This window comes from Gillisella vitis, assembly GCF_001541345.2.
In the GTDB taxonomy this organism is placed as follows: Bacteria; Pseudomonadota; Alphaproteobacteria; order Rhizobiales; family Rhizobiaceae; genus Allorhizobium; species Allorhizobium vitis.
Genome location: NZ_LMVL02000002.1, coordinates 568,206 through 625,359 on the forward strand (window position 1 = coordinate 568,206; position 57,154 = coordinate 625,359).

Here is a 57,154-nt window from a genome sequence, read left to right on the forward strand (position 1 = left end):
CGCTGTTGACGATGTCGTGCTTCAGGCCACGGGTGCCGGTTCGGAAGGCTTCAAGGGCTATTTGGAAGAAAGCGACGTCTACAAGGTATTGGCCGACGCTTTTGCCCTTGGTGCGCCAAAGGCCAACTAAGCCTGCTATGATACTCGGCTCCGGGTGCGGATATCGCATCCGGAGCCTATTCTATTGAGACTTCCACTCTTTGTTTTTATGTATTTCCTGGGTTTCTACGTATTTCCTGGAAATGCTCTATTTTTGAGGGTGCATGGCGTGGTGCGATGCCGCGTTCAGGGCCGAGGCGTTACGATGACAGATCTCAACCAGGTTGCTTTTCGGCGGCGAGACAGTTTGGCCCTTTTCGGGTTTGCCGCCCTTGGGCTGTTCTCAAAACCGGCAAAAGCTGCGCCGCAGCTGATCGATTTCGACCAGCTCTATGGCAAGGTTGGCGTGCTCGGGCTGGAATTTTCCGACATGGTTAAACAGGCTGCCGGAAAACCGGTGGCGATGCGCGGTTTCATGGCGCCGCCGCTGAAGGCGGAAGCGGCGTTTTTCGTGCTGACGGAAATTCCGATGGCGCTCTGCCCGTTCTGCTCCTCGGACGCGGACTGGCCGGACAATATCGTCGTGGTTTATCTGGATCAAAAACAGACATTCGTGCAGCCGGGAACCCGCATCGAAGTGGTTGGAACCCTGGAAATGGGGTCCTGGACCGATCCCGAAACCGGTTTCGTCAGTCTGTTGCGGCTGAGAAATGCCACCTATGGCACGGTGTGATCGCCCATGATGTCGCTTGTTCTCGAAGATGTGGCGGTCCGCTATGCGGGCCTGCCAAAGCCGGTTTTAAGCATTGGTCGGCTTGAGGTTGCTGCCGGGGCTCAACTGGCGATCACCGGCGGTTCCGGTTCGGGCAAAAGCACGCTCGTCAATGTGATGACCGGGCTGGAGCGCCTGCGCCAAGGCCGCGCCCTCTGGAACAGCACTGATCTGTCGGGCCTGTCGGAAGGCGCGCGTGACCGGTTCCGTGCGGCGTATATCGGCCTGGTCATGCAGGAATTTCATTTGTTTTCCGGTCTGTCGGCCATCGACAATATCCTGCTGCCAGCCCGGCTGGCGCGGGTGGTGACGCCTGCTTGCGTCACGCGCGCCCACGACTTGATGCAACGTTTCGGCCTTGGGCGACCTGATCAGGCTATTGAAACCATGTCGCGTGGCGAAATGCAGCGGGTCGCGGTGGCCCGCGCGCTGCTGCGAAAACCCGGCGTGATCATCGCTGACGAACCGACCGCAAGCCTCGATGCCGAGGCGGGGGCTGCGGTCGCCGATCTTCTTCTGGATCTGGCGAAAAGTGAGGGCAGCACCTTGATCGTCGTTTCCCACGATGCCCGTCTGGTGGAGCGTCTGCCACGCAGGATCGAGTTGAAAAACGGTGAAATCGTCCATGATACAGGTGACTTTGTTGGAGGCATTGTCGGACCTCGGGGAGATGACGCATGATCCGCTTCATCCTTGCTGATCTGCGCCGCCTCTGGGCCGGTGCGCTGGTTGTCTGCCTGTTGGTGGCGCTGTCGACTGCGCTTGGCGTGACGGTGACCTTGCAGGAACGGGCCTTGCGGCTGGGCAGCGCCCGGGCTGCGGATAAATTCGATCTGGTGATCGGTGCAGCCGGGTCGGAAACCCAGTTGGTCCTGTCCTCGGTGTTTTTGCAGCCTTCGCCTTTGCCGCTGGTGCCGGGTGCGGTTCTGGCGACATTGCAGGCCGATCCCCGCGTGGAATGGGCCGCACCTGTGGCATTCGGCGATAGTTTTTCCGGTTATCCGATTGTCGGTACGACGACACGGCTGATTGCTGCGACCACACCGGGCTTTGCCGAGGGGCAGATGTTTCAGCGCGAAGGCGAGGCGGTGGTGGGGGCCGATGTGACGCTGAAGACCGGCGATACGGTCAAGCCGATGCATGGCACGGCTGCCGAAGGCGGCCATACCCATGGCGAACTGGCCTATCATGTCGTCGGCAGGCTGAAAGCCACCGGCACGGCCTGGGATCGCGCTATTCTCGTTCCAGTCCAGGCCGTCTGGCATATTCACGGCCTCGGGGAAGAGCATGAGGAGCATGATGCGGACGAGGCAGCGGCGGACAAAGCGGCGGACAAGGGGGAAGCCGGTCACGGTGAGGATCATGACGAGCATGATCATCATGGCCATATCGACCCCGACGCGGCTCTCTCCGAGCAGTTCTCAGCCGCAGACCCCGGCGTGCCAGCCATTCTGGTCAAGCCGAAAACCATTGCCGCCGCTTATAAGCTGCGGCAGGATTATCGCAACGACCGGACGCTTGGTGTTTTCCCCGGCGAGGTTCTGACCAGACTTTACGCGACGCTGGGGGACGCGAAACTGGTGTTGTCCTTCGTGGCCATCGGCGCGCAGGCGCTGGTGGCGGGTGCGCTCTTGCTGGTGACGGTCGTCCATATCGGCCAACGCCGCAAGCAGATTGGCGCCCTCAGAGCCTTCGGCGCTCCCAGGTCGTCGGTCTTCCTGATCGTCTGGTGTGAGCTTTTCAGCCTGTTCCTGGGCGGCATCGGGTTTGGCGTGGCTATGGGATATGCGGCGGCAAAGGTCATTTCGCAAACCGTCAAGACCAGCAATGGCTTTAACCTGCCGGTGGAATTCGCAAGCCAGGACGGCTGGCAGATTTGTCTCATGCTGGTCTTTGCCGGACTGCTTTCGGCGCTGCCGGCCTGGCTTGCCTATCGCCAATCGCCGGTGGCGGCGCTGCGCTCCTGACGGATCATGGCATGGCCTGCTTTATGGTCTGTCATATAACGGTCACTGCCCAGAGATAAGTGGGCCGTTAAAGTCCTTGTTCCATTTTGGGTTCAAGACTGGTGCTTCGGGAGCATGGTAATGGGCATATCGGTTCGAACAATGGTTTTCTCCGCGATTGGCATGGCGATCGCGGGCTTTGTCCCGCCAGCCTTTGCCGATAGCGGCTTGGTACTCGATAAATATGTGGTGCTGATGCGCCATGGCGTGCGCCCGCAAACCAGCGCCAAGGAAATCGCCCCGCTGTCATCCAAGCCCTGGCTGCAATGGGATACCGCCGATGGTCAATTGACGCCGCATGGCGCTGAGGCAACGGCACAATTGGCACGGTGGGAGGGCGCTATGCTCCGGGGCCGGGGGCTTCTGCCGCAGGATGGCTGCCCCGCGACCGGCACGGTGTTTGGTTGGGCGAATGGTTCGGTTAAACGCACCATCGATACCGGCAATGTGATGCTTTCCACCCTGTTTCCCGGCTGCGGTCTGACGGTTGGTTTCAACAACACCGAGGCCACGGATGGCGTCGATGTGCTGTATGCCCCTTCCGATACCCGGCTTGGCGCTGTCGATCCCGACAAGGCCAAGGCTGCTATTTTGGAGGCGGCGGGTGGCGATCTTGAAAAGCCTCGGGCGCGCGCTGCCAGCCTGATGAAGGAACTCGACGGCATTCTCGACTGCTGCGCGGCTTCGCTTTGCGAAAAGGCCGATGCGTCGTCTGCCTGCACGTTGTCGCAGCGCCCCTGGTCGATCAAGGTCAAGCAGGCCAAGGGGGAAAAGCCTGCCAGCGTCGAAGTTGTTGGGCCGTTGAAGGATGCAGGCACCGTCGTGCAGGTCTTCCTGCTGCAATATGCCAATGGTTTTCCTGCCGATCAGGTGGGATTTGGCAAGACGCCAACAGAAGCGGACATTATCCGCCTGTCGCAGCTGCGTCAGATCAAATATGATCTCGGCAATCGTGTTCCTTATCTTGCTGCCCGCGATGGCTCCAATCTTCTCAACCAGCTATTGCTGGCGGTGGCCGCCGATCCGGCAACGGGTCTGGCCAATAATCCTGCGCCCAGCGATGGCCCGCCAAATGCAAAATATCTGCTGTTTACCGGTTCCGACACGCAACAGGCGGAAATCGGCGCCATGCTCGGCCTGCATTGGCATATCCCGCCTTATCTCGATGATGAGACCCCTCCCACCGGCACAATGGCTTTCGAGCGCCTTCACGATGCCACGGGCAAGGTGTTCGTGCGCATGCAGTTCATCGCGCCGTCGCTGGACCAGATCCGCAAGGCATCGGTTCTGGATGACAAAAACCCGCCACTGCAGGCGACCATTCCCCTGCCAGGCTGTGAACAGCAACAGGTTGACGGCGCCTGCCCGCTGGACCGCTTTCTTGCCATTGCCCGCCCCAAGCTGGACATGACGGCGGTGGCACCGCAAATCTATTTGGCCAGTGGGCATTGAGAGCCAGTCGGGTTCAAACTGAAACGGACATCCGCCATGACGTTTAAGCGGGGACCGATGCAGAATGGCGCCTGGGCCTTTTCCCGGAGCGCAGAGACACGTTGTCGATTATTTTAATACATTGCTGATCGCCAAAGCCGGTTTGCGGTTTTGCGGGACCGTGTCCAGGGCGGGAGCATGGCTGGTGGTGAAATACTGGTCGCGACCGCTGTGTTTTGCCTGGTAAAGGGCTGCGTCAGCGCTCGCCACCAGATCGTCGCTGGAGTGGATATGGTCGGACGGAACGGCTGCCACGCCGATGCTGACGGTGACGATACCCTTTTCGCTATCACCATGGGGAATATGCAGGTCGCGGACTGCCTGACAATAGTATTCTGCAACAGTGGAGCCTCCGGCAAGATCGGTGTCGGAGAGAATGAGTGCCATTTCCTCACCGCCGTAGCGGGCAGCGATATCGGTACTGCGTTTTGCGACCGAACGTAAAGTCGTGGCGATCTGGCGCAGGCATTGGTCCCCCGCCTGATGTCCGTAGCGGTCGTTGAACAGTTTGAAATGGTCGATATCGATCATCAAAAGGCTGACGCCCGCCCCAGTGCGCTGGGACCGTGCAAATTCCTGCCGGAGATGCACATCAAACGCGCGCCGGTTGTAAAGCCCGGTAAGGCCGTCGGTAAAGGCTGCTTTTTCCAGGGCGCGATTGGTATGGCGCAGTAAGCCCTCCGCCTGTTTTGCCCTGGTAATATCCGTGAAGACGATCAGCGAACCGCCGCCGCCGACACTTCGTGTTTGAGCTTCGAGGGTTCGTCCGTCCCAGAGGGCGATTTCGCGCTTGCCCGGTGTCAGCGGCAAAACAGGCAGACTATCCAACGTTTGTTCTGCCAGAATGGGCTCGCTGTCGCGAGGCGTCGTCTCCTCGCCACGGGCGCGCGACGCGATGATGATGTCGTGTAGATCGGCGCCAGGCACCCTGATATCGGCGGTTTTGGAGAACATGGAGCGATAGCGTTCATTGCAATAGACCAGCTTTCCCTGCCGGTCGAACATCACAAGCCCATCGGCCATATTGGCCAGGGCATCGGCCAATTGCTGACGGCTCTCGGCCAGTTGCTGCTCCAGTTCCTTCTGCTTGCTGATGTCACGGCTATGGGTGGCAAGAGCGATGATGTCTCCGGTCTTCTGGTCGCGGATCGGGTATTTCAAGGTCGAATACCAGCCCTTGGCCCCCAAAGGCGTTTCATAGCTCTGCTCGATATGGACAGGCTTGCCTTCGGCAAAGACAGCCTCTTCGTCAGCGCGGTAGCAGGCCGCAAGCTCAGGCGAATGAAAATCCGTATCGGTCTTGCCAATCATCTGCGCGGGGTCATCCAGACCTAAAGCTTTGGCCGTGGCGGGATTGGTTAAGATGAAGCGGCCTTCGCGATCCTTGGTCGTCAGGATTTCCGGCATGCTCTCGATAACGGTCCGGTAAAGTTTTGCTTCCTGTAGCCGAGCGCGTTGCAATGTCTCGCTTCTGATCACAGCCGCTGCAAGCAGAGCAGCCAGACATTGCATTGGCAAAAGCAGTGGCAGGACGGCAATCACCGCTGGCCATGTTTCAGGTGGAATGACCAAGAGTGTCACCTGTGGCAGAATGATAAGACCAAGGCCCATGGCCGCGATGCGCCTTAGGCTCAAGATTGCCTGTTCATCGCGCCAGCCTGCCCAAACACCCGCGCCTGCAGCCAGTAAAATAGACAGGGCCCCGGCTCCAGCGCCGATCCCACCTTCCAGAACGCGCCAGGTTATGGCAATGCCCGCTGCAAAAATGGCACAAACCGGGCCGCCCATCAGTCCGCAAACTGCAATGGCACTGCTGCGAAGGTCCATGAAAAGACCCGGTACGATCGTTATTGGAAATTGCATGGCGACGATGGCCGTGACGCCGCCGGCAATGCCAAGCCCGATTGGCTTATAAGCAGGGTTCTGCTGTTCCAACCAACCGGCCAGCCTGCTCGAAACGATGGAAAACAGCGTGACAAGGGCACTATTGACCAGAATAAGCGTCATGGTCGTGTTCATCTGTTCCGGCGTCTCCTCCACGGCCTTTATACGAAGTGTCATTGAAAATGGCAGTTCGTATTCCTTTTGAAAATATCTCAAGCCTTTGACGCATTTGAGATATTTTCAATGTATTTAAGTCGAAGGATGCGTCAGCATCTTCGAGACTTGGTTTTCAATGCATTGCAGGAAAAGCAAGAAATTTTGCCGAGCCTGTGTGATAGGGTACAACCTAGAAGATGATCGTTAATTTGTAATTTCTAACGTATTTATATTAACGCATCGATCTGGGCCTCGGTCGCCGGCGACCGGGGATAACTTTGGCGATGTCGCGCCTCGGCGCTTGAGGACCCCGGCCCGCAGGTCTACGGATAAACATCCCCAGGTGGTGGCAAAGACAGGACAGATTCATGGCGGCAGCAGAAAAACAGGCAGGTAATTCCCGCAAGCCCATCGCCTCAAATCCTGAACAGCACTCGATGCTGGATGATGTGCAGGGCCTGCTGGCGGGCAGCATGTTGGCGGCGCTGGGCGTGGTTTTGCTGTCCAATGCCAAATTGCTCTCCGGCGGCACCGCAGGGGTCGCCTTTCTGCTGCATTACGTTTCGGCTGTCGGGTTTGGCCTGATCTTCTTTGCCATTAACCTGCCCTTCTACTATTTCGCTTTCCGGCGGATGGGCCTGGCCTTCACGGCTAAAACCTTCATCGCGGTGCTGCTGACCTCGGTGCTGAGCGCTATCCTGCCGAAATTCATCGGCTTTTCCCTACTGGACCCGCTGGTGGCGGCCGTGTTTGGCGGGCTTCTGGTGGGAACCGGCATGCTGGTGCTGTTTCGCCATCAGGCAAGCCTTGGCGGCTTCGGCATATTGGCGCTGTATCTTCAGGATCGCTACGGCTGGCGGGCCGGGCTTGTGCAGCTTTGCTTTGACGGCATGGTGCTGATCGGCTCGTTCTTCGTGGCGACGCCCGGCATCATTGCCTGCTCGATCATCGGCGCAGTGGTCGTCAATCTGACGTTGGCGATCAATCACCGCAAGGACCGCTATATCGCCATGTAAACTGGAGCGTCTTGTAGTTTGGAATGAAAATTGCTGCTCAGACGGCAATGGGCTGAATTCGACCCTCGCCCTGATTGATGCTCAAGAAAGAGACAAATGATGACGTTTTTCCGCACTGCTCTGGTCACAGCCCTGCTGTTGACGACCTCTCTTGCCCACGCCGAGGATGGCACGCTGGCGACGATCAAGCAGGCGGGCGTGATCCGCATCGGCACGACAGGGGACTATAAGCCCTTCAGCTACAAGGGTGGCGATGGTGAATTGGTTGGAGCCGATATTTCCATGGGCAAGGCGCTGGCCACCGATCTCGGCGTCAAGCCGGAATTCGTGATGACCACCTGGAAAACCATGCTGGAGGATTTCAAGGCCGGAAAGTTCGACATGGTGCTGGGCGGCATTACCGTTAATCCGGCCCGCGCCGAAGTCGGTGATTTCTCGCTTTCGAATGTCAAGGACGGCAAACGGCCGATCGTCCGCTGCGAGGACAAGGACCGGTTGGTGACGCTGGAGGCGATCGATCAGCCATCGGTGCGCGTCATCGTCAATCCCGGCGGCACCAACGATAAATTTGCTCATGAGCATTTCACCAAGGCGCCTATCGAGGTATTTCCCGACAATAAGGTGATTTTCGATCAGATTGCCGCCAACAAGGCGGATGTGATGGTGACCGACGGCGTGGAAGTGGACCTGCAATCCAAGCTGCATCCCGGCGTGCTTTGCCCGGCTGCCGTCAAGGAACCCTTCACCCATTTTGAAAACGCCTATCTGCTGCGCAAGGACTCGGGCCTCAAGGCTGCGGTGGACAGCTTCATGGCAAAGGCGCTGGAGAACGGTGACTGGAAGGCCAAGCTGGATGCCGCCATGCAGTGAGGCCGGTTTTATGCTGGTAAAATAGTCAGGGACTGCTTTTATTTAGTCCAGTTTCACCTATTTTATCTCTGTGTCTGAGCCGGAATCCACGCTTTCCTTACTACCTCTCCCCTTCGAGCGCTGGTTTGCGCAGAAGGGATGGCAGCCGCGTGCGCATCAGTTGGAGCTGCTGGCGCGGGCCGGGCAGTGGGAAAGCACGCTTCTGATTGCCCCGACTGGGGCTGGCAAGACCCTTGCCGGGTTCCTGCCCTCGCTGGTCGATTTGACCCGGCGCGGGCGAAAGCGGACGGGCGAGGCCTTTACCGGCATTCACACGCTCTATATCTCGCCGTTGAAAGCGCTGGCGGTCGATATTGAGCGCAATCTGGTCAAACCGGTCGAGGAAATGGGCCTGCCTGTCAGCATCGAGACCCGCACCGGCGATACGCCGCAGGCCAAGCGGGCGCGCCAGAAGCTCAATCCGCCGGATATTCTACTGACCACGCCGGAACAACTGGCACTGCTGATCGCCAATGGCGAAGCGCCCCGCTTTTTCCGGGATCTGCGCTATGTGATCTTCGACGAGTTGCATTCGCTCGTCACCTCCAAGCGCGGCCATCTTCTGGCGCTGGGGCTGGCCCGGCTGCGGATCCTGGCACCCGGACTTCAAACCATCGGACTTTCTGCCACCGTCGCCGATCCGCCGGAGCTGCAACGCTGGCTGGTGGCGCAGAGACCGGGGGAAGCGACCTTGGCCGGACTGGTGACAGTGGCTGGCGGGGCGAGACCCAATATTACCATTTTGAACACGCAGGAGCGCATTCCCTGGTCCGGCCATTCGGCCCGCTACGCCATTCCCGATATCTACGCGGTGCTGAAACAGTTTGCGATGACGATCATTTTCGTCAACACCCGCTCCCAGGCGGAAATGCTGTTTCAGGAATTGTGGACTGTTAATTATGACAGCCTGCCGATTGCCCTGCATCACGGCTCGCTGGATGTCGGCCAGCGCCGCAAGGTGGAAGAGGCGATGGCCGCCAACCGGCTGCGTGCCGTGGTCGCCACCTCGACGCTGGATCTCGGCATTGACTGGGGCGAGGTCGATCTCGTCATCCATGTCGGCGCGCCGAAGGGCGCCAGCCGATTGGCCCAGCGGATTGGCCGGGCCAACCACCGCATGGATGAGCCGAGCCGCGCCATTCTGGTTCCCGCCAACCGCTTCGAGGTGATGGAATGCCAGGCGGCGCTGGATGCCAACTATCTCGGTGCGCAGGACACCCAATCGGTGGGTGAGGGGCCGCTGGATGTGCTGGCCCAGCATGTGTTGGGCATGGCCTGTGCCGCACCTTTTGATGCGGACGATCTTTATCATGAAGTAACGTCAGCCATGCCTTACACTTCGTTGTCGCGAGACACGTTCGGGCGGATTGTCGATTTTGTCGCCGCCGGTGGCTATGCGCTAAAGACCTATGACCGTTATGCCCGCATTCGCAAGACGGCAGAAGGGCGTTGGCGGATTTCCAATCCGGCGGTGGCGCAGCAATATCGGCTCAATCTCGGCACCATTGTCGAGGAGCCGATGCTGAATGTCCGGCTCGTCAAGCGCAATCACCTCGGCTCCATCGGGCGAGGTGGCATGACCCTTGGCAAGGTCGAGGAATATTTCGTCGAGCAATTGGCGTCAGGCGATACATTCCTGTTTTCTGGCAAGGTCTTGCGGTTTGAAGGCCTGCGCGAAAGTGAATGCCTGGTGTCCAATGCGTTTTCGCAGGACCCGAAAATTCCCGCCTATGCGGGCGGGAAATTTCCGCTGTCGACCTATCTTGCCGATCAGGTGCGAGCCATGCTGGACGATCCCGCCCGCCGCGCCAGCCTGCCGGATCAGGTGCGCGACTGGCTGGAAATCCAGAAAGTCAAATCCGTGCTGCCGAAGCGGGGCGACCTGCTGGTCGAGACTTTTCCACGCGGCAAGCGCTTCTACATGGTGCTCTATCCGTTTGAGGGGCGGCTGGCCCATCAGACGCTGGGCATGCTGCTGACGCGGCGGCTGGAACGGTGGCGGGCCAAGCCGCTTGGCTTCGTGGCGACGGATTACGCCCTGGCGATCTGGGGGCTGGAGGATCTCAGCTGGATGGTGTCCACGGGCAAGCTTTCGCTGGCTGACCTGTTCGAGGAAGATATGCTGGGCGACGATCTGGAGGCGTGGCTGGACTCCTCCTATATGTTGAAGCGAACTTTCCGCACCTGCGCGGTGATTGCTGGGTTGATTGAAAAGCGTCACCCCGGCAAGGAAAAATCCGGTAGGCAGGTGACGGTTTCCGCAGACCTGATCTATGATGTGCTGCGCGCCCATGAGCCTGACCATATCCTGTTGCAGGCAACCCGCGCCGATGCGGCAAACGGTCTTTTGGACATTGCCCGGCTTGGCGATATGCTAAAGCGAATCAAAGGCCATATTCTCCACAAGGCACTGGACCATGTCTCGCCGCTGGCCGTGCCTGTTATGCTGGAAATCGGTCGGGAAACGGTGGTCGGCGAAGCGCAGGAAGATGTGCTGGCGGAAGCGGCGGAAGACCTCATTGCTGAAGCAATGGGATAAGAAGGAATGGTCCGGATATGACGGGATTGACGACGGCTTCTATAATGCGCCCGGAGAAGACCGACCTCAGCGCCGAGATCGAGATCTGCGGTGCTGAGGCCATCTGCGACCTGTCCGGCACGCTGTATCTGCCAGCATTGCGACTGCTCGTCGTCTCCGACCTGCATTTGGAAAAGGGTGCAGCCTTTGCGCGGCGCGGTCAGCTCCTGCCTCCCTATGATACCGTTGCGACATTGAAAAAACTGCAATCGGTGATTGCTCGTTTCGATCCGGCCATCGTCGTTAGCCTGGGTGACACATTTCATGACCGGCTGGGGTCTGCCCTGATGCCGGAACCCTTCCGGCAGACAATTGACCAGATGTCACACGGTCGCGAATGGATCTGGATTACCGGCAATCATGATCCTGATGGGGTCGAAAACCTGGCTGGCATGGTGGCCGATGAAATTTCCTATGGCGGATTGGTGTTTCGCCATGAACCGCAAATCGGTGAAAGCGTCAGGGGCGAGATTGCCGGCCATCTCCACCCGTCAGCCACCGTGCGCCGGCGGGAGAAATCCGTGCGCCGCGCCTGTTTTGCCGCCGATGGCGACCGGCTGATCATGCCTGCTTTCGGGGTGACGACGGGTGGGTTGGATTTGAAGCACAAGGCTTTCAAAGGGCTTTTCGCAAGGGAGACGCTGGTCGCGCATCTTCTTGGCCGGGAGCGGATCTATTCGGTGCGCTTCAGTGGCCTGTTCGCCTGAAAACGCATAAATGTAAGTTATTACTTACTTTGATGAGCCATCTCCCGCACGCGCACCACCGTGACCGTACACGGCGCTTTCGAGGCAACTTCCGCCGATACGCTGCCGAGCAGAGCGCGCTTTGGTGAATTGGCTCGGGCGCCCATGACGATATGGTCGACACTGTTGTCGCGGGCATAATCCAGGATGGCGTTGGCGGGTGAGGTGCTTTCCAGCACGTGGCAGGTAATTTGCGGCTGGTCCTTCAACGGCGCTGCCCATTGCCGCAGCTTGCCAAGGCGGGCGACATGCTTGTTATTGCCCTCGTCGTCCAGATCGTTGTCGAGGTTGAGCCGGGCGATTTTCAAAATATTCAGGCAAGCAAGCCGTGCGCCGGGTGAGCGCGCCATGATGCGCGATACCGTCAGCCGCATGGCTTCCGTCAACTCCGTCGAGGTTTCGCCAAGGTCGAGGGCGACGACAATGATCGGCGCATTGGCCAGGGCCGCCGTGGCGGTTTGCGGTTTCAGCAATTCGATCGGGTCGGGGTTGAAGCGGCGTTTCAAAACCTCCGCCAGTCCGTCCTGCTTCAGCTTGTCAGCCCGGGCTGTCAGAGGAACCGCTGGCAGATCCTTCAGGTCCAGCGCCAGTTGGGCCGCGGTCGGCGTCCGTCTTGCCGGGTTCACCTCCAGGCAGCGCAAGATGACTTCCTGAAATGCTGGAGAGATCGCCGGGTTCAGCGCCCGTGGCGGCACCGGATCGCGCCACAGCCGGCGTTTCAATCCCTTCAGCCGTTGCGGATCGCCAAAGGGTCGTTTTCCAGTGGCAAAGAAATACATCAGCACGCCCAGCGCAAACAGATCGGAGCGAAAATCCGAGCGAATGCCCAGGATCTGTTCAGGCGCCATATAAGGTGCGGTGCCATAGGGCAGGCGAAATTCCTCGTTCACCAGATCTGGCAGGTCCAGATGGCGCGCCAGGCCGAAATCCACCAGCACCGCTTCGCCGCTGTCACGAAACAGGATATTCGAGGGCTTGATGTCGAGGTGAACCACGTGCTGGCGATGCAGGTCCGCTAGTGCCGTGGCGATCCGTTCACCCATTCTTGCCACTTCATCTACACTGAGCGGCAGGCTGTCCAGCAGCGGATAGAGCGATTTGCCCGGCAGTCTTTCGACCACCATGTAAGGCAGCCGGGTGAAATCACCATTGGCAACAAACCGTGGCACATGCGGGCCGGATATGCGCGGTAGGATCATCTGCTCCATTTCAAAGCCGACGATCATTGCCGGGTCGATACCACCGCCCATTTCCGGCACTTTCATCAGCAGCGGGAAAAAATAATCCGGGTGGGTCACGGCATAAAGCCGCGCCATGCCACCCTTATGCGCCTGCTCAACCACGGTAAAACCATCGATCACGCTGCCGGGTTCAAGGCGGTTACGAGCCATGTCATCGTCCCCTGTAAAGCCGTGTGGCGAGCGTCTCAGTCAGGCCCGCAGCGCGGATGGCCGTTGCTGCGCCATCGATGTCATAGTTGACCCTGAGGAAGGTCAGCGTGCTCTTTGTCGTGTCGAGCAGGCCGAAGGCCGCCGCCGGATCGCCATCACGCGGCTGTCCGACCGAGCCGATCACGCCGAGCCAGCGCCGCTGCGCCAGAAGCGGAATGTCCGTTTGCGAATGGGGAACGAAGGTAGTGATCTTGTTTTGAGGAGGGGTGCCATGGGATGCTTGATTGTAAGACGCCAGCGCATAAAGCGTCGGGCGATGGACATGGCCGCAAAAACTGAGCCTTGCTGTGCAGGCGGCAAAATGCTGCGCTGCTGCGTCCGTATCAGTCACATAGTGAAAGGCCGAGGGAGAGGTGGCTTCGGCATGGACATAAAGCCGGTCTTCATCCCGCAGCATCATCGGTAGATTGGCGAGAAAGGTCCGCTGTTCTTCGCTCAGGACCTGCCGCGTCCAGTGAATGGCGGCGCGGGCCGTGTCATTGAGGGAAATGGCGGGATCGCTCACTGCCTGATCGTGATTGCCCCGCACCACCAAGGCACCTTGCTGCTGCAAAGCGCGGACCTTGTCGACGCAGTGGCCAGGATCGCCGCCATAGCCGACGATATCGCCTAGAATGACGATGCGCTCGGCACCGGCCTGCGCCGTTGCCTGCAAGACTGCATCAAGGGCCTGGGCATTGCCGTGGATGTCGGACAAAAGAGCAATGCGCATCGACCCTCCCCTGGCATCGCATCATCAGTACGGCCAACCATAAGCAGTTTGTTGAGGCCGCACCATTGAACTGAAGGTGGAGAGCATGAAAAACCCCTCCGGCAAGATGTGCGGAGGGGTGATTTGGTGAGGCTGTGCGCAGGTCTATTCCGGTCTGTTCAAGAATTGCTGCTAACCTGGCGAAAATGGTAATTTCGAGAACCGGAACGGAGCGTACTTTACGTACGTGAGTACCGGAAGCGCAGAAATTGCCATTTGCAGACGGTCAGCGGCGATTCTTGGATAGGCTGTTAGGCAGCGCGAACGATATCGATCAGTTCGACTTCGAAAATCAGATCCTGCCCGGCGAGCGGGTGATTGGCATCGATCGTCACCACATCGCCTGCCACATCGGTCACAGTGACAATCAGAGGTGTGCCATTGCCGCTCTGGGCTTGAAGCCGTGTGCCGGGTGCCACATTGACATTGGCGGGGATCAGGTCGCGCGCCACCTGCTGAATTTTCTGCGGATCATGCGGGCCATAAGCTTCCTCGGCAGGCACCGTCACCCGCTGGCTGCGCCCGACCTCCATGCCGTCGACCTGCCGTTCCAGCCCTGAAATGATCTGGCCGGAGCCGATTTCAAACTGAAGCGGATCGCGGTCGCGCGACGTGTCAAATTGCGTGCCATCCGGCAGCAGGCCGGTATAGTGGATGCGTACGGTATCGCCATTTTTCGCTTGCGTCATGGTAATGTCCTTTCGTCTCAAGGGAGGCACAGGTGCAATGGCACGCTATTGCCTCCTTGAAGCTTCCTTTTCGCCAGGCCATGTCCGGGACGTCCCGGATGGCTTTAGCGGAAGCGATTCAGCCGACACACGGAAAATTCGTGAGTTGCATGACGACTATCGGAGTGTTCACACCCAAAGGTGCAAGCCTTAACAAAGGTAGGCCTGAAACGCGGCAGATCAACGGCAGCGAGGTAAAAACCGGCATAAAACCTGGATTTTCTATTCCGCAGCGCTCCGGCGGGGGCTGGAGACCTGGGTAATATAGGCCCGCAAAGCCGCTGGACGGACGGGCTTATGCTGCACGGCAATGCCCTGCCGTTCAGCCTCCGCCCGCACGTCGGCGGTGCGGTCGGCGGTAATCAGCAGGCCGGGTACCGGCTGACCGTAGAGCGCGCGCAGGCGCAGGATTGCGCCGATACCACTACCATCGCCCAGATGATAGTCTGCGATGATCACATCCGGTGCCACAGGATTGTCGCTGAAGGTCGTGTCGAGATCGGTGACCGAGCCTGCGGTTATCACTGTACAGCCCCAACCGCTGATCAGCAGCCGCATGCCATCCAGAATATCCGGTTCATTGTCGATGCACAGGATGCGTAGACCGGTAAGACTGCTCCGCAGCGCGGTCGCGGTCGCCAAATCCTCAGCGGGCAACGGAGCCTTGGCGCTCTTTTCGATCGGCACCGTGACGCGAAAACTGGTGCCTCGGCCAGGCCGGGATTCCAACGCCACCGTCGCTTTGAGAACCCGGGCGATACGATCGACAATCGACAGACCGAGCCCAAGCCCGCTGGCGGTTTTGATGCCTTCATCCAGCCGGGCGAATTCCTTGAACACGGTGCGGAATTTCGATGTCGGAATGCCGATGCCCGAATCCGTCACCTGGATGATCACCTGGCCGCCACGGCGGCGCACACCGACCAGAACCTTTCCCGAGGGCGTGTATTTGATGGCATTGGAGACTAGATTTTGCACCAGTCGGCGCAGGAGATTGGCATCGGAGCGCACGCTGAGCGTGGTCGGCAACACCACCAGTTTCAGGTTTTTCTCCAGGGCCATCGGCTCGAAATCGGTCCTGATCCGCTCCAGCAGGCCTTGCAGGGGGACGGTGGCAAAGCGCGGCTTCATTGCGCCTGTATCCAGCCGGGAGAGATCCAGCACCGCGCCAAGGATCTGTTCGACCGATTCAAGGGCAGAATCGATATTGCGCACCAGCCCGGCATTTTCCGATTGGCCCAGCCGTTCCACCAGGGCCGAGGAATAGAGCCTTGCGGCATTGAGCGGCTGGAGAATGTCGTGACCGGCGGCGGCAAAGAACCGGGTCTTGCCGATATTGGCCTCGTCGGCGCTGGCTCGGGCTTCGGCAAGTGCGGTATTGACCCGCATCAGTTCCGCCGTGCGCTCGCCCACCCGCTGTTCCAGCGTTTCATTGGCTTGTTTCAAGGCCCGGTCCGCCGCCACTTGCGGGGTGATGTCGGTGAAGGTTGCCACCAATCCCTTGTCGGGCAGGGCGTTGCAGCGCACTTCGATGATCTGGGACCCCTCGCTCAACACCAGTTGGAAGGGTTCATCGAGATGGTGGAAATTGGCAAGAACGCCCGCCTCCTCCTTGGCCGCAATGGCGCCGCGCTCCGTCAGCCGATGGACAATCGTGCTGAGTGGTACACCGACCTGTCCCATTTCGTCGGGCAGATCGAGCAGGCTTCGAAACCGCCGGTTCCAGATGGTCAATCGGCTGCTGCTGTCGAAGACCGCTATGCCCTGGTCCATTTGAGAGAGCGCGGTTTGCAACATATCCTGGTTATAATGCAGGGCCTCGCTTGCCTGATCGAGCAGCCAGGCGGTATCGGCGGAGGTATCCTCGGCCTTTTGCAGCACTAGCGACAGGACCAGGCGGGCCGAGGCCGAGCCGATGGCGCTGCCCAGCAATTGCTCTGTGAAATGGATGAAGGCCATGTCCGCGGGGCTATCGTCTTCCAGCCGGCGACCAGCATCGCGCTCATAGCTTTTCAGCGAGCGTTCCATCCGCTCCTGACCGAGATAACGGGCAATCGCCGTCTTCAGGTCGCCGATGCTGACCCGGGTTTTCCAGCCCTTGGTGGCAAATTGCGAACGTTGGTGCCGACGCACGAATATGCCCGACTGGATGCGCTCGACCGGGCGGGGGTTGCGACTGAGACTGCCAAGCACGAAGGCCAATAGGTTGATCAGCAAGGACAGTACGGTCGCCGTCAGCAGCGGATCGGCCCCGGCGCGGCTGAAGGCATCGACACCCGGAAACAGGAAGGACAGGATATCCGGGGCCAGATCCTTATGGGCATCAAGCCCGAAGCTCGGCAAAAGCAGCGTGTAGATCCAGGTGAGAAAGCCCAGCGAAAGGCCAAGGATTGCGCCCCTAGCATTGGCCCTGCGCCAGATGAGCCCGCCCAGCAGACAAGGGGCGATCTGGGCAATGGCGGCAAAGGCCAGCAGGCCGATAGAGGCAAGGCCTCGGTCATCGCTGGCCAGCCGGAAATAGGCATAGCCGAGCAGCAGCACGCCAAAAATCGCCAGGCGGCGAATGAGAAGCACGGTCTTGGCCAGGCTTTGTGAGGCCTCAGGTCCGTGCCGGAACCCGCGGCGCAGCAGAACCGGCAAGACGATGTCGTTGGAAATCATGATGGCCAGCGCCACCGTTTCGACGATCACCATGGCGGTGGCGGCGGAAAAACCGCCGATGAAGGTGACGAGCGTGACGAAGGGCAAATCATGGGTAAGCGGCAGGGAAAGCACATAGAGATCGGCATTGCCGGTGCCATTGAAGGCCAGAAGCCCGCCAATGGCGGCTGGCAACACGAAGAGATTGATGGCGATCAGATAAAGCGGCAGCATCCACCCGGCCCGGCGCAGTTCCCGATCCGTGCGGTTTTCGACCACGCTGACATGGAATTGGCGCGGCAGCATCAGGATGGCGAAGGCAGAGAGTGCAATCAGCAGCAGCCAGCGGCTGAGCGGCGTCTGATAGGCCAGCGCTTCCATCACCCTCGGGCTTTCGGTGGCCGCGCGCCAGAGATCCGCCGGTCCATCGAACAGGAAGAACACGACAGTGATGCCCAGCGTGCAGAAGGCCAGCAGTTTGACCACCGATTCCATCGAGATCGCCAGGATCAGCCCATCCTGATGCTCGGTGGCGTCCGTATGGCGTGTGCCGAAAATGGCGGAAAAGCAGGCGAGCGTCAGGGCAACGATCAGCGCCAAATCGACGAAATAGAGATTGCCGGTGCCGATGCCGTAGCTGGCCGGATCGACCATGACGCCGACTGAATTGGAGACGGCCTTCAGTTGAAGTGCGATATAAGGAATGGAGCCGGCCAGCGAAATCACCGTTACCAGCATGCCGACAATTGGGTTCTTACCATAGCGGGCGGCGACGAAATCAGCGCCGGAGGTCAGCTTTTCGACCTTGGCGATCTCGATCATCCGGCGGATCAGCGGTAAGCCCAACGTCAGCATCAGGATCGGGCCGATATAGATGCCCATGAATTCGAGGCCGCGGTCCGCCGCCAAGCCGACGCCGCCGAAATAGGTCCAGGAGGTGCAATAGACCGCCAACGACAGCCCGTACACAAGCGGACGCCCGCCCACCGGTACGCCATTGCGGCGGCTTCGCCTGTCGCCATAGCTTGCCACCGCAAACAGCAGCAGCAGATAGGCAATCGATGCCGTGATGATCAGCCATGCCGGAAGCATCGCTTGCCCCTCCCATTCACGTGCCTCTTATAGAGCACTGTCACTTTAAGCCATGCCGTCGCCTTTTAAAATCGGGGGGCTTGTTGGCAATAAGTCGAAACCGAAACGGAATTTGCGCGTTAAAAAGACTGTTGGATTTTGGCATTTCCGCTGAAACCGGCAATTTGGGCTTCTAAGGCAAGTCTTTATGAGGCATCTATGAAATCATCCAGGTGAATGGAGGTAGGCAAATCATGAAGGGGACAGGCGTGTTCAAAGAATTCAAGTCGTTCATTGCCAGAGGCAATGTCATGGATCTGGCCGTTGGTGTCATCATTGGTGGCGCCTTCGGGTTGATCGTTACCTCGCTGGTCAATGATATCGTCATGCCGGTGGTTGGCGTAGTGTTCGGCGGGTTCGATTTTTCCAATTATTTCCTGCCGCTCAGTGACAAGGTCACGGCGCAGACGCTGGCGGAAGCGCGCAAGCAGGGCGCCGTGTTCGCCTACGGCAATTTCCTCACTGTCGCCATCAATTTCGTCATTCTGGCCTGGATCATTTTCCTGATGGTCAAGGGGGTCAATGTTCTGCGCAAACAGCTGGAACATGATGAAAAACAGGGCAAGCCCACACCGCCGCCCCCGGCAGACGTCCTGCTGCTGACAGAGATTCGTGATTTGCTGAAGGCACAGCAGAGCAACGGGGCTGAGGCGTCTTCAGCACGTATTGAACCAGGCAAGCCTTGATGTTTCGCTGCCTGCTGCGCTGATAGAAAATGAGGCTGACCGAAAAGCAGTGAAACTGATAAATTGCGTTGCATTTGCAATGAGGTAGAGATGGCCTCGGTCCTTGGTACAGGGGTTTCCACGGGCCGAGGCCATCACCAGAATCGATTGGTCAGCCACTCTTTCTCATAGGATTTTCTCCGGAGCTTCGGTTATGAACGTTGTTACTAAAGGAGTTTGTCCATGTCTTTGCCTGCCGGTCCATCCCTGATTTCCAGCCTTAGCCATCGCGCCACGTCCGCGCCCGAAAGCGGTATTGTCGAGATCATCAATTATGCCCGTGGGCGCGATAATCTCCTGCCGCTCTGGGCCGGGGAAGGCGATCTGCCGAGCCCGGATTTCATCAATCGGGCCGCAAGCGACGCACTTCTGGGCGGTGAGACATTCTATACCTGGCAACGCGGCATTCCCGAGCTGCGTCAGGCGCTCTCTGATTACTATCGGCGGCATTTCGCCGTCAGCCTGCCGAGCGAGCATTTCTATGTGACTGGCTCCGGCATGCAGGCCATCCAGCTCGCCGTACAGGCAATGACCGGGCCGGGCGACGAGATGATCTACCTTTCCCCCTGCTGGCCCAACATCGTCGCCGCCATCGAAATCAGTGGCGCGAAGGCTGTCGGTGTGGAGATCGGCTATGAGCATGGTGCCTGGCAGCTGGATCTCGGGCAGATCGAAAAGGCGATTACGCCTAAAACCAGGGCGCTGTTCATCAATACGCCGTCCAACCCGACCGGCTGGACGGCCAGCCTCGATGATCTGCGCGCTATTCTGGCGCTTGCCCGCAAGCATGGTCTTTGGATTCTGGCGGATGAAATCTACGCGCTTTACTATTTCGCTGGCCCATCCCGTGCTCCGTCCTTCCTGGATGTGATGGAAGAGGGTGACCGGGTGATGTTTGGCAATTCCTTTTCCAAGAACTGGTCGATGACCGGCTGGCGGGTCGGCTGGCTGGTGGCGCCACCGGAAATCGGTCAGGTGCTGGAAAACCTCATTCAATATTCCACTTCTGGCGTGGCGCAGTTCATGCAGCGCGGGGCGGTGGCAGCCTTGGACCACGGCGATCAATTCGTCGCCGAAAACATCCAGCGGGCGCGCACCTCGCGCGATATCCTGCTGGATGCGCTGATCGCCACCAACCGGGTTCGTTCCGTCAAGCCGGATGGCGCGCTTTATGCCTTCATGGAAATCGATGGCGTCACCGACAGCCGGGCGGCGGCCATGGATATCGTTGATAAAACCGGCGTGGCGCTGGCCCCTGGATCGGCGTTCGGGGCAGGGGGTAGTTCGTTCCTGCGCGCCTGCTTCCTGCGCGATCCACGCCAGATCGAGGATGCAGCTGCACGGTTGAGCGATTACATTGCCCGGCTATGACGGTTTTTTTTATTCAACATCGAAGGGTTGCATTAAGGCCATTTTAGCCCTTTCTATAGAAGTCTGGGCCGCTTTGCGGCCAGGCCTGGCGATTTTAACGGGTTGAAAAACCCGAGGAGATTAGCTGTAGCCAGAGACGAGGCTGTAGTGGGGCGGTCATGGCAATCTTGGTGACGGGTGGCGCCGGTTATATCGGCAGCCATATGGTCTGGGCGCTGGTGGAGGCTGGCCACGAGATCGTGGTGCTGGACCGGCTGTCCACCGGCTTTCGCTGTGCCGTTGCGCCCGGCGCGCGCTTTTATCTCGGCGATATTGGCGACCGCGACCTGTTGCGCCAGATCTTCGCGCATCATGCCATTGAGGCGATCTTTCATTTTGCAGGCTCGGTGGTTGTCTCCGAGTCCATCGCCAATCCGATGGACTATTACACAAACAACACCGTCAATTCCTCGATCCTGATCGAGGAAGCGGTGCGGGCCGGTATTGGCAAACTGGTTTTTTCGTCCACGGCTGCGGTCTATGGCGCGCCCGTCGAGGATCGCCCGGTGCGCGAAACCGATCCGCTGAAACCGCAAAGCCCTTATGGTCAATCCAAGCTGATGACCGAACTGATGCTGGCCGATACGGCCCGCGCCCATCCGGATTTTCGTTTCGTCGCCCTGCGTTACTTCAACGTCGCAGGCTGTGATGCTAAAGGGCGCATAGGCCAGTCCACAAAGGGCGCCACCCACCTGATCAAGGTCGCTTGCGAGACGGCACGTGGTCTTCGCTCCCATATCACGGTGTTCGGAACGGATTATCCGACGCGGGATGGCACGGGGATTCGCGACTATATTCATGTCGACGATCTGGTCTCTGCCCATCAACAGGCGCTTGCCTATCTGCAAGATGGTGGCCCGTCGCTGGTGGCTAATTGCGGCTATGGTGACGGCGCTTCGGTGAAAGAGGTCATCGCGGCGGTGGAGCGGGTTGCGGGCCAAAGACTGCCGACTGTCTTTGATGCGCCGCGCCCTGGTGATGCCGCCTGCGTGATTGCCGATCCAGGCCTTGCGCGCCAGCGTCTGGGCTGGATGGCTGAAAACCCGGGACTGGATGCGATTGTGCGCACCTCCCTCGAATGGGAGAGACGCTGCCTGAGCACGCGCGCAACGCCACTAGAGTTTGTCAGGGAAAAGTGGAAACCGGTTTTCCCGATAAGACAAACGAAAACAAAGGAATCTAGAGTCTGTCTGGTTCAATATGAACCTGACAGACTCTAGGCCACGCCGCGCAAAGGCTTGCAGGAGCTTTTTAACCGAAACCCCCAACCAAAGAACAGCAAACACGCTCCAGTTTGACGACAGTTTCCCTCGCTAGGGTTGCCCGGTAGGTAGACCGTCGTTCTGTTCAGGATCGGCGGCCCTTCCGTATCGTGATCGGGCATGATCTTTTCCGCAAGTTCTCCAGTTTGCGCATCCTGCCCGCTTGCGTGGGAATTCTGCGTATGAAAACAAAGGCATCCGGCCGTCATCCGCTTGAAACCGGACAGGCGGGGAATGGGTAGGGTAGGCAATGGTCGGCACGGAGATTGGGCGATGAAGGCGGTTATCCTGGCTGGCGGTCTCGGCACGCGGATTTCCGAAGAGACCCATTTGCGGCCAAAGCCGATGATCGAGATCGGCGGGCGGCCGATTCTCTGGCACATCATGAAGCTCTATTACGCTCATGGCATCCGCGAATTCATCATCTGCTGCGGGTTCAAGGGCTACATTATCAAGGAATATTTCGCCAATTACGGGTTGCATATGTCGGATATCACCTTCGATCTCTCCGATAACCGGCTGGAATTTCACCGCAAGAGCGCCGAAAACTGGCGCGTGACCCTGATCGATACCGGTGAAAGCTCAATGACCGGGGGACGGCTGAAGCGGGTTGCTTCCTACCTCAAGGATGAGGAAGCGTTCTGCTTTACCTATGGCGACGGCCTTTCCGATCTGGATATTTCCGCCACGCTGCGGTTTCACAAGGAGCATGGCAAGCTGGCGACAGTGACCGCCGTGCAGCCGCCAGCCCGCTACGGCGCCCTGAAAATGGACGGACCGATGGTGCGTGGCTTCGTGGAAAAGCCGGTGGGCGAGGCGGGCTATATCAATGGCGGTTTCTTCGTGCTGTCACCCAAATGCATCGACCGGATCGCTGGCGATGACATGCCGTGGGAAGCCGAACCACTGACCAGCCTTGCCGAAGACGGCGAGCTTTGCGCTTATCTGCACAACGGTTTCTGGCAGCCAATGGATACGTTGCGCGACAAGAACCATCTGGAAGATCTGTGGGCCGGTGGCAGCCCGCCATGGAAGAGCTGGTGATGATGATCGACCGACAGTTCTGGGCCGGAAAACGGGTGCTGCTGACCGGTCATACCGGCTTCAAGGGCAGCTGGCTGGCGCTTTGGCTGACGCAAATGGGCGCCCACGTCAGCGGTCTGGCACTTGCGCCACAAACAACACCCAACCTCTGCGACCTGCTGACCGATCATGATGCTCACGCGAGAGACGGCATTTGCGATCTGCGGGATCGTATTGCCGTGGCGGCTGTTGTTGCCCGGATAAAGCCGCAGATCGTCTTTCATCTGGCCGCCCAGCCGCTGGTGCGGCTTGGCTACCGCGATCCCGTGGCGACTTTTGAGACCAATGTGCAAGGCACGGTGCATGTGCTGGAAGCGCTTCGGGTGTCGCAGGATGTGAAGTCCATCGTCGTCATCACAACCGACAAGGTCTATGAGAATGCCGAGACCGGCAAGGCTTTTGTCGAGACCGATCCGCTTGGCGGTCATGATCCCTATAGCGCCAGCAAGGCGGCGGCGGAGATCATCGTCTCCAGCTACCGGTCTTCGTTTTTTGCAGCACGCGGCGTCGGTCTTGCCACGGCGCGGGCCGGCAATGTCATCGGCGGTGGCGATTGGGCTGAGGACCGGTTGATCCCGGATGCGGTGCGCGCCTGGAGCCTCGGTGCGCCGCTCGATGTGCGCCGCCCTAACGCGGTCCGCCCCTGGCAGCATGTGCTAGAACCCTTGGCAGGTTACATCGCCATGGCGCACCATCTTTGGCATGATCCGGCTTCGCTGACAGCGTTGAATTTTGGCCCTGACCATGCGGGTGCTGCCTCCGTTGCGGATGTTCTGGCTCTGGCCGTCAGGCATTTCGGCAGCGGCGAGGTGGTGCTGGGCGATGGCAGCGATGGTCCTCATGAAGCCGGCTATCTGATGCTCGACAGTTCCAAAGCTTGCATGACACTCGGCTACAGGCCGCTCTGGGCGCTGGAGGAAACGGTGGCGCGCACCATGAACTGGTATCGACGGCTCGCCGCCGGCGCATCGGCCAGAGAGTTGTGCCTTGCGGATATCGCCGATTACACCCATGGTCTCGGCATGGATGTGAGGCAGGCGGTATGAGCCAACGTTTCCAGCCCGAAGACACCGCGATCCCCGGCCTGACGCTGCTGACCCGCAGCCGGTTTGGCGACGAGCGTGGTTTTCTCAGCCGGTTGTTTTGCGGTGAAGAGCTTGCGGCCTTTGGCTGGCCGGGCCCGGTCTTGCAGGTCAATGAAACCGGAACGGCACAAAAAGGCACCGTGCGCGGCCTGCATTTTCAACATGCGCCTTTTGCCGAATGGAAACTGGTGACTTGTGTTGAAGGGACAATCCTCGACGTGGCCGTGGATCTGCGCCAGGGTTCACCGAGCTTTCTCCAGCATGTCAGTGTCGAACTGTCGGGCGACAATTGTCGCTCGCTGCTGATCCCGCCGGGCTTTGCGCATGGTTTCCAGGCGCTGAGCGATACGGTGCGGATGATCTACACCCATTCTGCGCCTTACCGTGCGGAGGCCGAGGGTGGGCTTCACCCGCAGGATCCACGGCTCGCCATCGCCTGGCCCTTGCCGGTTGAGCGCCTGTCTGCGCGAGACCAGAGCCATCCGCTGATAGAGGCTGATTTCGAAGGACTGATTGCATGAATTGCCGTCATTGCGGATCGCTTCGGATGCGACCCTTTCTCGACCTTGGCACCGCGCCGCCCTCCAATTCCTATGTGAAGGCCGAGGAACTGGCAAAGCCGGAGCTTTGGTATCCGCTGGTCATCCGGGTCTGCGAGGACTGCCTGCTGGTACAGACCGAGGATTTCGCCGCCCGTGAAACCTTCTTTTCCCATGATTATGCCTATTTTTCCTCGTTTTCCTCGTCCTGGCTGGCGCATGCCAAATCCTATGTCGAGGCGATGACGGATCGCTTCGGGCTTGGCGAAGGCGCGAAAGTGGTGGAAGTGGCTGCTAATGACGGCTACCTGCTGCAATATGTGCGTGAGCGCGGCATTGCCTGCCTGGGTGTGGAGCCAACAGCCAGCACGGCCCGGGCCGCTCGCGACAGGGGTATTGATATCGTCGAAGAGTTTTTCGGCGTGGAACTGGCGAAAAAGCTGGTGGCCGACGGCTGGGCCGCCGATCTGACCGCCGCCAACAATGTGCTGGCACATGTGCCTGACATCAATGATTTCGTCGCAGGCTTTGCCCATCTGCTGAAACCGGCGGGGGTTGCAACCTTCGAATTTCCACATCTGATGAATATGATCGCGGAACGTCAGTTCGACACGGCCTATCACGAGCATTATTCCTATCTGTCGCTGCTGGCTGTTGATCGGATTTTTGCCGCCAATGGCCTTGTCGTGTTCGATGTGGAAACCACGCCCTGGCATGGTGGCAGCCTAAGGGTGCTGGCCTGCCGGGCCGACAGCAAGGCTCATGTCCGCACACCGGCTGTCGAGGCGATGCTGGCGCGTGAAAGGGCGGCCGGTCTTGACGCCGTGACCGGCTATGACGGTTTCCAGGCAGAGGCGGAAGCCGTGCGCGATGATTTCCTGTCCTTCCTGATCGACTGTAACCGGAAAGGCCTGTCTGTTGCCGCCTACGGTGCAGCAGCCAAGGGCAATACGCTGTTGAACTTCGCCGGCATCAAGGCTGGTCAGATCGGTTTCGTTGTGGACAAAAATCCGGCCAAGCAAGACCTGTTCCTACCCGGAAGCCGCGTGCCGATTGTTTCGGAAGAGATCCTGAAAACCCGCAAACCTGACAGACTGGTGATCCTCCCATGGAATCTGACGGCAGAAATCAAACAACAGCTTTCCTATATCGCCGATTGGGGTGGGAAATTCGTGACCGCGGTGCCGAACCTGACAGTCCATCCATAACGGCGGACGCCACCATAACGCAGGAGAGCCAGCAGATCCTGCCGAGAGACACGCTGCCACGTCCCGGCGATACAATCAGCGCCAAATAGTGGCTGGCACAAAGCGTAGATCCAGGAGACCCTCGATGACCGACAAGCCAACCCTTTCGATTTGCGTGCCTTCGCGCAACCGGCAAATCTATTTCCAGAAGACCATTGCGGGACTGTTGCGCAACACGCGTACCGATGTCGAGTTCATTTTTACCGACAATTCTGACGATCCCACCGTGATGAACGATTTTATGGCGGACCTCGCGACGGATAAGCGTATTGTCTATCTTCCTACAACCGATCGTGTCCTGTCGATGATGGACAATTGGGAGCGGACGATTCATGCCAGCCGAGGCGAGTGGGTGGTGTTCATCGGCGACGACGATTTCATCGAGCCTGATGTTGCCGGACTGATCCTGCGGATTGACGAGATCAATCCGGATATGGAGGCATTATCCTGGGGAGTTTTGAATTATTCCTGGCCGGTTGAAGGAGAAGCGGTCTGTACCGTGGTTGTGCCGTTTGACCGAACCGTCATGCGTTTACCCAGGGCAGAGCTGATGCGCCGGATGTTTGGCTGGCACGAGTCGACATCCGTTCCAACGTCGGGCTTTTCCATTTACCATTCCGCTATCAGGCGAAGGCTGCTGGATCGGATCTATGCCAAATATCATCACCGTTACTTTGAGCATCCGGTGGTCGACTACGATATTGCGATGAAAGTGATCTGTGAAGCGCAGGACTTCGTCGTGTGCCAACGGCCATTCTCAGTGCTCGGAGCCTGCCCCCAGAGCAATTCTTTTTCCATCGGCCGCTTGGAAGACACCAAGATGCGGGCCAAAATTTTCATGGACGAATTCGGCAAGAATTTTGAAGAAGACCCGACACTGCGGGATTTCCCATTCAGCTCCTTTTTAGGCTGTACGGCGACCATTGGCGTCACCCAGCAATGGTTCCGGAAGACTTATAATGTCAGCTATACGGGGTGGGAAAAAGGCTATGCAAGCGCCTGCGCACTCAATACCGAAGCCTATCGAGACAGGGAGGCCTTTGACATCATTCGCGCAGGTTACGAGACGGCCTTCCGCAATTGGCAGGGTGGAAGGTTTCTTTCACATTACCAACCGGTCTGGCGCGGCGATATACCCGTGACGCCCATGAGCGGTGCGACCTCTGCCGGGGTGATGGTGCTTGCCGATATCGCTGGGGCAACGTCCCCTGCCGAGCTTTGGGATGTCGTCTCGGCGATGATTGTGGCTCCCGACGATATTCTCGTCCGTCCGACAGGCTTGCGTCTGCAGAACGAAGAGGAGTTTGCCACCAACGAACTTATGCGGCTCGAAGGAAATATGCGTGTTGCCAGTTCTGAAAAAGCAGCTCCCGGCAAGCCGGTTGCCATGCGCAATGACCGACACACCAGAGGCCGGCGGCGCTGACCTTAATCGCCTCCCTTTCTTCAGAGATCGACCAAGTTATCTACCGTGCTACCTCACAGTCGTAGCGACTTTTCAGCCATCCTGACGGTGAGGTAATTTATTGCTCGTTTCCTTACATCGGCATCGATTTGAGGAGAAATTTATGCAGCAAATATAGAAAGCGACAACACCATGCATTTTATAAAACGCATGGTGTTGTCGCTTATCAAAGATCTTCCAGCCGTCACACCCGCCGCAGAAATCCATCGCGTGAAACGGTGATGGCGATTTTGTGCTCCAGCGCGTGGTCGTATTCAAGGTGCAGCGGCGTGCCATCGGCAGCCTTACGGCCTTCCTGCTCCAGGCGTCGCATATATTCCCAGACCGCGGTTCTGGGGTTGTCGCCTGGACCCCAGGGCCGTTCGGGATACATGCTTTGCGGCATGTCTTCCACCAGCGTATCCCAGACAGCGCAATAGGAGCCCTTGGAGACAAGCGGCGCATAAAGCTCCAGTTCCTGCAAGACATGCGCATGGGTATGGTTGGAATCGAGGAAAACCATGACCTTTTCGTAGCCTTTGGCTGCGTCCTTGACCTTGGCAATGATATCCGCAGCGACGGAAGAGCCCTCGATCATGCTGATCTTGTGGCTCATCGGATGGGCCTCGATGGCGGCACGGTTATGGGCGCGGATGTCGATGTCGATGCCGAGCACCTTGCGGCGGCTGGACTTGGGGTCCAGCATTTCGCCTTTTTCTACAGCCTCGCAATAATCGATCATTGCCAGCATGGAGGCGCTCATCACCAGTGAGCCGCCATGGGCTATGCCGGTTTCGATCACCAGATCCGGTTTGACCGACCAGATCATCTCCTGGATAGCATAGCTGTCCTGCGGGATCTGGATGATGGGCCGGCCGAGCCAGCTGAAATTATACATATAGCCCAGCGGTATGCATGTCTCGATCCAGCGATTGGACAGGTCGAGGAATTCCTTGCTCTCGCCGATCGACTGGATGTTACGGCTTACCAAAGCCTTGAAATCTTCGACAGTATTCATTGCGGGTCCGTTCAGTTATTGCCTGCCTGCGCAGACGCTAAGCCGCCTTACCTGCGTGAGCCTGACGTGTCTGTGGTGTAATGATGGTTGAATAAGCCAGGGTGTCCCTTGAAGACGTAAATCGGTTGGCGTCATATGGCGCGCAATGCGTTGTATCGGCGGGATCGACCTGAAATCTCCTTGGTCTGGGGTTTGCCGCAGATGAAAGATTGGAGTGACAAGGGATGGGCAAGACTATTCTGTTGACGGGAGCGACGGGCTTTGTCGGGAGGCAGATCCACCGTGCTCTGCTGGACGCCGGGCATAGCGTGGTGGCTGTCGTCCGTCCTCACTCCGCAAGCATTCTTGCGGTAGAAGGCCGTGCCGCGAGAGTGATCGAGACTGAGGATGTGTTCGCGCAATCGGTCGATTGGTGGGCGGCCCAGTGCGAGGGCTGCGACGCGGTCATCCACGCTGCCTGGTATGTGGAGGCGGGGAAATACCTGGATTCGCCGCTGAATTTTCACTGCGTTATCGGCAGTTTGGCCCTAGCGCAAGGAGCTACACGCGCTGGCGTCACTCATTTCATCGGCCTTGGCACCTGTGTCGAATATCGCTTGCCGTCGGACCATTTGACGGTGGATTCGCCCCTTGAGCCGAAGACACTTTATGCCGCTGCCAAGCTTTCCACCTACCAGATGCTGGACCGGTATTTCTCAGGTCTTGGTCTTGTGTTTTCCTGGTGCCGGATCTTTTATCTCTATGGGGAAGGCGAGCATCCGGCCCGTCTTGTGCCTTATCTGAGGCAACAACTTTCGCAAGGGCTCGTTGCCAAGCTGTCCAAAGGCACGCAATGGCGCGATTTTCTGGATGTGAAAGAGGCGGGAAAGATGATTGCCGGCGTGGTTGATACCGGACAGAGCGGCGCGATCAATATATGCTCCGGCAAGGCGGTCACCATTCGGACGCTGGCCGAACGCATTGCCGATGACTATGGCCGCCGCGACCTGCTGGAATTCGGCACGGCAGAGATCCATCCTGCCGATCCCCTGGCGGTGGTCGGTGTGTGCAATGTTGCGGTGATCAAGCCTGACTCAGGAGAAATGGCTCCCGGTTGATGCTGCCAGCCAAAGTTTAGCGCATCGCATTGAAGACGCCAATGTATCCGGACCTTGGCGTCAGGCACTTGCGCGGGCGTTTGGCTCCGCGATGACCCTGATTGGCGTCATCATGCTGCGCGCCACGGCATAGAACTGCTGGGCGTTGACGGCATTGCCAATGAAGCGGTCTACCAACAGAACCTTGCCATGCAGGCCCTGCTGTCTGTCTTCATGGGGTGTGGCGGAAAAGGGCGGTGCGAACGCCTGGACCCATGCCTGACCGCCCGGCATGGACAGGAACGCTCGGGAATAGGCTTCGTATTTTGTCCGAAACGGGCCAGTGGAATGTTCGAAAGCGCAATCATACATGCAGGCGCGGACGAAATCCTCCCCAAAGCCTGCCCATTCGCTGCCAAGCTCCATCAGCACTCGGGCCTGAACTTCGGCAATGGCAGCCGTCAGGCCTATTCCGGCATGCAACGGAAAATCCTTGAGTGCGGATGGCACGGGACGTGGCTGGAACGGGTGTGCATGCACGGCGGACAGCGGGCGATTGCAAAAGGCCAGTGCATTGGCAAACAGCAGCACGCGGGCCGCCCACTCATATTGCGGCACCAGGGTTAGCCAACTCAGTGCGCCGCAAGCCGAAAGGACACTGTCGATCAGGCTGCGCTTGATGGCCCCATGATAAAGACCGAAGGGCATGCGCGGCACTTGCCTTGCCTCTTTCCAGTGAAAGAAAGCCTCGAGCATCGGAGCCTTCTCAAATTCGGTGATATTATGCAGCACCGGGATCGCCACATTGGTCTTGATATGGCGCGGTGCATCCGCCGAGATCTGAAATGCACTCCATCCCAACGCATCCACATGTGGATGTTTATTTTCCAGAGAGGAGAGCAGATCGGGAAGATCGGGCTCGATCATGTCTTCGGGATGGACAAGCGACACCCAATCGCCCTCGGCCGCAGCCAAGGTGCCGATCCAGAGCTGCGCTGCCGAAAGGGTTTCCGGTGCAGGTGGCAGAAGGCGCAAGCGTCTATCGCGCGCCGCTATATCCGCGAACTGCCCATCGCGATGCACTTTGTCGCCAAAGCCGGAGAGAATGATTTCCAGATCAGCGGTCTCATTCTTCAGGAGTTCCGTGACCAGATAGACCGGCAGGATATGGCCCGGTTCTACCGGAATACAGACAGAAAGCTTCGGCATTGGCATCTCACGATTTTTGGCACCATTTTCGGCAAAACTGGTTTCCACTTTTCCTGGAAATGCTCTAGGAGAACAAACTGGTGCGAGCCTTGGTGCAGCCCGTTCATGGACACATCAACCAAACAATACCAACGATTTTATTTGCAAAAATGGTGCCCGGAGGCGGATTTGAACCACCGACACGCGGATTTTCAATCCGCTGCTCTACCAACTGAGCTATCCGGGCATCCTGGCCAAACAAGCACTATTTGAGGGCTGTTTGCCGTTAGGGGAAAACTTTCCCCCGGAAGCAGCGCGGTTATAGCATCTAAATTTTTCATGTCCAGCGCCAAAAGACACTTTTTTGACGATGGATGTAAAAAGATTGAAAGCCATTTTAAAACAGAAACTTACGCTGAAATTGCAATGGCTGTCTCGGTTCAGAATCGACCGTCGTCATCCGGGTTGGATTCGTCTTCGGCCACGGGAATGGCATAGGAGCCTTTCAGCCAGCGCGACAGATCCTGGGTGCGGCAGCGGTCGGAGCAGAAGGGATAGTGTTCGCGGTGGGATGGATGGCCGCATTCCGGGCAGGGGAGGGGTTTGCGCAAGGGTGCAACCTTGGCAGTATGTTCTGGTTCGTCACTCATGTGTCATCCTTTGCTTGGCATCAGCCTTCACGCGCTGGGCCCTGCCTGCTGGGCTGCTTATCCTTCCGACCAGCGGGCCTGCACATCCATGCCTTCGCCTGCCAGCAATTGCACAGTTTCATACAGGGGCAGGCCGACGACATTGGAATAGGAGCCAACCAGTTTCTGTACGAAACTGCCGGCAATGCCCTGGATGGCATAGGCGCCAGCCTTGCCACGCCATTCACCGGACAGAATATAGGCGTTGATTTCAGCTTCCGACAGACGCTTGAAGCGCACCTTGCTTTCCACCACCTTCTGGCGGATCTTGCGATCCGGCGTAATCAGGCAGACACCGGTAAACACCCAGTGATTGCGGCCTGAAACCAGATTGAGCGCGGCAATGGCCTCGTCGCTGTATTCGGTTTTCGGCAGCACCCGACGGCCAACGGCAACCACCGTATCGGCCGCCAGGATGAAAGCGCCTTTCCAATCCGCCTCGTCCGCGCTGGCCTCAAGGGCTGCTTTGGCCTTGTCGGTTGCCAAACGGCGCGCCAGCGAGCGCGGCTGCTCGTTCTTCAAGGGGCTTTCGTCGAGATCCATCGGCATCAGCCGATCGGCTTCCAGGCCCACCTGCCGCAGCAGTTCGACGCGGCGGGGGGAGCCTGAAGCCAGGATCAGCTTGCGTTTGCCGGCCATAGGCGGCTCCTCGCCGTTACTTGAAGCGATAGGTGATACGGCCCTTGGTCAGGTCGTAGGGTGTCATTTCCACCAGGACCTTGTCGCCAGCCAGCACGCGGATGCGGTTCTTGCGCATACGGCCAGCCGTATGGGCGATAATTTCATGTTCGTTTTCGAGCTTCACCCGGAATGTGGCGTTCGGCAGCAGTTCCGTAACGACACCGGGGAATTCGAGGACTTCTTCTTTAGCCATTGATGCCTTGTCTTTCTGTGTGTTTCGTCGAGGCGGCTACCGCCCCGGTCAAAATGTGGCCGGAACCTACACAATCACTGGGCTTTTGTGAACCTTGTAGATCGGGCTTTTCGAATTTGTTTCAAACGCCGCCAAGCGGGCTTGTTCCCGGCCGTCTGAAGCGCTGCTCGATCAGCACCGCTAGCCGGTCTCGCACCTCGCGATAGGCGGCCAATTGCTGGTCGCGGGTATCGGCCTCGATGGTTGGGTCATGCATAGGCCAATACACCACCTCAACGGAAGAGGAGCGTGTCAGTTCCAGGGCGGCATGATGCGCTTCGGGAGCCAGAGTGACGACCAGGTCGAAAAAGTCATCCTCCAGCTCGTCCAGGGTCTGCGGCTGACGCTTGCCAAGCGAAAGCCCGATTTCATCCAGTACCACATCAACGAAAGGATCGCGCTCGCCATGCCGCACGCCCGCCGAGGCAACATAGACACCTGACGGCAGTAACCTCTTGGCCAGGGCCTCGGCCATGGGCGAGCGCACGGCATTCATACCGCAGAGGAACAATACGGAGTGGGGTATGGCTCTCTCTTGGCGATGATCGGCGCTGAGGCCGGGGGTATCTTCGGTCGGATCACTCATGCCGGACGCCTCAGCCGCGCCAATACAGCACGCAGACCAGCGTGAAGAGCCGCCGAGCACTGTCAAAATCGAGATTGATCTTGTCTTTCAACCGGTCTTTCAGAGTTTGCGAGCCATCGTTGTGAATACCGCGCCGCCCCATATCGATGGCCTCGATCTGGCTGGGCGTGGAGGAGCGGATCGCCTCATAATAGCTTTCGCAGATCATGAAATAGTCTTTGATGATCCGCCTGAGTGGTGTCAGTGACAGGATGTGGGTGGCGACAGCCTCGCCCTCCTGGGTGGTGATGGTGAAGACCAGCCGGGCATTCACCAGGGACAGGCTGAGACGATAAGGCCCGCCGGGATGACCGACCGGCTCGAAGGAATTTTCCTCGATCAGATCGAAAATCGCCACCGCCCGCTCATGCTCGACATCGGGCGTCGAGCGCCCGATCGTCTCATCGAGAACGACATCGAAAAGCTTGAAGTCGCCCTTCGCCATCAGCTATTCCTCAAGATTGAGCCGGATGGCGACGGATCGTGCATGGGCATCCAGCCCCTCGCTCTTGGCCAAAGCAATTGCTGCTGGGGCCAATTGCCTAAGCTGTTGCGGGCCGAGCCGTAGGATCGAGGTGCGCTTGACGAAATCCAGCACCGACAGGCCGGAGGAAAACCGTGCCGAACGGGCCGTGGGCAGGACGTGGTTGGAGCCGCCGACATAATCGCCGATCACTTCCGGCGTATGGCGACCGATGAAGATCGCGCCAGCATTGCGAATGCCCGCCATCAACGTCTCGGGATCGGCGACTGCCAGTTCCAGATGCTCGGCGGCAATCCGGTTTGCAAGCGGCACGGAAGCGCCAAGGTTTGGTACAATGACCAGCGCGCCAAAATCCTGCCAGCTGGCGCTAGCAGTCTCGGCTCGGCTCAATGTTTTCAATTGCCGCTCAACAGCAGCTTCAACCGCTTTGGCAAAATCCGGACTGTCGGTGATCAGGATCGATTGAGCGCCCCGGTCGTGTTCGGCCTGCGCCAGCAGATCGGCGGCGATCCAGTCGGGGTCATTATCACTGTCGGCGATGACAAGCACTTCCGAAGGACCAGCGATCATATCGATGCCAACAGTGCCGAACACATGGCGCTTGGCCGCAGCCACATAGGCATTGCCGGGGCCGACGATCTTGGCGACCGGTTCGATGGTTTGCGTGCCATAGGCCAGTGCTGCAACGGCTTGAGCGCCACCGATCCGGTAGATTTCCGTCACGCCGGCAATTTTCGCCGCAGCCAGCACCGTGGGATTGATGGCGCCGCCGGAGGCAGGCACGACCATGACGACGCGCGGCACGCCAGCAACCCGGGCCGGAACGGCATTCATCAGCACGGAACTGGGATAGCTTGCCGTGCCGCCCGGTACATAGAGGCCAACCGCATCGATGGCTGTCCAGCGGGAGCCGAGGCCGACACCGATGGCGTCTTCGTAGATATCGTCCTTTGGCATCTGGCGCGCGTGGTGGCGCTCAATGCGCTCAGCGGCAAGGTGCAACGCATCGATCAGCTCAGGCGAGACCTCGGCAAAGGCGGCGTCGATTTCAGCTTCGGTGACGCGCATCGGTGTAACGGCGAAATCCAGCCCATCGAACCGATGCGAATATTCTGCCAAGGCGGCATCGCCGCGCGCCCGCACATCGTCGATAATGGTTTTGACGATTGCGTTTACATCCTCGGACACTTCCCGCTTGGTGGTGAGAAATGCGGCAAACCGCGCCTCGAAATCATCCGATGCCTGCTCAAGCCAAACTGCCACTGTGCCTAATTCCTTCTTCCGGCCCGCCTATTCCTCAGGCTCCGGGATGCCGGGGCCTTGATGTGGTTTCCCACGCGCCGCCGGTATCTGCAAGCTGTACTTCAATGCATTCAACATCCAAAGCAATGGTGGCGCCTGCCGCGCACACCAGCTCCACCCGGCCTTCCGGGCCATCGCCCTTGTCGTCGCTCTTGGGGGTGAAGGTCACAGCCAGCAGGTTGATCACCTGGTCCTTGTCCGTCTGGCTTATGCCGATGGAGCGCACGGCCTGCACCCGCTTGATGGTGAGCAAGGCCCGGCGGCGCTCGAAGCTCTTGGCGCGGCGAAAAATTCCGCCGCCTTTTCCGGCTTTTTCCCAGACGAAACGGTTGACGGCGACGGAAAACACCCCGGACTTTGCCGCATAATCCACATCGGCTGGCTTGAACACCGCATCCTGCATATGGGCAGACAGAATGGAGAGATCTTCCTCGTCCAGCGATAGAAGCTTGAGATCAGTCATCAGCATGGCCCCGCTATTGCAATTGCTCTTGCAGATAGGTTGCCCGCCGTCATTAAGCAACGGGCAGCCTTGCTTGAAGAGCTTGAAATATAGGCGTGGTCAGTCGCTGATTCGTTCCACAATCGCGCCGCAACGGGTCAGCTTTTCTTCCAACCGCTCGAAGCCGCGGTCCAGATGATAGACTCGGTTGACCAATGTCTCGCCCTCAGCGGCAAGGCCGGCGATGACCAGCGAGACGGAGGCGCGCAGATCGGTCGCCATAACAGGCGCGCCGCGTAGTCGTTGCACGCCTTCGATGCGGGCTGTCTGGCCACTCAGGGTGATCTTGGCGCCGAGCCGGGCCAGTTCCTGTACATGCATGAAGCGGTTTTCGAAAATCGTTTCCGTCACATGGGCTACGCCCTGGGCGCGGGTCATCAGGCCCATGAACTGGGCCTGCAAGTCAGTCGGGAAGCCCGGAAACGGCTCGGTGACGATATCGACCGGGCGAATGGCGTCGCCATGGCCGATGACGCGAATACCGTCCTCAATGGCGGAAACCTCGGCCCCAGCCCGGCGCAGAGCCTCGACAGCGGTGTCGAGCAGGGTGATATCGGTGCCTTCCAGCGTGACGTCACCGCCGGTCATGGCGACGGCCATGGCATAGGTGCCGGTCTCGATCCGGTCCGGCAGCACGCGGTGCCGAGCGCCGGACAGGCTGGTGACGCCCTCGATGGTGATGGTGGCCGTGCCTTGGCCGGTGATTTTCGCGCCCATGGCGTTCAGGCAATTGGCAAGATCCACCACTTCAGGCTCGCGTGCGGCATTGTGGATCACCGTTGTGCCGCGTGCCAGCGATGCTGCCATTAGCATAACGTGGGTGGCGCCAACGGAAACCTTGGGGAATGTATAGCTCGCGCCAATCAAGCCGCCCTTTGGCGCTGTGGCTTCGATATAGCCGCTGTCGATCTCCAGGGTAGCGCCCAGCGCGCGCAGACCGTCGATGAACAGATCCACCGGGCGGGTGCCGATGGCGCAGCCGCCGGGCAGCGAGACGCGGGCCTTGCCCTCACGCGCGAGAAGCGGGCCGATCACCCAGAAGCTGGCGCGCATCTTGGAGACCAGCTCATAGGGCGCATTGGTATCGACAATGGTGCGGCAGGTGAAATGGATGGTGCGGGAATAGCTGCCGGACTGGCGCTCGCGCCGCCCATTGACGGCAATATCGACGCCGTGATTCCCCAGAATTCGCAGCAGCAGCTCGACATCGGCCAGATGCGGCACATTTTCCAGCGTCAGCGTGTCGCTGGTCAGGAGCGAGGCGATCATCAAGGGCAGGGCGGCGTTTTTTGCACCGGAAATGGGAATGATGCCGTTAAGGGCGTTGCCGCCGACAATCCTGATACGATCCATAAAGAGTGATCAGGGGGCAAGGCCTGCCCCCGCCTTTCTTGGTTTGAAGAGTGTGTCGCGCCATGACAGCAATGAGTGGCACTGCAATGCACGCGGTGTTTAGAGGAAAACTGCCAGCCGTTCAATTCGCCGTTTCAGGTTTCGCTGTTTCACGTTTCAGTGTCATCCGGTTGGGGCAAATGTGCGGCGGGCAGTCCATCTGTTTCATCGGCACCGCCAGCCCGGCGCGCCCGCGCCTGGCTTTTGCGGCGCATCAGGTTTTCCCGCAATTTCTGAGCCGCCCGCTCACGCCGGCGCTCTGCCTGTGCCTGGGTGTTCAGCGCGGCAATCCGCTTGGCTTCTGCCACGCGCTCGGCCTTGGATGTATCGGTCTCGTCTGTCATGGCGGCGTCATAGCGCAAATGTGGATAAACCGGAAGATAGGCAAGGTTTTGCTATTTTATTCGTCCAACCACGTTTTGCCGCTTGCGCACCCCGCCATCCTGTGGCAATAGCCCCCTCGTTCCGCAGCGGCACAGTCCGCTTCGCCAGATGCTGCTATAGCTCAGGGGTAGAGCACTCCCTTGGTAAGGGAGAGGCCGAGAGTTCAAATCTCTCTAGCAGCACCATTATATCCCAATAAAATGGTTAGAGATTTTATTATTGTTGGTGCCGCTCGATTGCCATGACCAGCAATCGTGCTGAAAACGGCAGCCTGTGAATCAGCGATTAACCGTTTTGGGAATCCTGAATGTTGATCCGACCTACCGTCTCGATCCTAATCCGATCGAAATGATGTTTGCAAAGCTTATGATTTTTGTCAGAAAGGCAGAAGATCGGACGGCTGAAACCATATGGAGGCGCCTCGCACAACTCTTCACGGCACTCACCCCACCATACGAGAGGGTGAAAAATTATCTCAGGCGTGCTGTATTTGGTTCAAAATAAACCCGACCTATTCTCGGTTCGGTCGCCGGTCAGAATATCAGTGCCTTCGGGCAGATGGGCAACCTTCTCGTTGCCGCCATAGAGGCTGCAATGCAATATTTCCCCATAACAAGACCCTCGGAACCGAATAAGGTTTGGCTGAACTACGAAGTGGTCTGCTTCACCATCGAGGAATAAGGAAAACAGATGAAGCGCTTTCTTGCAATATTCCTTGGACTCCCGCTCGCTACCAATATGGCTGCGGCGCAGACAGCAACGACATTCAAAGATCTGAGCATAACAGGATCCAGCACCCTGAAGGGTCCTGTTAACACAGAGCAAACGGTGGTCACTGGTGGTCCCGGCACGCAAATGCTCGCCAACAACAACTATATCGGCAGTTTCAATGCCAATTGCGGGACATCCTTCTGCGTCGGATGGGCGGATCAAATGACATTTGGAGGCGCCAACTCTTATGGCGGGCACTCTGCTGGGTACGACCTCCTATATCAAAACGCTCCTACCGCCTCGGGAAATACCAATGCCAACTATGTTGCGCGCACGGCAATCGTCCGCACTGCGACAGGTGATGGTGGAGCGAACCTCACGACTAGCGCTCGCGGCGCATACTTCGGTATTGGTCCAGAGTGTGTTCTCCTGGGAGGCGCTGTCAACGTCATGAATTGTACGGCGGCCGAATTCGGTGTGGCGGTAAATGCTGGCGCCACCGTCAAGTATAAATCGCTTTCGCAGTTTTCGTCCAAGCCAGATGATGCCGTGGCGGGCTCCGCAGTCGACACGATGTTGTGGCTCTATGATCAATCATCCGCGACAAATCCGAACCACCGTGTCGGCATTCTGTTTGGAACGCCTGACACCGTAAATGAGTGGCCAATTACGGCGACAGGCACGCTTATCGGGGCCGAGAAAAATAGCGGCGCCGTCAATGCAGGATATGGCGTAGACTTCCGCCAAGTCACCTTCGCCAGTTGTTCTTTCGCCAGCTTGAACTTTTGTGTGGATGGCGGCGGCGGAATAAACGCTCAGCAATTGGTGGTCAATAGATCGTCGCCACAAGTTATGTTCTATGACACATCGGGCGGCACCGATACGAAACGGTTCCGCCTCACCCAAGCGCGTGGCACGTTCCATCTGCAGACTGGCAATGATGCAGGTACTACTTACACAGACGCTTACGAAGTTTCGTCGGATGCGACGGGTCCGAAAGGCCATACCTGGTCTACTTCAACTTCCGCTGGGACGCCGATCAAGCAGATGACTCTGAACTCGTCTGGTGAGCTTTCCGTTGCGGGCAGCGCTATCGCGCCTGCCACGATTTCCTCCGGGGTCAAACCGACATCAAGCGGAACATGCGTGGCCGGCTCATTCATCGGCGGGGCAACCGCGGGAGGGTTCACCACCGCTTCGACGTGCACCACTGGACAAACGATTGTCCTTAACTTCTCCGTTGGGTCTTCAACAGGTTGGGCTTGTCACGTAACGAACACCAACCATCCAACTGATCCTACCTATCAGCCTATCCAATCTGCTTACACGGTCAACACCGCGACATTCTCCGGACAAAACCTGCCGCAGGCTGGTGATAAGCTTCTGTTCTCCTGCCAGGGCTTCTAGAGGTTGCCAGGGAAAAGTGAAAATCGATTTTCCCTAAAAAATAAATGAAAACAAGATAATCTGGAGTCTGTCTAGTTCAATTTGAACATAACAGACTTTAGATCTTTTTCGTCATTTTGTGAATCGAATCGGATTCCCCCCGTGACCTCCGTTGTGATTCAGTGATATTTGCTGAATGGAGGCCGGTATCTTATGTATCGGCAGGCCCGCATCGTAAGCCGCCAGGGCGCCGTTCTCGACCGCTCTCATCTTGCCGATTTGGTCGGCAGGGCAGCATTCGAATTGCGTCCGGTCTTCGATGCGCTTATCGCCGACCTGAAGCGCTCGACCAGGCTGTTCATGGATGAGACCTGACCTTGCTCCGGTTCTCGATCCTGGCTCACGCAAGACCAATGGCTTATCTGACCGCCACGCTCACTACCATCGTCAATGGCCACGAACCGAGCTTGATTGAGGAGCGGCTTCCTTGGAGTTCTTCTAACTTTTTCGTTAAACACACCTCTTTCGAGAGGATCGTACTTGTCGTAAAACACTTGCATGAAAAACGAACTGGTTCATGAAATCTGGCTCGATCCCGAGCCAGATGGTCAATTGCTCCCCGGCCTTTGTCTGGCTGGTCCCATGGGAGACGGTTTTAGAGCGCTCCTTAATGAGGGGGCTGTGAAGGCGGGTGAAGTAACTGGGCAAAGCCATTTCGATGTCATGACGAAATACTGGAAGCTTCAGGGCTGGGGCAAGTATAATACGGAGCACCGACAGGATCACGAGCCATACCCGGACGAGTGGGTTCGAATTCAACGACATTTTTTCGACGCTATGTGAATTGCAGATTGACTGCGATGACAGCTCATTCGCATGGCGTTGAACAACACCAGTTTTAAAGGCGAGCAATGTATTTTTAGTGATGTGTGATTGGCACATTGCTTATCATGATCGCACTATTATCGAATGATCTTCGGGAGCGTTTTGTATGGCGAACGTAGCAGAAAAGTCGCTGCGTGCTTCGAGTCTATCCGAAGACGATCAGGGTGGACAATGGCAGGGGAATGGCATCTCCGATGATCCAGATCTGTGGGCCTATGCCAATAATGTCATGCTGGATTTCTAGCAGCCTGACAAGCCGACCGGCAACGGCTTCATCGAGGCCTCCGACAGCAAGCTATGGTCGGAGTGCTTGAACGCCCAATGCGTTCTGCCCTTTGTCGATTCCCGCGAAAAGTTGGAGACTTGGCATCGATACGACGACGAGGAACGTCCTCATGCGGTGATTGGATATAATGTCTCGATCGCCCTTGCAAAATCCCGGTGGCGCAACCAGCAAGCCATCGTGATCACGGCAGGAAAACTCCAGTTTTCGGCGGTCCAGCCTTCGGACTGAGTGCATAATAGGTCTTACTCTACCAAAATTTTGAGAAGGATATGGGGTTCAGTTCAGCATCGCCATCTCCAACCCGCATCAAAAAGGCGTGAGTTGCGTATTGTGCCGCATTATTAAACAATATCTTTCAAGATGTTGTATTTATTATTTTTCTTCGAATGATCCCCTTGATCAGGGGATTGCTGTCCGGCAACGTTCCCCTTATAATAAGGGAAAAAATGACCATCAGCAGTCGACGTGAAACTAGATATGGAAATTACAGCATGTTGAATGTGAGTACTCTCGACAACTGGCAAGGGCGAAAAGTGTTGGTCGTCGGGGATGTGATGCTTGATAGATTTGTTTATGGAAATGTTGAGAGGGTCTCCCCAGAAGCTCCTGTTCCTGTTTTGCATTTCAAGTCGCAAATGGAAATGTTGGGTGGGGCTGCTAACGTAGCAAGAAACGTTGTTTCTCTTGGAGGGCAATCGGTTTTAATTGGTGTCGTCGGAGATGATGAAGCTGGACGAGCTATTTGCGGCGAACTGGCAATGCGCGACGGCGTCGAAACTCATATTGTAAAGTCGTCGAAAATTCCAACGACTGTAAAAACACGATTTGTCGCCAACGGGCAGCAGATTATGCGTCTCGATGTTGAGGTTCGCCTTCAGCACGATTTAGAAATTGAAGATATGATATGCGCGTCGGTCGCTAAGCAGCTTGAAGACGCGGAAATCGTTGTTCTTTCCGATTATGCAAAAGGTACGCTTTCAGAAGGTACGGTTAAGCGCCTGATCTCTATGGTAAAAAAGACTGGAAAGCTAGTCGTTGTCGATCCTAAGGTCAGCGACGTTTCCCGCTACTCAGGGGCTAGCGTTATTACACCAAATGCGCTTGAAGCTGCGGCTATTTCAGGTGTTCAGTGTTCCACTGATGAATCAGCAGAACGAGCTGCGCGCTTGATTATGGAGAAAGCTGATGTTTCTGCAGTTCTTCTGACGAGAAGCGCTCAAGGAATGACCGTTTTTGCTTCTGATGTTGGTGAGTATATAACCACTCATATTCCAACTACAGCCTCTGAGGTTTTTGATGTTTCTGGAGCCGGAGATACTGTTGTAGCCGCGTTGGCTCTCGCCTTGAGTGCGGGTGAAAGCGTTGTGGCTTCTGCGAGGATTGCTAATTTGGCGGCGGGAGTGTCGGTATCCAAGCCCGGTACTTCTGTGGTTTTGCCTCATGAACTACGCCGGGCGGTTCGCGTTCAAAGTGATAAATTGAGCCACAACATATTTCCGATTAATGAGGCGGCGTTGATTGTAAATGAGTGGAAGAAGGCTGGGCTAAAAGTTGGTTTTACAAATGGTTGCTACGATTTGATTCATCCAGGACATGTTGCGCTCCTCAAACAAGCTCGAGCTACCTGTGATCGTCTCGTCGTTGGTCTTAATACAGACAATTCTGTCCGTAGATTGAAAGGCGACTCGAGGCCGGTTCAATCTGAGAACGCTCGTGCGGTTGTCATGTCTTCGATCGACAGCGTTGATTTGGTCGTCCTTTTTGATGAAGATACCCCTCTATCAATCATTGATCTTCTTGATCCTGATGTGTTGATTAAGGGAGCAGACTATTCGGTGAACACGGTAGTTGGTGCTGATCTGATTATCGGGCGCGGCGGTAAGGTCGTTCTGGTGCCACTTGAGCAGGGGCATAGTACAACATCGATAATTGAGCGCGCTCATGCGGGTGGCTAAGCTTATGAAGCTGGGCCGTCGTATCCAATTGAATCTGCTATAAGCTGTGATGCGTTGTAAGTGTCAGAAGGTGGCGCAGCGGTGTGATGCTCTTTGGGAGTGGTTTTATTTTGCCGAACAATCTCCTCATTCTGAACCTAGTGGAGATGATGGGTACGGGATATCCGATGTCGCTGAAGAGATTTGGGAAATTTGATCTTTGGTAAAGGTCGGATTTTTTCAACGTTGTGGTGTGTTTGCCGTTTGAAGCGGAACTCGTTGAAAACTTACATATCGAAATGGAGAGAATGGAATGTATGTCGTAACCGGGGGGGCTGGATTTATTGGCTCAAATATTGCTGCAGCGCTCGATCAGCGTGGCGATGATATTGTGATAATCGATCATTTTGGTTCGGATGACTTCAAGTGGCGTAATATCGCTAAACGCCGTATCAAATCGATCGTTAATCCCAAAGAAGGTTCCGCTTTCATCGAGCGCAACGCACAATTGATATCTGGTATTTTCCATATGGGGGCGATATCAGCGACGACAGAAACTGATATTGATTTAATAGTCGAGAACAATATAAATTTTTCTCAAGAGCTTTGGAATATTTGTTCAGAACATCAAATACCTTTTGTCTATGCGTCGTCGGCGGCAACTTACGGAGACGGGTCGCTGGGATTCGTAGATAATGAAGAAGATGCCTACTTATCTTCTTTACGTCCGCTAAATGCCTATGGTTGGAGTAAGCATCTTTTTGATCGCATGGTTCAGGGCGCGATCGCGAGAAAAGAAAAAGTTCCTCCTGTGTGGGCGGGGCTGAAATTCTTTAACGTCTATGGGCCAAACGAATATCATAAAGGGCCGCAAAGAAGTGTAGCCGTTCAGCTTTATGAGCAAATCGTACGCGAGGGCTCTGCCAAGTTGTTTCGTTCTGATCATCCTGATTATGCTGATGGCGGCCAGTTGCGGGATTTTGTCTGGGTTGGTGACTGCGTGGATGTTGCATTGTGGCTAATGAGCGGACAATCAAAATCGTCAGGAATCTATAATGTTGGATCTGGATCTGCGCGTAGTTTCCGTGAGAAAGCCGAAATTATATTTTCCACTTTAGGAAAACCAATACATATCGACTATGTTGATCTTCCTCCGAAATTGAAGGGAAAATATCAGTACTTTACGGAGGCTTCTCTGGAAAAGCTAAGAGCTGCTGGTTATGAAAAACCCCTGACTACGCTTGAGGTTGGAATGAAGCGATATGTCGAAAACTTCCTGGGGCAACCTGATGTATTCATGTGATGATATATCATCGAAGGCTAAAAATTTGTCAGATATCAATCGCGAAGCTGATATAGCTAATGATTGGTTGAGATGCTGTGCGTTGCCATTGTGGTCTGGCATAGGCTTCGACAGGGATAAGCAATCTTTCCACGAGCAATTAGATTTTTCTCTTTCGCCGCTTGCAAGTCAACGACGAGTGATGGTCCAAGCGCGTCAAATCGTGGTTTTTTCCGCGGCATATTTAAACGGCGACTGTCATGCGGGCAAAGAGCTGGCACTTTGCGCAGTTGAATCGATGCTGCAAAATTATGAAGACTGTGAGGGCCGTGGCGGCTTCGTATTTTCAATTGACCCGAGGACAGGGCAGTTGGATGATCGTCGTGATCTTTACGCTCACGCCTTTGTTTTGTTTTCTCTTGCGTGGGTTTTGAGGCTAGAAAATCGTCAGTCCTTTAAGGACGCGATAGAGCGAACGCTGTCGTTTCTAGAGTTACATTTAAGCGATTCCGTACGCGGAGGCTATTGGGATAGTATGCCTCGACTTGATAATAAGCGCAGTCAAAACCCTCACATGCATTTGTTGGAGGCATTTATTGCCTTGTATGAAACGACGGGTGAAAGGCGGTTTCTTGATCTTAGCCGGCAGTTGCGTGACCTTGCCGTGACAAAGTTTTTAAATTTAGAAACCGGGTCGTTGTGCGAATATTTTACGGATGACTGGACTGTCTACCCTTCGCTTGACAAAGGAATTGTCGAGCCTGGCCACTTGTTTGAGTGGTCTTGGTTGCTGTCACGATTTTGGAGTTTGAGTGGCGAAGATCAGTCTTTGCCGATACGGTCAATGATGATGCGCGCTCTGAAAAGTGGCTTTAGCAATGATGAGGGACGTATCATTGACCAGATCGACGAACAAGGTAGATCATTGCTGAAAACTAGTCGATCATGGCCGCATACCGAGGCTCTGAAGGCGCTTACGTCAATTAGTATAATAAAACCTTCAGTTCAAAATCAGCTAGTAGCTAACATCCTCCAAAGATTAAAGAATAACTACTGTCCAGATGATTTGAAGGGTGGTTGGTATGATCAATTGAATGAGGATGATGTAAGTGTTAGGCCAAACATTCCGGCCAGCACTTTATATCATATTTATTTCGGGATAACGGCTGTTAAGCAATTTGTTGATAAGGGGCTAACCTATGAATTTACACCGGGTGACGTCCAGTAAATTTGAGACGCCCCAAAAGGTGATCTTTTTAGACAGAGATGGTACAATTATCGTCGACAAAAATTACTTGAGTAGGCCTGAAGATGTTGAACTTGAAATAGGGTGTGTGGAGGGGCTTACGAAGTTTTCGAAAGCTGGTTATCTATTAATTGGAGTTACAAATCAATCTGGTGTGGGGCGTGGTTTCTTTGGTTTGGCCGATGTAGATCAGTGTAATAATAGGGTTGAAAGTTTGCTTTCGCCTCACGGAATTTATGTGTCTGCTTGGTATATTTGCCCTCACAGACCTGAAGAGGATTGCAACTGTCGTAAACCTCGCTCAGGGCTTGTTGAGCAGGCTGAGGCAATTGTTTCCATCGATTACAGCCGGTCTTTCGTAATTGGTGATAAGGATGCCGATGTTATGCTTGGTAGGAATTGCGGCATGGAAAGTATTCTTGTTTTATCTGGTGCAGGTCGACTTCATCTTGAATGGGCACGTGAACACGGCTACATGACCGCTGCCACCTTAGATGATGCAGCCGATTTAATTCTCTCAAGTCCGGGAATTTAGTGAGGCGACGCGTAAGGAAAAATGTATTTTTTGAGGCGGCTCGTATACGCCGCCTCGGTTAACTCGGTTCTTTTGCCTGCGCACGACGCGGTGAATCTGAATTTCTGGCGTAAACTCCTTATCTGCTCGGACTGCGTCATATTTCAAGGCATTCTTCGGCATGAAAAGGCGACAGGGCGCGCAAGTCATGCCATAAGGCGCGCAAAATCATCTTTTCCGGGCTGAAGCGACATGATCCGCATTGAAAATATCTCCAAGCAGAACAGCCATCGTCTGTTGTTCATCGAGGCCTCCGCCGCGCTGAACAAGGGGGAGAAGATCGGCTTGGTCGGGCCGAACGGTGCTGGCAAGACAACGCTGTTTCGGATGATCACTGGCGAGGAATTGCCCGATGAAGGCCAGGTCTCCACCGAAAAAGGCGTCACCATCGGCTATTTCAATCAGGATGTCGGCGAAATGTCCGGGCGTTCGGCGGTCGCCGAAGTGATGGACGGGGCAGGGCCTGTCAGCACGGTGGCGGCAGAACTGCGGGAATTGGAAGGCGCCATGTCGGACCCAGACCGGATGGATGAGATGGATGCGATCATCGAGCGCTACGGCGAGGTACAGGCCCGCTACGAAGAGCTGGATGGCTATGCGCTGGAGGGCCGGGCGCGCGAGGTGCTGGATGGGCTGAGCTTTTCCCAGGAGATGATGGATGGCGACGTTGGCAAGCTGTCGGGTGGTTGGAAGATGCGCGTGGCACTGGCCCGTATTCTGCTGATGCGGCCCGATGTGATGCTGCTTGACGAACCGAGCAACCATCTCGATCTCGAAAGCCTGATCTGGCTGGAAAGCTTCCTGAAAAATTACGACGGCGCCCTGCTGATGACCTCGCATGACCGCGAATTCATGAACCGGATCGTCACCAAGATCATCGAGATTGATGGCGGCTCGCTGACCAGCTATTCCGGCGACTATTGCTTTTACGAGGGCCAGCGCGCCCAGAATGAAAAGCAGCAGCAGGCGCAATTCGAGCGTCAGCAGGCGATGCTGGCAAAGGAAATCAAGTTCATCGAGCGTTTCAAGGCGCGCGCGTCCCATGCGGCACAGGTGCAGAGCCGGGTGAAAAAACTTGATAAGATCGATCGGGTTGAGCCGCCGCGCCGCCGTCAGACGGTGGCGTTTGACTTCCTGCCTGCGCCACGCTCCGGCGATGATGTCATCAATATCAAGAATGTTCACAAGGCCTATGGCAGCCGGACGATTTATCAGGGTCTGGATTTCATGGTTCGCCGGCGCGAACGCTGGTGCATCATGGGCATCAATGGCGCTGGAAAATCGACGCTGCTGAAGCTGGTTGCTGGCACGACCGAGCCGGATCAAGGCACGGTCAGCATTGGTGCCAGCGTTAAGCTCGGCTATTTCGCCCAGCATGCCATGGATGTGCTGGATGGAGACAGCACTGTATTGCAATGGCTGGAGGAAAGCTTTCCAAAGGCAGGGCAGTCGCCGCTCAGGGCATTGGCCGGGTGCTTCGGCTTTTCCGGCGACGATGTCGAAAAGCGCTGCCGGGTACTGTCGGGCGGTGAGAAGGCCCGGTTGGTGATGGCGGCCATGTTGTTCGACCCACCAAATCTTCTCGTTCTGGACGAACCGACCAACCATCTGGATCTCGACACCAAGGAAATGTTGATCAAGGCGCTGTCGGCCTATGAAGGCACCATGCTGTTTGTCAGCCATGACCGGCATTTTCTGGCTGCCTTGTCCAACCGTGTCCTGGAACTGACCCCGGATGGCATCCATCAATATGGCGGTGGTTATACCGAATACGTGGCGCGCACCGGCCAGGAAGCGCCCGGTCTGCACGCCGCATAATCAAGTCGTCACCCTCGCTTGTCGGGGCGAATGGTGCTGCGCAATTCCACCAGCCGGTTCAACGTTTCCAGCGTCCGTTCCGGTTTAAGAGCCGAAAGCGCCAGCGCCAGAGTTTCGATCACCACCAGCGAGGGGGCATGCAACGCCACCTGCTCGCTTTTGGCGCGCGGAACGACGAGGCTGACGCTGGCGTGCTGGCGTAGCACGCTTTCGGCCTGTCCCAGCACCAGGATCAGCGGTATGTCGAGCCGTTTGGCCTCGGAAATCACCGTCATGGCTTCGCGATGCGGACGGCCATGCAGCAGCATGACCAGCACATGGCCGGTGCCAAGCCCGAGCAATTGTTCGGCCAGCGAAATTCCTGTGGTGTTGAGGGCGTAAGAGGGAAAACCGGAGCGGGAAAATAGCCTTGCACCGTAACTGGCGATAATGCCGGATGCGCCGATGCCGAAAACCCCGATGGCGCGGGCCTCGGCCATCAGCAGGGCTGCCTTGGAAAGGGCGGCTCGGTTTTCTGGGCTTGCCAGCGCCGCCAGTGCAGTCTGCTGGTTTTCCAGCACGAAATCCACGGCAGCATCGCTATTGCCGCTGATGCCATCGGTGGTAGCGGCCATTTTTTCAATGGGGGAATCGGTTTCGCCCAGATAGGCTTTCAACGTTTCCTTCAGGTCGACCAGGCCGCGAAAGCCCAGCGCCTGAATGGCGCGGATCACCGTTGCGTCGGATGTGCCGGTCTCGAAGGCGATTTCCAGCGCCGATTTGCTCAACACCGTATGGCGATGCCCATCGATATAATCGGCGACGGTCAGCAGACCAGGCGACAGCTGATCGCGGCGCTTTTTCAGCCGCTCGCCATACCGGTCGATGCGCCGTGATCTGCCGGTCCGTTCACCCTGCCTGCCCATTCCTGGCTCTGCTCCTGATCCTGTAGTAGTCGCCCGCATTCAGTGTCCAGGCCGGGTATTTCTCTTCGAAAACCGTTGAATACCAGCCGCAAACGGCAGGCTTTCCACCCGGTTTTCCATCCATACGCCGCTTTAGCGACCTTTTTGCCTGACAGCTATGGGGTTTTAAAGTTGACTACTACATTCATCAATTGGAAAAGCCCAGAGTACAAGCGGATGACACTGTAATTTTGGGGGTAAAGCTGTGGGGCGAACGGCGAGACTGATGCGTGGCACCAGACAGATGCGTGACAACGGCAAAAGCCGTGGTCCGATGATAGCGGCGCTGTTGCTGGCATCCGTTGCTTTGCCAGCCAGGGCTGAAGATGTCGCCAGTCAGGCCGGGGATACGGCTGGCACGACGGCGCTTCAGACCATTACAGTCACGGACAAAAAAACGACGCGCGGTTATCAGCCCCTATCCACCAGCACCGCGACTCGCACCGATACGCCGCTGCTGGATGTGCCGCAGGCGGTCAATGTGGTAAGCGGCGAGGTCCTGAAGGACCAGGGCGCCCGATCGCTGGACGATGCGCTTGCCAATATCAGCGGCATTACCCAGGCCAATACGTTGGGCGGCACGCAGGACGCCATCATCCGCCGCGGCTTCGGCGACAATCGGGACGGTTCGATCCTGACCGATGGGCTGAAAACCGCGCTGCCATTTTCCTTCAACGCCACGACCGACCAGGTTGAGGTGCTGAAGGGCCCGGCTTCGACGCTTTACGGCATTCTCGATCCCGGCGGCATGGTCAATGTGGTCACCAAAAAGCCGGAGGACGTGTTTTCCGGTGAGGTCTATAGCAGTGTAACCGGTTATGGCGCTGGCAAATATGGATCGACCTCGGGTCTGGATGTGACTGGACCGATTGCCGGGACTGACTTTTCCTATCGTTTCATCGCGGAAGGCCAGAAGAGTGATTACTGGCGCAATTTCGGTGAGACCAAAAAGTGGATGGTCGCGCCATCCTTGAGCTGGAGTGGCGAGGATACCGAGGTTACCGTCTCCTATATGCACGACGATTACAGCGTGCCCTTCGACCGTGGCACGATCTTCGATCTGACCACCGGCCATGCGGTAGAACTCAGCCGCCGCACCCGGCTGGATGAGACATATAACATTACCGATGGCACATCGGATCTGGCCAAGGTGTCGATTGACCGGCAGGTGAGCGACGACTGGAAACTGTCCCTGAACTACGCCTATAGCCGCAACGAATATTCCGATAACCAGGCCCGCGTCACCGGCTATAACTCCACAACAGGTGCCGTGACGCGCCGCGCCGATGCCACGCAATATTCCACCAGCTATAATCATGCAGCCAGGGCCGACCTGACCGGTGAAGTCGAAATCGGCGGTTTGCAGAACGACCTGCTATTTGGCGTGTCCTACGATTACAGCGACACGCTGCGCACCGACATGCTGCGGTGCGCCAATTCCAGCAATTTCAACATCAACAATCCGGTCTACGGCAATCTGGCGCAATGCACCAAGGTTTCGGCCTCCGACAGCGACCAGACGGAGCAATTGTCGACGGCCTCGGTCTATATGCAGGACAGCCTGCACCTGACCGACCAATGGATATTGGTCGGCGGTCTGCGCTACCAATATTACGATCTCTATGCAGGCAAGGGGCGCCCCTTCAATGCCAATACCGACAGCAACGGCGATGCGCTCATCCCCAATGGCGGTATCGTCTACAAGCTGACGCCTGAAATCTCGCTCTACGCCAATGCGGCCCGGACTTTCCGGCCCCAATCGTCGATCTCCAGCTATTATGGCAATCTCGACCCGGAGGAGGGGACATCCTACGAGATCGGCAGCAAATTCGAACTGCTGGACGGGGTGAGTGCCAATGTCGCGCTGTTTTCCGCCCGCAAGAAGAATGTCGCCTATTCCGAGACGATTGGTGGCGAAAGCGTGGTCAAGACAGCGGGGCTGGTGCGCTCGCGAGGCCTCGAGGTCGATGTGGCTGGCCAGTTGACGGATCATTGGCAGGTAATTGCGAGCTATGGCTATACCGATGCCAAGGTGCTGGAGGACCCGGATTATGCCGGCAAGCAATTGCCCAATGTTGCCCGCCATACCGGCGCCCTGTCCGTGGCCTATGATGTCGGTGACATCGGCGGCGATGGGAACAGGCTGAAGGTTGGCGGCGGCATCCGCGCCGTGGGCAAGCGGGCAGGCATCAACAGCAATAGTTATTTCCTGCCCGGCTATGCGGTCGTCGATCTGTTCGCCGCCTACACATTCAACTTCGAGCGACCACTGACGCTCCAGGTGAATTTGAAGAATATTTTCGACAAGACCTATTATACCTCGTCGATCGGCTCGACCAATTACGCCAACCAGATCGGTGAACCCTTCAATGTCACGGTGAGGGCCAGCGTTAAATTTTAGAATTTGGTAGGGAAAATTGAACACCGGTTTTCCGGGTAAAATCTTCCTGTGATGGTTCGCGTCATCATATAGTTCTTTGCAAGGAATTTTGTGGCATAAGCCTATTGTGAAGAAGACCGGACCTATGCATGCAGCAGCGCGTCATCCCTTCGGGCCATAAAAGGCCGGACGGAAGCCTGGAAGCCCACCGCATGCGGCGGCGAGGGCTGAGGCTGTTTGCCGTGATTTTCCTGTTATTCTGTTGCAGCATCGCTATCGCGGTGTTGACGGCTGACGATCAGCGCCGGCTCAATCAACTGATCGAGAGCGTTAAAGATGTCCTGCCCTGGCAAAGCCGAGAGGAGCCGGAACCCACCGTGTTGCGGGGAAAACGCCTCGCCTCCGCGCAGATGCCCTCCGAGCAGGTAATGGTACCCGCCCGATTTTTCGACATGCCGCCGCTGCTCGACATTGCAGCGCCGGTGCGCAAGTTTCGTATTTCCGGCAAGACGCTGTGTGAGCAGATCAAGGCGGCGGGGCTGGGGACGGCCGATTGGGTCCAGAACCCTTTTTCGCCGGGCATTTTCAATTGTATTGCTGAAACCAGCCTGCCCGCCGCAAAGCCTGACGGCGACGCCCCCTCATTCTTCATGGTGGTGCGGGGGACACCGGATGGCCAGGTCACCCAGATCCGGATCAAGGTCATCGAGGTCAAATCCAGTCAGCAGATCTGGCAGCGTTATGATGCTGCCCTCGATCTCATTCTCAACGCCAGTCGTTGGCCGGATTTTGCCGGTGATTTCGACCGTATGCGCTCGCTTGAACCCTTCGAGGCCAACCACTTCGGGATATCGTTGAAATTAACCAAGGAATTCATGGGGCCGGAGCGCTATAACATTATCTTCATGCCCGAGGATGATGGAGAGCTGGAGCGGCGCACGAGAGCCGCGCTGAATGCGCAGCCAAGCCTGAAGACGGCGCCTCTGACAGCCAGTTTCTGGCCCAGGCAGGTTTTGGGAGGGCGATAAGCTTTGAAAACCGGGAAAGGTTTGGATGCAAGGCGCTGACAGCGCGTTGGGTCAAAATGAAGTACTGCTTGGCTCAGTGCCGTGTGCCATATAAGGCGCACGGCACTGTAGATATTGATATATAGAATACCCAGGGTCATCAGTGATGACTCTGGGTATAATCCCTTACATGACAAAACTTGGTGCCGGGAGATTTGGCACGAAGCGGGCTTCGTTCATGCATTCCGCCAGAAGGGCGGTGTTTTCATGCGGGTCAGCCGATGGGTTCTTGAAGGAGATATGGTTGATCTCCAGCCCGGCATGGTTGTGGCTCAACGTCAGTTGCGCATAGATGGTGATGTCGCGCGGTTTGATTTCGAGGTCCAAGACCACTTCAGGCGTTTCGCCCCAGTCCAGCTTGTATTCGCCTCCGGCACCAAAATTGACTGTGCCAGGATGAAAGTAAAGCTCAGCAGCAGAAGACACGAGATCAGCAATATTACCGAAAAACTCCAGACGGATCAGCGATATCAGGTCCGCTGCATCCAGTAACCGTAGTTCTGAGGCGACAGGGCTAATAGCTTGCGCAACTATTTTTTCGCGTTCAGTCGTATATTTGCATTTTTTCATGTTCTTTAGCGTAACCGCCTCTTGTTCTTGCTGTCGGCAGCGTATAGTCTTTGTACTATCTCCGCGACGGCCTTGTAAAATATCGGTGGGATGACACTATCCACCGAGACTTGCGCAAACATGGAGCGGGCGAGCGGCGGATCCTCGAAAATCGGGATATTGTTTTCCTCGGCGATCTCGCGAATCTTCAATGCAATTAGATCCTGACCCTTGGCAAGCACGATCGGTGCTTCCATTTCGGTGCGCACATAGCGCAGGGCCACGGCGAAGTGGGTGGGATTGGTGATGATCATCGTGGCGCGCGGCACGTTGTTCATCATCCGCCTGCGGGCCTGGTCGCGCTGGGCGGAACGCTGGCGTGCCTTGACGACCGGGTCGCCCTGGGATTGCTTGTGTTCGTCCTTCACTTCCTGTCGGGTCATGCGCAGCTTTTGATACCAGTTGTATCGCTGCCATCCGAGGTCCATTACCGTCAGCAGGCCGGTGGCAAATAGCACGATAATCAGCATTTCCTGGACGATATCGGAAAGCTTGACGAAAATGATTTGCGGATCGGACAGCATGGCATCCAAAGCGCCGAAATACTGGCCGCGCATCGACACGAACATAATGATCGCGACGACGATGATCTTGAACAGCGACTTGCCGAATTCCACGAAGCCCATGACCGAAAACATCCGGCCTATTCCACCGATGAGCGATAACCGTTCCATCTTGGGGGTAATGCGATCAAGAACGAAGCTTGGCAGATGCTGGGCAAAGGACTGGGTGAGGCCAAACAGCATGAACAGCAACAGGGCAGGGCCAAGCATGCCCGCCATCGACCAGCCGAGATGTACGAACAGGGAAATCACGTCTGTGCCGGTGCCGATGATCCACTGATCCGGTTTTTCCATCAGGTCGCGCAGGGTCTGGTACAGTGTGGCGACACCCTGTGGCATGAAAAACACGAAATAAATATAGAAGGCCAGAGTCGTCGCAAACAACGGCGCTTCGCGCGAGATCGGCAAATTGCCGTGCTCAGCCGCGTCCCGCATTTTTTTCTCGGACGGGCTCTCGGTTTTACTTTCCTGGTCCTCATCATCTGCCATGTCGGGACCTCGGTCGGTTGATTACAGCTTCAAGCACCCTATGCGATGCAACAAAGAGTTATAATGGAAGTGTGCATGCCAATGTCCGGCGCTGTAGCGATTGCGTATTTTATCAAACGCGCAAGGGCCGGAGCGGAAAGCTTAACGCTCTCTATTCCGGCCTTCAACTCTTTCAGTCCATTCGGATCGCTGGGTCGCGGTATTGTCAACAGTGGCGTGCAGGCTGCGCCATGAAACATGGTCACGCCGCCTCCATGCCAGCCTCAGCGTCAGGCGGCGGCCGTATCCTTGTCGCCTTCCGGTTCCTTGAGCTGGATCTGGCCGGAATTGGCAAGACGGATAGCTTCCTGCGCGACAGCCCGTCTGGCAATAGCGATTTCCCGCGGGTTGATTCCGACCGTTCCGGCTTGCAGATCCGATTCGATCATGCGGCGCGAGCGCGGGCTGATGGCCGACAGCACGCATTCGCGGATCTCGTTCGAGGCGCCGCGCAGCGCCATGGTGAGAATGTCGCCGGAAATATCGTTGAGCAGCATGACCCGGCTGCGCTGTGGCATGACCAGCAGATCCTCGAACAGGAAGATCTTCGGACGGACCTTGGTGGCGGATTCCTTGCTGATCGATTCGAGCGATTCCAGCAGTGTGTCGACCTGCGGCTTTTCCAACTCGTTCATCAGTTCGGCCACCTTGGCGGTGCCCACCGAATTGCGTTCCGCGTCGATCTCGCTGATCAGCTCCACCACCCGGTTCTCGATGATCTGAGCGGCCTGCGGGCTGACATTCTTCAGGTTGACCGTACGGTTCATGATATCGGCGCGGCGGCTGTCCGGCAACTTGATCAGCACCTTGGCACCGAAGGAGGAGGGCAGCATAGACAGGATATAGGCAACCGTCTGCGGATGCTCGCGCAAGAGGAACTGAGCGATGAAATCGGGGTCCGCGTCCTGCAAACGGTCCCAGATCGAGGTCTCGAACGCCTGGAAGGCGGTGCGCCGGCCAAGCAGGCCGTCCACTTCTTCCGGTGTCAGGCCTTCCTCGAGGATTTCCTCGATGGCCTTCGCGTTGTCCATCAGGCCTGCGCCTTCGGTGAACAGGTCCTCGAATTCGCCGACCAGTTCGGCCAGTTCGTCCGGTGGAATGGTTCTGAGCGTCTGGGCCGAATTGATGATCATTTGCAGCTCGGCCTGCGTGAAATATTTCAGCAGCTTTCCCGCCACACCTTTGCCCATGGCCAACAGCACGGCGGCTGCCTTGTCGGCCTGGCTCAGTGGCTTGCCCGCTACCGGTCCGCCGAAATCGTCAAAGTCCATCATGGTCTTTCCTCTCTGGCCCGTTCATGGGGTCAGGACGTCTTGGTGCTCATAACTTCGATCAATTTCACACCGAATCGCGTATCGTCATTCTCAAGAACTGTAATCTCTCCGCGGGCAATCCGTCGACCGTTAACCATGATCTCCACAGGTTCACCGATCTTTTTATCTAACGCTATGATTGCGCCCTCTTCAAGATTCATCAAGCCCGAAACCGGCATACGGCTGGAGCCCAGCACGATCTGCACATCGATCGGGATGTCCATGATCAAGTCGAGATTGGAGTCCAGAGCGCTGCCCGGCGCCTGATGGGCCGGTGCGGCATCGAAGCTGCTCCCGCCGCCAAAGTCGCCCCCCCCGAAGTCGCCGCCACCGAAATCTCCACCGCCGAGATCGCTGCCGCCAAAGTCGCTGGTACCGAAATCACTGGCTCCGGTGGCTGCGCCGCCACCGAAATCGCTTTCGAAATCGGAAAGGCCGCCAGCTGCAGCGCCGAAGTCGCTGTCGCCAGCGGCTGCGAAATCCGTTCCCCCGAAGTCGGCGCCGATATCCGGCAGACCGCCATCGCTATCGCTTTTCAAGACGCCGCGAAGGTCGTCGATTGCCTGATCGAGATCGGCATCGCCCAATGGCATCGCCAGGGCATCATCATCTTTTACGGGTGTTTTTTTCGTAGCCATGCAAATACTATTCCCTTTGAAACTTGCCTCAACCTGCTGCCATGGATGCAGCAGGGAAAATCGTCATCTCATGAGATGGCGTAAAAGCTCACCATCCGTACTGTGCATCGACTTCACCCGAACAGTGTAGTGATCGCCAGCGCGTCCGAATTCGCAGGTATAAAGGTCGCGCCCGTTGGCACTGACGTCGACCGTTACATCGCCCTTTTCGAGAAAGGGAATGACATCGCCGACCGCAAGCTTGGAAACCGTTAACAGGCTCAGCGATTGCAGGCTGATGCGGCCTTCCAGAGTGACCTGGCTCTTGCGCACCTGTTCCGCCAACTGCTCAGCCCATTCCTTGCGGGCTTTGGAGGCCTGGTTTTTCGATTTCGGCGCGGTGACATTGGTCTTCAAAAGGGTCTTCTGCGGAATGATCAGGGCGAAATCGGAGGTGATCTTGCCCAGCTTGATGCTCATATGCACCAGGGCGCCGAACTCCTCGATCTGTTCGCCATCTTGGCGCAGACGGTTTTCCCAATTGTGCGGCCGCTCGAAAATCGGTTCAAAGCCCCCGGTTGCATTGACGCCGGAGCGCAGCACATTTGCGATTCGTTCAAAGACCATCACTGCCAGGTCGAGTTCGATATTCGACAGCGGCCTTTTGATCGGCTCGCCGATGAATTCCTGCATGCCGCCGAGAAGGGTTTCCATCAGGGTGATGACGAAACCGTTGCCGCAGGCCATGACGAAATTCGGTGACCAGTTGCGCAGAGAGGTATCGGCCAGCACGAAATTATCGCCGAGGCCGACGACCAGATCCCGCATCAAGCCGCTTTTAAAGCCGAGATAACCGACTTCAATGGTCAGGTTGGTTTCGCTGTGAAAAACGTCCGGCAGGAACTCGCTATAGAGTTGGCCGAAATCCTGGCAAAGCTTTTCGACGGATTTCATATCGCCAAGGCCGCCGGTAAGACGAGCAAGCAAGGCATGATCCATTGGTTTTGCAAGGGATTGGGGTTGGGCGGTCTCGCTCATGGTCATGCAGCCTTCTCGTTACCGCCGCCCGGATTCATCATTTCCTGCTCTACCGCATCGATGGATGGACGCTCATAGGAGGAAATGGTCTTGCGGCCATATTCAAGGGCAACCTGCGGAACCGAACCGTTCATATAGGCAAGCAGTGTCTGCTTGACGATGATATACAGGCGGTGCTGCTTGGTGCGGACGATCTTGATTTGCGAGGTCAGCGGATTGCAGACCGAGTAGGACAAGAAGATACCCAACATCGTGCCCACCAGGGCAGCGCCGATCAGGCCGCCAAGAACTTCCGGCGACTCGTTGATCTTGCCCATGGCCTTGATAACCCCGAGAACCGCCGCGACGATACCGATGGCTGGGAAGCTGTCTCCCATCGCGGTAATGGCGTGGTAGGGTTTCATCTTATCATGCAGGATGGTGTTGATTTCCTCGTCCATCAAGGCCTCGATCTCATGGCTGCGGGCATTGCCGATGATGATCAGACGGACATAGTCGCAGATGAAGGATGTAAGTTCCTTGTTTTTCAGCAGATTGGGCGCGGTCTGGAAGATCGAGGATTCCTCAGGGTTATCGATATGGGCCTCAATCTCGTTACGTGACTTGGTACGCAGGTCGCGCATCAGCGAGTAGAGAACACCGAGAACATCCAGATAGGCCCGCTCCTTGGGGACGGCGTGCTTGAACGCTTCACCCAGCGCCTTGCCGGAATCCTTGACGATTTTCATCGGGTTGGCCATCACGAAACCACCCAGGCCGGCGCCACCGATGATCAGCAATTCGAAAGGCTGTATCAGCACGTTCAGATGGCCGCCCATGGCCATGAAGCCGCCAAGGATACAGCCCACGGTAATAACGAATCCGATGATAATATTCATATTGCGCCTGCATCCGCACGTTTCTCTTCACTTCAACCGATAGGCAGCCTGCCTTGCGTGAGGCTGATGGGTATGAGGAAGATGATCTTGGTTGCGTATCAGGGCCCTGCCGCCATCACCGGATTTGATTGCTGCCCATCATGTTTGTCTGAGGCGAGTGTACGTATTGCGGATGGGTTTGCATCCAGACAGTTTCGCGCAAGCATTTGCGCGCATGAATAGGGTCAATGAACGGTAAACCACGTTCCATGATGGAAGGCGAGCAACCGTGACGGACCGCAAAAAACACGCTGTACCCCGAAGCAGAATGATCCTGCGTGACGGAACAATGGCGGTGGACGTCAGGCCTGCTGGTCTTGGTTACGAACTCAAGGCTTGGAGGTAACTCTTAATGCAATCCGGCATGTATGTATCCCTGTCGTCGCAACG

52 protein-coding genes, 2 tRNA genes and 2 pseudogenes (2 of these 56 only partly in view) are annotated in these 57,154 nt (G+C 57.0%); 32 read left to right on the plus strand and 24 right to left on the minus strand.

Going from position 1 to position 57,154, the window contains the following annotated elements:
* The 5 genes from ASB66_RS07535 to ASB66_RS07555 all read left to right on the plus strand — a co-directional run.
* A protein-coding gene (locus ASB66_RS07535; RefSeq protein WP_060716358.1) for an alkaline phosphatase crosses the window boundary here: on the plus strand, positions 1–130 show its end. Its footprint begins 1,625 nt before the window's first position; only the last 130 of its 1,755 coding nucleotides appear in the window; the start codon falls outside the window, past its left edge; it ends in the stop codon at positions 128–130.
* A 174-nt stretch (positions 131–304) separates the two neighbouring features.
* Positions 305–772, plus strand: a complete 468-nt coding sequence (locus tag ASB66_RS07540) for a hypothetical protein (protein WP_114386346.1) — start codon at positions 305–307, stop codon at positions 770–772.
* Positions 773–778: 6 nt separating this feature from the next.
* On the plus strand, positions 779–1,492 hold the full coding sequence (locus tag ASB66_RS07545) for an ABC transporter ATP-binding protein (protein WP_060716359.1): 714 nt from the start codon (positions 779–781) through the stop codon (positions 1,490–1,492).
* Positions 1,489–2,778 (plus strand): ABC transporter permease, encoded by a 1,290-nt coding sequence (locus ASB66_RS07550; RefSeq protein ID WP_060716360.1) that lies wholly within the window; start codon positions 1,489–1,491, stop codon positions 2,776–2,778. Before ASB66_RS07545 ends, ASB66_RS07550 begins: the two co-directional genes overlap by 4 nt.
* A gap of 120 nt (positions 2,779–2,898) precedes the next feature.
* Positions 2,899–4,269: a histidine-type phosphatase gene (locus ASB66_RS07555; protein ID WP_171430979.1), complete on the plus strand. Its 1,371-nt coding sequence runs from the start codon at positions 2,899–2,901 to the stop codon at positions 4,267–4,269.
* A 108-nt stretch (positions 4,270–4,377) separates the two neighbouring features.
* On the opposite strand, the gene ASB66_RS07560 is transcribed toward ASB66_RS07555, so the two are convergent.
* A complete protein-coding gene (locus ASB66_RS07560) occupies positions 4,378–6,369 on the minus strand; it encodes a diguanylate cyclase (protein WP_060716362.1) in 1,992 nt (663 codons plus the stop codon).
* A gap of 416 nt (positions 6,370–6,785) precedes the next feature.
* On the opposite strand from ASB66_RS07560, the gene ASB66_RS07565 reads away from it, so the two are divergent.
* The 4 genes from ASB66_RS07565 (at position 6,786) to pdeM (ending at position 11,558) form a co-directional block, all read left to right on the plus strand.
* On the plus strand, positions 6,786–7,364 hold the full coding sequence (locus ASB66_RS07565) for a YitT family protein (RefSeq protein ID WP_411910126.1): 579 nt from the start codon (positions 6,786–6,788) through the stop codon (positions 7,362–7,364).
* A gap of 99 nt (positions 7,365–7,463) precedes the next feature.
* Positions 7,464–8,234 (plus strand): transporter substrate-binding domain-containing protein, encoded by a 771-nt coding sequence (locus ASB66_RS07570; protein WP_081088901.1) that lies wholly within the window; start codon positions 7,464–7,466, stop codon positions 8,232–8,234.
* 70 nt (positions 8,235–8,304) lie between these two features.
* A complete protein-coding gene (locus ASB66_RS07575) occupies positions 8,305–10,812 on the plus strand; it encodes a ligase-associated DNA damage response DEXH box helicase (protein WP_060716365.1) in 2,508 nt (835 codons plus the stop codon).
* A gap of 44 nt (positions 10,813–10,856) precedes the next feature.
* Complete coding sequence (gene pdeM / locus ASB66_RS07580; protein ID WP_272940001.1) at positions 10,857–11,558, plus strand: ligase-associated DNA damage response endonuclease PdeM; 702 nt, start codon at positions 10,857–10,859, stop codon at positions 11,556–11,558.
* Positions 11,559–11,578: 20 nt separating this feature from the next.
* Here pdeM and ASB66_RS07585 read toward each other — a convergent pair whose 3' ends face one another.
* The 4 genes from ASB66_RS07585 to ASB66_RS07600 form a co-directional block, all read right to left on the minus strand.
* Positions 11,579–12,988: a bifunctional serine/threonine-protein kinase/universal stress protein gene (locus ASB66_RS07585; RefSeq protein ID WP_060716367.1), complete on the minus strand. Its 1,410-nt coding sequence runs from the start codon at positions 12,986–12,988 to the stop codon at positions 11,579–11,581.
* 1 nt (position 12,989) lies between these two features.
* Positions 12,990–13,760 carry a metallophosphoesterase family protein gene (locus tag ASB66_RS07590; RefSeq protein ID WP_060716368.1) on the minus strand — a complete coding sequence of 257 codons (771 nt, stop codon included), beginning with the start codon at positions 13,758–13,760 and terminating at the stop codon, positions 12,990–12,992.
* 290 nt (positions 13,761–14,050) lie between these two features.
* On the minus strand, positions 14,051–14,488 hold the full coding sequence (locus ASB66_RS07595; RefSeq protein WP_060716369.1) for an FKBP-type peptidyl-prolyl cis-trans isomerase: 438 nt from the start codon (positions 14,486–14,488) through the stop codon (positions 14,051–14,053).
* 261 nt (positions 14,489–14,749) lie between these two features.
* Positions 14,750–18,259 carry a PAS domain-containing hybrid sensor histidine kinase/response regulator gene (locus ASB66_RS07600; RefSeq protein ID WP_114386352.1) on the minus strand — a complete coding sequence of 1,170 codons (3,510 nt, stop codon included), beginning with the start codon at positions 18,257–18,259 and terminating at the stop codon, positions 14,750–14,752.
* 248 nt (positions 18,260–18,507) lie between these two features.
* Here ASB66_RS07600 and mscL point away from each other — a divergent pair, with 248 nt between their 5' ends.
* From mscL to ASB66_RS07640, 8 genes are all read left to right on the plus strand, one after another.
* Positions 18,508–18,984 (plus strand): large conductance mechanosensitive channel protein MscL, encoded by a 477-nt coding sequence (gene mscL / locus ASB66_RS07605; RefSeq protein WP_114386462.1) that lies wholly within the window; start codon positions 18,508–18,510, stop codon positions 18,982–18,984.
* Between the two features lie 222 nt (positions 18,985–19,206).
* Positions 19,207–20,394: a pyridoxal phosphate-dependent aminotransferase gene (locus ASB66_RS07610; protein WP_060716372.1), complete on the plus strand. Its 1,188-nt coding sequence runs from the start codon at positions 19,207–19,209 to the stop codon at positions 20,392–20,394.
* Between the two features lie 158 nt (positions 20,395–20,552).
* A complete protein-coding gene (gene galE, locus ASB66_RS07615) occupies positions 20,553–21,653 on the plus strand; it encodes a UDP-glucose 4-epimerase GalE (RefSeq protein WP_081088890.1) in 1,101 nt (366 codons plus the stop codon).
* 315 nt (positions 21,654–21,968) lie between these two features.
* On the plus strand, positions 21,969–22,739 hold the full coding sequence (gene rfbF, locus ASB66_RS07620) for a glucose-1-phosphate cytidylyltransferase (RefSeq protein WP_015914874.1): 771 nt from the start codon (positions 21,969–21,971) through the stop codon (positions 22,737–22,739).
* The gene (gene rfbG / locus ASB66_RS07625) at positions 22,703–23,824 is read left to right on the plus strand and encodes a CDP-glucose 4,6-dehydratase (protein WP_234614243.1); all 1,122 of its coding nucleotides are present in this window, start codon (positions 22,703–22,705) and stop codon (positions 23,822–23,824) included. Before rfbF ends, rfbG begins: the two co-directional genes overlap by 37 nt.
* The gene (locus tag ASB66_RS07630) at positions 23,821–24,384 is read left to right on the plus strand and encodes a dTDP-4-dehydrorhamnose 3,5-epimerase family protein (protein ID WP_060716373.1); all 564 of its coding nucleotides are present in this window, start codon (positions 23,821–23,823) and stop codon (positions 24,382–24,384) included. Before rfbG ends, ASB66_RS07630 begins: the two co-directional genes overlap by 4 nt.
* Positions 24,381–25,610, plus strand: coding sequence for a class I SAM-dependent methyltransferase (locus ASB66_RS07635; protein WP_060716374.1), 1,230 nt, complete (start codon positions 24,381–24,383; stop codon positions 25,608–25,610). Before ASB66_RS07630 ends, ASB66_RS07635 begins: the two co-directional genes overlap by 4 nt.
* Positions 25,611–25,734: 124 nt before the next feature.
* Complete coding sequence (locus ASB66_RS07640) at positions 25,735–27,075, plus strand: glycosyltransferase family 2 protein (RefSeq protein WP_060716375.1); 1,341 nt, start codon at positions 25,735–25,737, stop codon at positions 27,073–27,075.
* A 223-nt stretch (positions 27,076–27,298) separates the two neighbouring features.
* On the opposite strand, the gene ASB66_RS07645 is transcribed toward ASB66_RS07640, so the two are convergent.
* Entirely contained in the window at positions 27,299–28,111 is an 813-nt protein-coding gene (locus tag ASB66_RS07645) for a cephalosporin hydroxylase family protein (protein ID WP_060716376.1), read from the minus strand.
* Between the two features lie 224 nt (positions 28,112–28,335).
* Here ASB66_RS07645 and ASB66_RS07650 point away from each other — a divergent pair, with 224 nt between their 5' ends.
* On the plus strand, positions 28,336–29,208 hold the full coding sequence (locus tag ASB66_RS07650) for an NAD-dependent epimerase/dehydratase family protein (RefSeq protein WP_060716377.1): 873 nt from the start codon (positions 28,336–28,338) through the stop codon (positions 29,206–29,208).
* Between the two features lie 60 nt (positions 29,209–29,268).
* On the opposite strand, the gene ASB66_RS07655 is transcribed toward ASB66_RS07650, so the two are convergent.
* The 11 genes from ASB66_RS07655 to ASB66_RS07705 all read right to left on the minus strand — a co-directional run bounded on the left by ASB66_RS07655 (position 29,269) and on the right by ASB66_RS07705 (position 36,626).
* On the minus strand, positions 29,269–30,396 hold the full coding sequence (locus ASB66_RS07655) for a hypothetical protein (protein WP_147274023.1): 1,128 nt from the start codon (positions 30,394–30,396) through the stop codon (positions 29,269–29,271).
* 150 nt (positions 30,397–30,546) lie between these two features.
* Positions 30,547–30,622 (minus strand) — tRNA-Phe (locus ASB66_RS07660).
* A gap of 193 nt (positions 30,623–30,815) precedes the next feature.
* Positions 30,816–31,025, minus strand: coding sequence for a DNA gyrase inhibitor YacG (gene yacG, locus ASB66_RS07665; protein WP_060716379.1), 210 nt, complete (start codon positions 31,023–31,025; stop codon positions 30,816–30,818).
* 57 nt (positions 31,026–31,082) lie between these two features.
* On the minus strand, positions 31,083–31,703 hold the full coding sequence (locus tag ASB66_RS07670; RefSeq protein ID WP_060716380.1) for a Maf-like protein: 621 nt from the start codon (positions 31,701–31,703) through the stop codon (positions 31,083–31,085).
* Between the two features lie 16 nt (positions 31,704–31,719).
* Positions 31,720–31,938, minus strand: a complete 219-nt coding sequence (gene infA, locus ASB66_RS07675; protein ID WP_004435948.1) for a translation initiation factor IF-1 — start codon at positions 31,936–31,938, stop codon at positions 31,720–31,722.
* Positions 31,939–32,059: 121 nt separating this feature from the next.
* The gene (locus ASB66_RS07680) at positions 32,060–32,563 is read right to left on the minus strand and encodes an arsenate-mycothiol transferase ArsC (protein WP_060716381.1); all 504 of its coding nucleotides are present in this window, start codon (positions 32,561–32,563) and stop codon (positions 32,060–32,062) included.
* Positions 32,564–32,573: 10 nt separating this feature from the next.
* Complete coding sequence (locus tag ASB66_RS07685) at positions 32,574–33,047, minus strand: UPF0262 family protein (protein WP_060716382.1); 474 nt, start codon at positions 33,045–33,047, stop codon at positions 32,574–32,576.
* Between the two features lie 3 nt (positions 33,048–33,050).
* The gene (hisD, locus tag ASB66_RS07690; RefSeq protein WP_060716383.1) at positions 33,051–34,349 is read right to left on the minus strand and encodes a histidinol dehydrogenase; all 1,299 of its coding nucleotides are present in this window, start codon (positions 34,347–34,349) and stop codon (positions 33,051–33,053) included.
* A gap of 34 nt (positions 34,350–34,383) precedes the next feature.
* Entirely contained in the window at positions 34,384–34,851 is a 468-nt protein-coding gene (locus ASB66_RS07695; RefSeq protein ID WP_060716450.1) for a DUF2948 family protein, read from the minus strand.
* A gap of 99 nt (positions 34,852–34,950) precedes the next feature.
* A complete protein-coding gene (murA, locus tag ASB66_RS07700; RefSeq protein ID WP_015914887.1) occupies positions 34,951–36,243 on the minus strand; it encodes a UDP-N-acetylglucosamine 1-carboxyvinyltransferase in 1,293 nt (430 codons plus the stop codon).
* Positions 36,244–36,392: 149 nt separating this feature from the next.
* Positions 36,393–36,626 (minus strand): hypothetical protein, encoded by a 234-nt coding sequence (locus ASB66_RS07705; RefSeq protein WP_060716451.1) that lies wholly within the window; start codon positions 36,624–36,626, stop codon positions 36,393–36,395.
* A 150-nt stretch (positions 36,627–36,776) separates the two neighbouring features.
* On the opposite strand from ASB66_RS07705, the gene ASB66_RS07710 reads away from it, so the two are divergent.
* The 11 genes and pseudogenes from ASB66_RS07710 to ASB66_RS07760 all read left to right on the plus strand — a co-directional run bounded on the left by ASB66_RS07710 (position 36,777) and on the right by ASB66_RS07760 (position 46,788).
* Positions 36,777–36,851 (plus strand) — tRNA-Thr (locus ASB66_RS07710).
* Positions 36,852–37,356: 505 nt separating this feature from the next.
* The gene (locus tag ASB66_RS07720) at positions 37,357–38,784 is read left to right on the plus strand and encodes a hypothetical protein (protein ID WP_114386356.1); all 1,428 of its coding nucleotides are present in this window, start codon (positions 37,357–37,359) and stop codon (positions 38,782–38,784) included.
* Positions 38,785–38,976: 192 nt separating this feature from the next.
* A pseudogene (locus tag ASB66_RS07725) lies at positions 38,977–39,175 on the plus strand (IS66 family transposase); the annotation flags it as partial.
* Between the two features lie 146 nt (positions 39,176–39,321).
* The gene (locus tag ASB66_RS07730) at positions 39,322–39,606 is read left to right on the plus strand and encodes a hypothetical protein (protein ID WP_060716386.1); all 285 of its coding nucleotides are present in this window, start codon (positions 39,322–39,324) and stop codon (positions 39,604–39,606) included.
* Positions 39,607–39,754: 148 nt separating this feature from the next.
* Positions 39,755–39,892 (plus strand): hypothetical protein, encoded by a 138-nt coding sequence (locus ASB66_RS26180; RefSeq protein WP_156545147.1) that lies wholly within the window; start codon positions 39,755–39,757, stop codon positions 39,890–39,892.
* 12 nt (positions 39,893–39,904) lie between these two features.
* Positions 39,905–40,162 (plus strand): annotated as a pseudogene (locus tag ASB66_RS27120) (integrase core domain-containing protein); the annotation flags it as partial.
* 218 nt (positions 40,163–40,380) lie between these two features.
* Positions 40,381–41,889: a D-glycero-beta-D-manno-heptose-7-phosphate kinase gene (gene rfaE1, locus ASB66_RS07740; RefSeq protein WP_197433259.1), complete on the plus strand. Its 1,509-nt coding sequence runs from the start codon at positions 40,381–40,383 to the stop codon at positions 41,887–41,889.
* Positions 41,890–42,181: 292 nt separating this feature from the next.
* A complete protein-coding gene (gene rfaD / locus ASB66_RS07745; RefSeq protein ID WP_060716388.1) occupies positions 42,182–43,171 on the plus strand; it encodes an ADP-glyceromanno-heptose 6-epimerase in 990 nt (329 codons plus the stop codon).
* The gene (locus ASB66_RS07750; protein ID WP_081088892.1) at positions 43,131–44,378 is read left to right on the plus strand and encodes an AGE family epimerase/isomerase; all 1,248 of its coding nucleotides are present in this window, start codon (positions 43,131–43,133) and stop codon (positions 44,376–44,378) included. Before rfaD ends, ASB66_RS07750 begins: the two co-directional genes overlap by 41 nt.
* Positions 44,350–44,931: a D-glycero-alpha-D-manno-heptose-1,7-bisphosphate 7-phosphatase gene (locus tag ASB66_RS07755; RefSeq protein ID WP_081088893.1), complete on the plus strand. Its 582-nt coding sequence runs from the start codon at positions 44,350–44,352 to the stop codon at positions 44,929–44,931. Before ASB66_RS07750 ends, ASB66_RS07755 begins: the two co-directional genes overlap by 29 nt.
* A 231-nt stretch (positions 44,932–45,162) precedes the next feature.
* Positions 45,163–46,788, plus strand: coding sequence for an ABC-F family ATP-binding cassette domain-containing protein (locus tag ASB66_RS07760; protein ID WP_060716390.1), 1,626 nt, complete (start codon positions 45,163–45,165; stop codon positions 46,786–46,788).
* An 8-nt stretch (positions 46,789–46,796) separates the two neighbouring features.
* Here ASB66_RS07760 and ASB66_RS07765 read toward each other — a convergent pair whose 3' ends face one another.
* Entirely contained in the window at positions 46,797–47,693 is an 897-nt protein-coding gene (locus ASB66_RS07765; protein WP_060716391.1) for a MurR/RpiR family transcriptional regulator, read from the minus strand.
* A gap of 265 nt (positions 47,694–47,958) precedes the next feature.
* Here ASB66_RS07765 and ASB66_RS07770 point away from each other — a divergent pair, with 265 nt between their 5' ends.
* The gene (locus ASB66_RS07770) at positions 47,959–50,133 is read left to right on the plus strand and encodes a TonB-dependent siderophore receptor (RefSeq protein ID WP_114386358.1); all 2,175 of its coding nucleotides are present in this window, start codon (positions 47,959–47,961) and stop codon (positions 50,131–50,133) included.
* 128 nt (positions 50,134–50,261) lie between these two features.
* On the plus strand, positions 50,262–51,140 hold the full coding sequence (locus ASB66_RS07775; protein WP_060716392.1) for a DUF6030 family protein: 879 nt from the start codon (positions 50,262–50,264) through the stop codon (positions 51,138–51,140).
* Between the two features lie 165 nt (positions 51,141–51,305).
* Here the strand turns inward: ASB66_RS07775 and ASB66_RS07780 are convergent, their stop codons facing one another.
* The 6 genes from ASB66_RS07780 to motA all read right to left on the minus strand — a co-directional run bounded on the left by ASB66_RS07780 (position 51,306) and on the right by motA (position 56,725).
* A complete protein-coding gene (locus tag ASB66_RS07780) occupies positions 51,306–51,749 on the minus strand; it encodes a hypothetical protein (protein WP_060716393.1) in 444 nt (147 codons plus the stop codon).
* Positions 51,750–51,754: 5 nt separating this feature from the next.
* Positions 51,755–52,840, minus strand: a complete 1,086-nt coding sequence (gene flhB, locus ASB66_RS07785) for a flagellar biosynthesis protein FlhB (RefSeq protein WP_060716394.1) — start codon at positions 52,838–52,840, stop codon at positions 51,755–51,757.
* Positions 52,841–53,109: 269 nt separating this feature from the next.
* Positions 53,110–54,153 (minus strand): flagellar motor switch protein FliG, encoded by a 1,044-nt coding sequence (fliG, locus tag ASB66_RS07790; protein ID WP_015914937.1) that lies wholly within the window; start codon positions 54,151–54,153, stop codon positions 53,110–53,112.
* Between the two features lie 29 nt (positions 54,154–54,182).
* The gene (fliN, locus tag ASB66_RS07795) at positions 54,183–54,830 is read right to left on the minus strand and encodes a flagellar motor switch protein FliN (RefSeq protein ID WP_060716395.1); all 648 of its coding nucleotides are present in this window, start codon (positions 54,828–54,830) and stop codon (positions 54,183–54,185) included.
* Between the two features lie 63 nt (positions 54,831–54,893).
* On the minus strand, positions 54,894–55,853 hold the full coding sequence (locus tag ASB66_RS07800; protein WP_060716396.1) for a FliM/FliN family flagellar motor switch protein: 960 nt from the start codon (positions 55,851–55,853) through the stop codon (positions 54,894–54,896).
* Positions 55,850–56,725, minus strand: a complete 876-nt coding sequence (motA, locus tag ASB66_RS07805; protein WP_015914940.1) for a flagellar motor stator protein MotA — start codon at positions 56,723–56,725, stop codon at positions 55,850–55,852. The genes ASB66_RS07800 and motA overlap by 4 nt, the downstream gene beginning before the upstream one ends.
* A 391-nt stretch (positions 56,726–57,116) precedes the next feature.
* Between motA and flgF the strand changes: the two genes are divergently transcribed.
* A protein-coding gene (flgF, locus tag ASB66_RS07810) for a flagellar basal-body rod protein FlgF (protein ID WP_060716398.1) crosses the window boundary here: on the plus strand, positions 57,117–57,154 show its beginning. Its footprint extends 697 nt past the window's final position; only the first 38 of its 735 coding nucleotides appear in the window; the start codon lies at positions 57,117–57,119; its stop codon lies beyond the right edge, outside the window.

Excerpts from the sequence above, each read along its gene's own strand:
- ASB66_RS07540 (WP_114386346.1), top strand. The coding sequence starts at position 305 with ATGACAGATCTCAACCAGGTTGCTTTTCGGCGGCGAGACAGTTTGGCC.
- ASB66_RS07545 (WP_060716359.1), top strand. The coding sequence starts at position 779 with ATGATGTCGCTTGTTCTCGAAGATGTGGCGGTCCGCTATGCGGGCCTG.
- ASB66_RS07550 (WP_060716360.1), top strand. The coding sequence starts at position 1,489 with ATGATCCGCTTCATCCTTGCTGATCTGCGCCGCCTCTGGGCCGGTGCG.
- ASB66_RS07555 (WP_171430979.1), top strand. The coding sequence starts at position 2,899 with ATGGGCATATCGGTTCGAACAATGGTTTTCTCCGCGATTGGCATGGCG.
- ASB66_RS07560 (WP_060716362.1), bottom strand. The coding sequence starts at position 6,369 with ATGACACTTCGTATAAAGGCCGTGGAGGAGACGCCGGAACAGATGAAC.
- ASB66_RS07565 (WP_411910126.1), top strand. The coding sequence starts at position 6,786 with ATGCTGGATGATGTGCAGGGCCTGCTGGCGGGCAGCATGTTGGCGGCG.
- ASB66_RS07570 (WP_081088901.1), top strand. The coding sequence starts at position 7,464 with ATGACGTTTTTCCGCACTGCTCTGGTCACAGCCCTGCTGTTGACGACC.
- pdeM (WP_272940001.1), top strand. The coding sequence starts at position 10,857 with ATGCGCCCGGAGAAGACCGACCTCAGCGCCGAGATCGAGATCTGCGGT.
- ASB66_RS07585 (WP_060716367.1), bottom strand. The coding sequence starts at position 12,988 with ATGGCTCGTAACCGCCTTGAACCCGGCAGCGTGATCGATGGTTTTACC.
- ASB66_RS07590 (WP_060716368.1), bottom strand. The coding sequence starts at position 13,760 with ATGCGCATTGCTCTTTTGTCCGACATCCACGGCAATGCCCAGGCCCTT.
- ASB66_RS07595 (WP_060716369.1), bottom strand. The coding sequence starts at position 14,488 with ATGACGCAAGCGAAAAATGGCGATACCGTACGCATCCACTATACCGGC.
- ASB66_RS07600 (WP_114386352.1), bottom strand. The coding sequence starts at position 18,259 with ATGCTTCCGGCATGGCTGATCATCACGGCATCGATTGCCTATCTGCTG.
- ASB66_RS07610 (WP_060716372.1), top strand. The coding sequence starts at position 19,207 with ATGTCTTTGCCTGCCGGTCCATCCCTGATTTCCAGCCTTAGCCATCGC.
- galE (WP_081088890.1), top strand. The coding sequence starts at position 20,553 with ATGGCAATCTTGGTGACGGGTGGCGCCGGTTATATCGGCAGCCATATG.
- rfbF (WP_015914874.1), top strand. The coding sequence starts at position 21,969 with ATGAAGGCGGTTATCCTGGCTGGCGGTCTCGGCACGCGGATTTCCGAA.
- ASB66_RS07630 (WP_060716373.1), top strand. The coding sequence starts at position 23,821 with ATGAGCCAACGTTTCCAGCCCGAAGACACCGCGATCCCCGGCCTGACG.
- ASB66_RS07635 (WP_060716374.1), top strand. The coding sequence starts at position 24,381 with ATGAATTGCCGTCATTGCGGATCGCTTCGGATGCGACCCTTTCTCGAC.
- ASB66_RS07640 (WP_060716375.1), top strand. The coding sequence starts at position 25,735 with ATGACCGACAAGCCAACCCTTTCGATTTGCGTGCCTTCGCGCAACCGG.
- ASB66_RS07645 (WP_060716376.1), bottom strand. The coding sequence starts at position 28,111 with ATGAATACTGTCGAAGATTTCAAGGCTTTGGTAAGCCGTAACATCCAG.
- ASB66_RS07650 (WP_060716377.1), top strand. The coding sequence starts at position 28,336 with ATGGGCAAGACTATTCTGTTGACGGGAGCGACGGGCTTTGTCGGGAGG.
- ASB66_RS07655 (WP_147274023.1), bottom strand. The coding sequence starts at position 30,396 with ATGCCGAAGCTTTCTGTCTGTATTCCGGTAGAACCGGGCCATATCCTG.
- yacG (WP_060716379.1), bottom strand. The coding sequence starts at position 31,025 with ATGAGTGACGAACCAGAACATACTGCCAAGGTTGCACCCTTGCGCAAA.
- ASB66_RS07670 (WP_060716380.1), bottom strand. The coding sequence starts at position 31,703 with ATGGCCGGCAAACGCAAGCTGATCCTGGCTTCAGGCTCCCCCCGCCGC.
- infA (WP_004435948.1), bottom strand. The coding sequence starts at position 31,938 with ATGGCTAAAGAAGAAGTCCTCGAATTCCCCGGTGTCGTTACGGAACTG.
- ASB66_RS07680 (WP_060716381.1), bottom strand. The coding sequence starts at position 32,563 with ATGAGTGATCCGACCGAAGATACCCCCGGCCTCAGCGCCGATCATCGC.
- ASB66_RS07685 (WP_060716382.1), bottom strand. The coding sequence starts at position 33,047 with ATGGCGAAGGGCGACTTCAAGCTTTTCGATGTCGTTCTCGATGAGACG.
- ASB66_RS07695 (WP_060716450.1), bottom strand. The coding sequence starts at position 34,851 with ATGACTGATCTCAAGCTTCTATCGCTGGACGAGGAAGATCTCTCCATT.
- murA (WP_015914887.1), bottom strand. The coding sequence starts at position 36,243 with ATGGATCGTATCAGGATTGTCGGCGGCAACGCCCTTAACGGCATCATT.
- ASB66_RS07705 (WP_060716451.1), bottom strand. The coding sequence starts at position 36,626 with ATGACAGACGAGACCGATACATCCAAGGCCGAGCGCGTGGCAGAAGCC.
- ASB66_RS07720 (WP_114386356.1), top strand. The coding sequence starts at position 37,357 with ATGAAGCGCTTTCTTGCAATATTCCTTGGACTCCCGCTCGCTACCAAT.
- ASB66_RS07730 (WP_060716386.1), top strand. The coding sequence starts at position 39,322 with ATGAAAAACGAACTGGTTCATGAAATCTGGCTCGATCCCGAGCCAGAT.
- ASB66_RS26180 (WP_156545147.1), top strand. The coding sequence starts at position 39,755 with ATGGCGAACGTAGCAGAAAAGTCGCTGCGTGCTTCGAGTCTATCCGAA.
- rfaE1 (WP_197433259.1), top strand. The coding sequence starts at position 40,381 with ATGACCATCAGCAGTCGACGTGAAACTAGATATGGAAATTACAGCATG.
- rfaD (WP_060716388.1), top strand. The coding sequence starts at position 42,182 with ATGTATGTCGTAACCGGGGGGGCTGGATTTATTGGCTCAAATATTGCT.
- ASB66_RS07750 (WP_081088892.1), top strand. The coding sequence starts at position 43,131 with ATGTCGAAAACTTCCTGGGGCAACCTGATGTATTCATGTGATGATATA.
- ASB66_RS07755 (WP_081088893.1), top strand. The coding sequence starts at position 44,350 with ATGAATTTACACCGGGTGACGTCCAGTAAATTTGAGACGCCCCAAAAG.
- ASB66_RS07760 (WP_060716390.1), top strand. The coding sequence starts at position 45,163 with ATGATCCGCATTGAAAATATCTCCAAGCAGAACAGCCATCGTCTGTTG.
- ASB66_RS07765 (WP_060716391.1), bottom strand. The coding sequence starts at position 47,693 with ATGGGCAGGCAGGGTGAACGGACCGGCAGATCACGGCGCATCGACCGG.
- ASB66_RS07770 (WP_114386358.1), top strand. The coding sequence starts at position 47,959 with ATGCGTGGCACCAGACAGATGCGTGACAACGGCAAAAGCCGTGGTCCG.
- ASB66_RS07775 (WP_060716392.1), top strand. The coding sequence starts at position 50,262 with ATGCAGCAGCGCGTCATCCCTTCGGGCCATAAAAGGCCGGACGGAAGC.
- ASB66_RS07780 (WP_060716393.1), bottom strand. The coding sequence starts at position 51,749 with ATGAAAAAATGCAAATATACGACTGAACGCGAAAAAATAGTTGCGCAA.
- flhB (WP_060716394.1), bottom strand. The coding sequence starts at position 52,840 with ATGGCAGATGATGAGGACCAGGAAAGTAAAACCGAGAGCCCGTCCGAG.
- fliG (WP_015914937.1), bottom strand. The coding sequence starts at position 54,153 with ATGATGGACTTTGACGATTTCGGCGGACCGGTAGCGGGCAAGCCACTG.
- fliN (WP_060716395.1), bottom strand. The coding sequence starts at position 54,830 with ATGGCTACGAAAAAAACACCCGTAAAAGATGATGATGCCCTGGCGATG.
- ASB66_RS07800 (WP_060716396.1), bottom strand. The coding sequence starts at position 55,853 with ATGACCATGAGCGAGACCGCCCAACCCCAATCCCTTGCAAAACCAATG.
- motA (WP_015914940.1), bottom strand. The coding sequence starts at position 56,725 with ATGAATATTATCATCGGATTCGTTATTACCGTGGGCTGTATCCTTGGC.